The 57,671-nt window shown below is 38.2% G+C and carries 48 protein-coding genes, 4 pseudogenes and 1 riboswitch (2 of these 53 running past the window's edge); of the genes and pseudogenes, 23 read left to right on the top strand and 29 right to left on the bottom strand.

Annotated elements, in window-relative coordinates:
• On the top strand, window positions 1–95 hold the 3' portion of the coding sequence (locus AB1A03_RS14065; RefSeq protein WP_354625245.1) for a peptidylprolyl isomerase. The gene continues 187 nt to the left of window position 1, outside the view; 95 of the gene's 282 nt are visible here — the last part of the coding sequence; the start codon falls outside the window, past its left edge; its stop codon occupies window positions 93–95.
• Window positions 96–161: 66 nt separating this feature from the next.
• On the opposite strand, the gene AB1A03_RS14060 is transcribed toward AB1A03_RS14065, so the two are convergent.
• The 4 genes from AB1A03_RS14060 to ubiT all read right to left on the bottom strand — a co-directional run bounded on the left by AB1A03_RS14060 (window position 162) and on the right by ubiT (window position 3,325).
• Complete coding sequence (locus tag AB1A03_RS14060; protein ID WP_354625244.1) at window positions 162–929, bottom strand: amino acid ABC transporter ATP-binding protein; 768 nt, start codon at window positions 927–929, stop codon at window positions 162–164.
• Complete coding sequence (locus AB1A03_RS14055; RefSeq protein WP_354625243.1) at window positions 929–1,600, bottom strand: amino acid ABC transporter permease; 672 nt, start codon at window positions 1,598–1,600, stop codon at window positions 929–931. Before AB1A03_RS14055 ends, AB1A03_RS14060 begins: the two co-directional genes overlap by 1 nt.
• 130 nt (window positions 1,601–1,730) lie before the next feature.
• The gene (locus tag AB1A03_RS14050) at window positions 1,731–2,489 is read right to left on the bottom strand and encodes an amino acid ABC transporter substrate-binding protein (RefSeq protein WP_354625242.1); all 759 of its coding nucleotides are present in this window, start codon (window positions 2,487–2,489) and stop codon (window positions 1,731–1,733) included.
• 305 nt (window positions 2,490–2,794) lie between these two features.
• Window positions 2,795–3,325 carry a ubiquinone anaerobic biosynthesis accessory factor UbiT gene (ubiT, locus tag AB1A03_RS14045; RefSeq protein ID WP_354625241.1) on the bottom strand — a complete coding sequence of 177 codons (531 nt, stop codon included), beginning with the start codon at window positions 3,323–3,325 and terminating at the stop codon, window positions 2,795–2,797.
• A 172-nt stretch (window positions 3,326–3,497) separates the two neighbouring features.
• On the opposite strand from ubiT, the gene ubiU reads away from it, so the two are divergent.
• The 11 genes from ubiU to AB1A03_RS13990 all read left to right on the top strand — a co-directional run bounded on the left by ubiU (window position 3,498) and on the right by AB1A03_RS13990 (window position 14,415).
• The gene (ubiU, locus tag AB1A03_RS14040) at window positions 3,498–4,493 is read left to right on the top strand and encodes a ubiquinone anaerobic biosynthesis protein UbiU (protein WP_354625240.1); all 996 of its coding nucleotides are present in this window, start codon (window positions 3,498–3,500) and stop codon (window positions 4,491–4,493) included.
• 16 nt (window positions 4,494–4,509) lie between these two features.
• Entirely contained in the window at window positions 4,510–5,388 is an 879-nt protein-coding gene (locus tag AB1A03_RS14035) for a U32 family peptidase (protein WP_354625239.1), read from the top strand.
• A 240-nt stretch (window positions 5,389–5,628) separates the two neighbouring features.
• Window positions 5,629–6,267, top strand: a complete 639-nt coding sequence (locus tag AB1A03_RS14030; protein WP_354625238.1) for a DUF2057 family protein — start codon at window positions 5,629–5,631, stop codon at window positions 6,265–6,267.
• A 455-nt stretch (window positions 6,268–6,722) separates the two neighbouring features.
• Window positions 6,723–6,980, top strand: a complete 258-nt coding sequence (locus AB1A03_RS14025) for an HPr family phosphocarrier protein (RefSeq protein ID WP_354625237.1) — start codon at window positions 6,723–6,725, stop codon at window positions 6,978–6,980.
• A 59-nt stretch (window positions 6,981–7,039) separates the two neighbouring features.
• Window positions 7,040–8,761: a phosphoenolpyruvate-protein phosphotransferase PtsI gene (gene ptsI, locus AB1A03_RS14020; protein ID WP_354625236.1), complete on the top strand. Its 1,722-nt coding sequence runs from the start codon at window positions 7,040–7,042 to the stop codon at window positions 8,759–8,761.
• Between the two features lie 79 nt (window positions 8,762–8,840).
• Complete coding sequence (crr, locus tag AB1A03_RS14015; RefSeq protein ID WP_354625235.1) at window positions 8,841–9,350, top strand: PTS glucose transporter subunit IIA; 510 nt, start codon at window positions 8,841–8,843, stop codon at window positions 9,348–9,350.
• Window positions 9,351–9,523: 173 nt separating this feature from the next.
• On the top strand, window positions 9,524–9,874 hold the full coding sequence (locus tag AB1A03_RS14010; protein WP_354625234.1) for an ArsC family reductase: 351 nt from the start codon (window positions 9,524–9,526) through the stop codon (window positions 9,872–9,874).
• A gap of 9 nt (window positions 9,875–9,883) precedes the next feature.
• A complete protein-coding gene (gene dapE, locus AB1A03_RS14005; RefSeq protein WP_354625233.1) occupies window positions 9,884–11,017 on the top strand; it encodes a succinyl-diaminopimelate desuccinylase in 1,134 nt (377 codons plus the stop codon).
• Window positions 11,014–11,589: a M15 family metallopeptidase gene (locus tag AB1A03_RS14000; RefSeq protein ID WP_354625232.1), complete on the top strand. Its 576-nt coding sequence runs from the start codon at window positions 11,014–11,016 to the stop codon at window positions 11,587–11,589. Before dapE ends, AB1A03_RS14000 begins: the two co-directional genes overlap by 4 nt.
• Window positions 11,590–11,692: 103 nt before the next feature.
• Window positions 11,693–12,064, top strand: a complete 372-nt coding sequence (locus AB1A03_RS13995; RefSeq protein WP_354625231.1) for a PilZ domain-containing protein — start codon at window positions 11,693–11,695, stop codon at window positions 12,062–12,064.
• 32 nt (window positions 12,065–12,096) lie between these two features.
• Window positions 12,097–14,415, top strand: a complete 2,319-nt coding sequence (locus AB1A03_RS13990; protein ID WP_354625230.1) for a PilZ domain-containing protein — start codon at window positions 12,097–12,099, stop codon at window positions 14,413–14,415.
• A 79-nt stretch (window positions 14,416–14,494) separates the two neighbouring features.
• Here the strand turns inward: AB1A03_RS13990 and glgX are convergent, their stop codons facing one another.
• From glgX to malQ, 3 genes and pseudogenes are all read right to left on the bottom strand, one after another.
• On the bottom strand, window positions 14,495–16,603 hold the full coding sequence (gene glgX / locus AB1A03_RS13985) for a glycogen debranching protein GlgX (protein WP_354625229.1): 2,109 nt from the start codon (window positions 16,601–16,603) through the stop codon (window positions 14,495–14,497).
• A 4-nt stretch (window positions 16,604–16,607) separates the two neighbouring features.
• A pseudogene (glgB, locus tag AB1A03_RS13980) lies at window positions 16,608–18,964 on the bottom strand (1,4-alpha-glucan branching protein GlgB).
• A 77-nt stretch (window positions 18,965–19,041) separates the two neighbouring features.
• Window positions 19,042–21,234: a 4-alpha-glucanotransferase gene (gene malQ, locus AB1A03_RS13975; RefSeq protein ID WP_354625228.1), complete on the bottom strand. Its 2,193-nt coding sequence runs from the start codon at window positions 21,232–21,234 to the stop codon at window positions 19,042–19,044.
• Between the two features lie 550 nt (window positions 21,235–21,784).
• On the opposite strand from malQ, the gene AB1A03_RS13970 reads away from it, so the two are divergent.
• Window positions 21,785–22,696, top strand: coding sequence for a D-hexose-6-phosphate mutarotase (locus tag AB1A03_RS13970; RefSeq protein ID WP_354625227.1), 912 nt, complete (start codon window positions 21,785–21,787; stop codon window positions 22,694–22,696).
• Window positions 22,697–22,761: 65 nt separating this feature from the next.
• Here AB1A03_RS13970 and phoU read toward each other — a convergent pair whose 3' ends face one another.
• The 7 genes from phoU to AB1A03_RS13935 all read right to left on the bottom strand — a co-directional run bounded on the left by phoU (window position 22,762) and on the right by AB1A03_RS13935 (window position 31,065).
• Complete coding sequence (phoU, locus tag AB1A03_RS13965; RefSeq protein WP_354625226.1) at window positions 22,762–23,481, bottom strand: phosphate signaling complex protein PhoU; 720 nt, start codon at window positions 23,479–23,481, stop codon at window positions 22,762–22,764.
• A 25-nt stretch (window positions 23,482–23,506) separates the two neighbouring features.
• Window positions 23,507–24,334, bottom strand: coding sequence for a phosphate ABC transporter ATP-binding protein PstB (gene pstB, locus AB1A03_RS13960; protein ID WP_354625225.1), 828 nt, complete (start codon window positions 24,332–24,334; stop codon window positions 23,507–23,509).
• Between the two features lie 38 nt (window positions 24,335–24,372).
• Complete coding sequence (gene pstA, locus AB1A03_RS13955) at window positions 24,373–25,713, bottom strand: phosphate ABC transporter permease PstA (protein WP_354625224.1); 1,341 nt, start codon at window positions 25,711–25,713, stop codon at window positions 24,373–24,375.
• Window positions 25,706–27,094 carry a phosphate ABC transporter permease subunit PstC gene (pstC, locus tag AB1A03_RS13950; RefSeq protein ID WP_354625223.1) on the bottom strand — a complete coding sequence of 463 codons (1,389 nt, stop codon included), beginning with the start codon at window positions 27,092–27,094 and terminating at the stop codon, window positions 25,706–25,708. Before pstC ends, pstA begins: the two co-directional genes overlap by 8 nt.
• 74 nt (window positions 27,095–27,168) lie before the next feature.
• The gene (locus AB1A03_RS13945) at window positions 27,169–28,218 is read right to left on the bottom strand and encodes a PstS family phosphate ABC transporter substrate-binding protein (RefSeq protein WP_354625222.1); all 1,050 of its coding nucleotides are present in this window, start codon (window positions 28,216–28,218) and stop codon (window positions 27,169–27,171) included.
• Between the two features lie 338 nt (window positions 28,219–28,556).
• Complete coding sequence (locus tag AB1A03_RS13940; protein WP_354625221.1) at window positions 28,557–30,356, bottom strand: sensor histidine kinase; 1,800 nt, start codon at window positions 30,354–30,356, stop codon at window positions 28,557–28,559.
• A 4-nt stretch (window positions 30,357–30,360) separates the two neighbouring features.
• A complete protein-coding gene (locus tag AB1A03_RS13935) occupies window positions 30,361–31,065 on the bottom strand; it encodes a response regulator (RefSeq protein WP_354625220.1) in 705 nt (234 codons plus the stop codon).
• Window positions 31,066–31,185: 120 nt separating this feature from the next.
• Here AB1A03_RS13935 and AB1A03_RS13930 point away from each other — a divergent pair, with 120 nt between their 5' ends.
• Both AB1A03_RS13930 and AB1A03_RS13925 read left to right on the top strand, forming a co-directional pair.
• Window positions 31,186–32,121 carry a pyridoxal-phosphate dependent enzyme gene (locus tag AB1A03_RS13930; RefSeq protein WP_502945961.1) on the top strand — a complete coding sequence of 312 codons (936 nt, stop codon included), beginning with the start codon at window positions 31,186–31,188 and terminating at the stop codon, window positions 32,119–32,121.
• Between the two features lie 84 nt (window positions 32,122–32,205).
• Window positions 32,206–33,312, top strand: a complete 1,107-nt coding sequence (locus tag AB1A03_RS13925) for an AI-2E family transporter (RefSeq protein ID WP_354625219.1) — start codon at window positions 32,206–32,208, stop codon at window positions 33,310–33,312.
• 69 nt (window positions 33,313–33,381) lie between these two features.
• Here the strand turns inward: AB1A03_RS13925 and AB1A03_RS13920 are convergent, their stop codons facing one another.
• Together AB1A03_RS13920 and AB1A03_RS13915 are read right to left on the bottom strand one after the other, a co-directional pair.
• Window positions 33,382–34,239 carry a DnaJ C-terminal domain-containing protein gene (locus AB1A03_RS13920; protein ID WP_354625218.1) on the bottom strand — a complete coding sequence of 286 codons (858 nt, stop codon included), beginning with the start codon at window positions 34,237–34,239 and terminating at the stop codon, window positions 33,382–33,384.
• 41 nt (window positions 34,240–34,280) lie between these two features.
• A complete protein-coding gene (locus AB1A03_RS13915; protein WP_354625217.1) occupies window positions 34,281–35,207 on the bottom strand; it encodes a M14 family metallopeptidase in 927 nt (308 codons plus the stop codon).
• A 114-nt stretch (window positions 35,208–35,321) separates the two neighbouring features.
• On the opposite strand from AB1A03_RS13915, the gene AB1A03_RS13910 reads away from it, so the two are divergent.
• Window positions 35,322–35,798, top strand: a complete 477-nt coding sequence (locus AB1A03_RS13910; RefSeq protein WP_354625216.1) for an acyl-CoA thioesterase — start codon at window positions 35,322–35,324, stop codon at window positions 35,796–35,798.
• A gap of 122 nt (window positions 35,799–35,920) precedes the next feature.
• Here AB1A03_RS13910 and thiQ read toward each other — a convergent pair whose 3' ends face one another.
• The 4 genes from thiQ to AB1A03_RS13890 form a co-directional block, all read right to left on the bottom strand.
• Window positions 35,921–36,622: a thiamine ABC transporter ATP-binding protein gene (thiQ, locus tag AB1A03_RS13905; RefSeq protein ID WP_354625215.1), complete on the bottom strand. Its 702-nt coding sequence runs from the start codon at window positions 36,620–36,622 to the stop codon at window positions 35,921–35,923.
• Between the two features lie 42 nt (window positions 36,623–36,664).
• Window positions 36,665–38,242, bottom strand: a complete 1,578-nt coding sequence (gene thiP / locus AB1A03_RS13900; RefSeq protein ID WP_354625318.1) for a thiamine/thiamine pyrophosphate ABC transporter permease ThiP — start codon at window positions 38,240–38,242, stop codon at window positions 36,665–36,667.
• A gap of 19 nt (window positions 38,243–38,261) precedes the next feature.
• Entirely contained in the window at window positions 38,262–39,248 is a 987-nt protein-coding gene (thiB, locus tag AB1A03_RS13895; protein ID WP_354625214.1) for a thiamine ABC transporter substrate binding subunit, read from the bottom strand.
• Window positions 39,249–39,314: 66 nt separating this feature from the next.
• Window positions 39,315–39,420, bottom strand: a riboswitch (TPP riboswitch).
• 63 nt (window positions 39,421–39,483) lie between these two features.
• The gene (locus tag AB1A03_RS13890; protein WP_354625213.1) at window positions 39,484–40,587 is read right to left on the bottom strand and encodes a site-2 protease family protein; all 1,104 of its coding nucleotides are present in this window, start codon (window positions 40,585–40,587) and stop codon (window positions 39,484–39,486) included.
• Between the two features lie 270 nt (window positions 40,588–40,857).
• Between AB1A03_RS13890 and AB1A03_RS13885 the strand changes: the two genes are divergently transcribed.
• Entirely contained in the window at window positions 40,858–43,326 is a 2,469-nt protein-coding gene (locus tag AB1A03_RS13885) for a hypothetical protein (RefSeq protein WP_354625212.1), read from the top strand.
• 450 nt (window positions 43,327–43,776) lie between these two features.
• Entirely contained in the window at window positions 43,777–44,031 is a 255-nt protein-coding gene (locus AB1A03_RS13880; protein WP_354625211.1) for a hypothetical protein, read from the top strand.
• 296 nt (window positions 44,032–44,327) lie between these two features.
• Here AB1A03_RS13880 and AB1A03_RS13875 read toward each other — a convergent pair whose 3' ends face one another.
• The 4 genes and pseudogenes from AB1A03_RS13875 to AB1A03_RS13860 all read right to left on the bottom strand — a co-directional run bounded on the left by AB1A03_RS13875 (window position 44,328) and on the right by AB1A03_RS13860 (window position 47,442).
• Entirely contained in the window at window positions 44,328–45,317 is a 990-nt protein-coding gene (locus tag AB1A03_RS13875) for a bile acid:sodium symporter family protein (RefSeq protein WP_354625210.1), read from the bottom strand.
• A gap of 346 nt (window positions 45,318–45,663) precedes the next feature.
• Window positions 45,664–46,659: a hypothetical protein gene (locus AB1A03_RS13870; protein WP_354625209.1), complete on the bottom strand. Its 996-nt coding sequence runs from the start codon at window positions 46,657–46,659 to the stop codon at window positions 45,664–45,666.
• Window positions 46,660–46,751: 92 nt separating this feature from the next.
• A pseudogene (locus AB1A03_RS13865) lies at window positions 46,752–46,964 on the bottom strand (hypothetical protein); the annotation flags it as partial.
• Between the two features lie 91 nt (window positions 46,965–47,055).
• Window positions 47,056–47,442: a transposase gene (locus tag AB1A03_RS13860; protein ID WP_354625208.1), complete on the bottom strand. Its 387-nt coding sequence runs from the start codon at window positions 47,440–47,442 to the stop codon at window positions 47,056–47,058.
• Window positions 47,443–47,531: 89 nt separating this feature from the next.
• Here AB1A03_RS13860 and AB1A03_RS13855 point away from each other — a divergent pair, with 89 nt between their 5' ends.
• Both AB1A03_RS13855 and AB1A03_RS13850 read left to right on the top strand, forming a co-directional pair.
• Window positions 47,532–47,843 (top strand): tyrosine-type recombinase/integrase, encoded by a 312-nt coding sequence (locus AB1A03_RS13855; RefSeq protein ID WP_354625317.1) that lies wholly within the window; start codon window positions 47,532–47,534, stop codon window positions 47,841–47,843.
• On the top strand, window positions 47,840–48,889 hold the full coding sequence (locus tag AB1A03_RS13850; protein WP_354624507.1) for an IS91 family transposase: 1,050 nt from the start codon (window positions 47,840–47,842) through the stop codon (window positions 48,887–48,889). The genes AB1A03_RS13855 and AB1A03_RS13850 overlap by 4 nt, the downstream gene beginning before the upstream one ends.
• A gap of 271 nt (window positions 48,890–49,160) precedes the next feature.
• Here AB1A03_RS13850 and AB1A03_RS13845 read toward each other — a convergent pair whose 3' ends face one another.
• From AB1A03_RS13845 to AB1A03_RS13830, 4 genes and pseudogenes are all read right to left on the bottom strand, one after another.
• Window positions 49,161–49,463 carry a hypothetical protein gene (locus tag AB1A03_RS13845; protein ID WP_354625207.1) on the bottom strand — a complete coding sequence of 101 codons (303 nt, stop codon included), beginning with the start codon at window positions 49,461–49,463 and terminating at the stop codon, window positions 49,161–49,163.
• A 196-nt stretch (window positions 49,464–49,659) separates the two neighbouring features.
• A complete protein-coding gene (locus AB1A03_RS13840) occupies window positions 49,660–50,916 on the bottom strand; it encodes a transposase (RefSeq protein WP_502945968.1) in 1,257 nt (418 codons plus the stop codon).
• Between the two features lie 3 nt (window positions 50,917–50,919).
• A pseudogene (locus AB1A03_RS13835) lies at window positions 50,920–51,191 on the bottom strand (transposase); the annotation flags it as partial.
• Window positions 51,192–51,745: 554 nt separating this feature from the next.
• Window positions 51,746–52,057, bottom strand: a complete 312-nt coding sequence (locus tag AB1A03_RS13830) for a cupin domain-containing protein (RefSeq protein WP_354625205.1) — start codon at window positions 52,055–52,057, stop codon at window positions 51,746–51,748.
• Window positions 52,058–52,487: 430 nt separating this feature from the next.
• On the opposite strand from AB1A03_RS13830, the gene AB1A03_RS13825 reads away from it, so the two are divergent.
• The gene (locus AB1A03_RS13825; RefSeq protein ID WP_354625204.1) at window positions 52,488–53,177 is read left to right on the top strand and encodes a DUF3334 family protein; all 690 of its coding nucleotides are present in this window, start codon (window positions 52,488–52,490) and stop codon (window positions 53,175–53,177) included.
• A 420-nt stretch (window positions 53,178–53,597) separates the two neighbouring features.
• Entirely contained in the window at window positions 53,598–54,335 is a 738-nt protein-coding gene (nfsA, locus tag AB1A03_RS13820) for an oxygen-insensitive NADPH nitroreductase (protein ID WP_354625203.1), read from the top strand.
• A 240-nt stretch (window positions 54,336–54,575) separates the two neighbouring features.
• On the opposite strand, the gene AB1A03_RS13815 is transcribed toward nfsA, so the two are convergent.
• A complete protein-coding gene (locus AB1A03_RS13815) occupies window positions 54,576–56,804 on the bottom strand; it encodes an NADP-dependent isocitrate dehydrogenase (protein WP_354625202.1) in 2,229 nt (742 codons plus the stop codon).
• A gap of 349 nt (window positions 56,805–57,153) precedes the next feature.
• Between AB1A03_RS13815 and AB1A03_RS13810 the strand changes: the two are divergent.
• Window positions 57,154–57,671 (top strand): annotated as a pseudogene (locus tag AB1A03_RS13810) (pseudouridine synthase); it runs 54 nt beyond the window's last position.

Raw genomic sequence — 57,671 nt, 5'->3', positions numbered from 1 at the left:
AAGTGGTATTTAGTGCACCTGTTGGCGTTGTTCAAGGTCCAGTAAAAACGCAATTTGGCTTTCATCTATTAGAAGTAACAAGCCGAAACGATTAATCATTAGTAATGATCAGCGAGTTGTGATTCATCGCGATGAATCACAACTTTTTATTCACTACGCGCTTATAACATTGCTGCATCAAGCGCCGATACTGGCATTTTAGTCGCACGAGCAACAAACTCTTGAGTACGTTTATGCTGAGGATGTTCAAATATTTGCTCCGGTGAACCTTGCTCTACAATATGCCCTCCTTCCATAAATATCACTCTATCTGCAACTTCTCTAGCAAATTGCATTTCATGGGTAACAACTATCATTGTCTGTTTTTGTTGCGCTAACGATTTCATTACAGCTAACACTTCGTCAACCCATTCAGGATCCAGTGCAGAGGTTGGCTCATCAAATAAAATAACCTCCCCTTTTGCGGCCATTGCACGTGCAATACCAACCCGTTGCTGTTGCCCGCCTGACAATTGCGAGGGATATTGGCCCATCTTTTCTGCTAATCCAACCTGCGTGAGTATTCTTTGCGCTTCTTTAAAGGCGCTCTCCTTAGGCTCTTTCCAGACAGTAATTAAGCTTTCTGCGACATTTTCTAATGCAGTTTTGTTGGCAAATAGAGAATAATTTTGAAAAACAAAACTACTCTGTTTACGCAGTTCAGTTATTTTTTTAGACGTGGCCTGAAGTGCATCAACTTTAACATTGGCAATTTCTATACTGCCAGTTGTCGGTGTTTCTAAATAATTTAAACAGCGTAATAGTGTTGATTTACCAGTTCCGGATGGACCAATAATGACGACTATCTCACCGAGCTTAATGGTAAAATCAATCGAGTCTAAAACAATATTATCACCGAAGTGTTTGCTGAGATTGGTTACATTTATCATTAATATGCCTTACTAAGACGTGTTTCAAGTAAATACTGGATACGTGTAAAAAACATGACAACAGCCCAGTACACCAAGGCAACCGCTAAAAAGCTTTCGAAAAATTTAAAACTAGAAGCCGCCTCCATTTGTGCCTTTGCCATTATTTCTGTCACGCCGAGTGTAAAAGCGAGGGAGGTGCTTTTTATCATATCAATAAAATAGTTCATCAATGAGGGGGTCGCAACGCGAGAGGCCTGTGGCAATATAATTCTTCGCATCGCTTGTAAACGCGTCATGCCTAAGCTTAAACACGCCTCCATTTGGCTTTTATCTATGCCCAGGATTGCTGCACGAATACTTTCCGCCATATAAGCTGAAAAATGTAACGATAGCCCTATTATTGCAGCGCTAAATGCATCCATACCAGAGAAAATAGGCATAAAATAAGGTAGACCGTAATACAGTAGAAAAAGTTGTACTAAGAGCGGTGTACCACGAAAAAAAGAGATATAAAGCGCACAGAGCTGATCTAACAATATTATCTTAAATACGCGGACGATAGCAATCGCGACGGATATGATAAGTGCAAATAAAAATCCCCAAAGTGCCATTTCCATGGTGACACCAAGGTATTTAAGTAAGGTTGGAAGTAATTCCAGCATGTATTCAAAATCTAATAAAATTTGCATTGAAAAGCTCATATTTCGCAACGACAACCTACTGATGAATTGATTGTGATGCGTTAATGTAAATTAGAAAAATAGCCCCTTAATCTCATATTAAGGGGCTATAGAACAAGGTTTATCGTTACTTAATAACTTATTGGGTAATGTCAGCGCCAAACCACTGTATAGATATCTTGGACAAACTACCATCTGCTTGCATACTTGCTAATGCGGCATTAACTTTCTCTTTAATAATAGTTTGCGTTGCAGACTTGACAAATGGCATCGCATTTTCAAAGGTATCGAAAGGTTGGCCAGCCAATTGTAAAGGCAAACCCGATTTTTTGATAAGTTGAACCGATGATAAACGATCCATCACAAAGGCATCCGTTCGACCTAACACCACATCCTGCTCAAAACCTGAATCATAGGTGATTATATTGATTTGCTCAGCGATATCTAATCCACGTAATAACTCTTCAAAATTACTGCCTAGATTAACAGCGACTTTTTTTCCTTTAAGATCATTGACAGATTGAATATCGCTACGCCCTTTTTTAACGACGACTTGAGCACCATCGACGACATAAGGTGTAGAAAATTGGTATTTTTCAAGTCTTGCAGGGGTAATGGTCACTTGATTAGAAATCGTGTCGATATGTCCAGCTTCTAGCATACCAAAAAGACCGGAAAAACTGGCGGTGACAAATTCAACGTTATAGTCGGCACGCTTAGCAATTTCATTCCAGACATCGACTTCAAAACCTTGTAATTTGTCATTTTTTGAAAATGTAAATGGGAAATAACGGCCAGACATACCCACCTTAACGGTTTCCTTGGCAAATGCAGGTGCGGTTACCATTGTTGATATTGCCACAATTGTAGCTGCTAATATTTTAACGTATTTTTTCATTATTTTTCCACTGAGGTTAATATTTTGCGTTATACAAATTCTCAAATTATCTATTCATTATTCCATGGTTGCTAGGGGCTATAGTCCATTTAAGATACAAGCTGAATAGGTCTATTTAACTAAAATAATAAATCAACATCAGGACAATATTCGCGCTATGAATAAAGATTTATTATGCACGAATAGTAATAGATACAAGCAGATGGTTGCAATTAGAATTAGCACTAAAATGCAGATAAATTAGCATTGCTTATAACAAAAAGTAATAACAGTGCTAACTATCTATGAATAATATGTAAGAAAATTTACGCGAGACCATGCGCCAATGCTACCTTTGGATCAATTAATCCCTGCTGAACAAAAGTAGATAAATGAATTAATGCCTTTTTAGCAAGCGGAGGTAGATTATCAAAATCGATATTATCCAGTAAATTTTTTACTTCCAGACCAAGTTCAGTATCCCCTTGAATAGACAAATGTCGCTGGAAAAACAACGTGTCTGGATCTTCTTTACGTCCGGCAATTAATATCAATTGGTTGATATCCGCACTGAAACTCACGTCTTCACTGACTTGCTTTTCTGCAATTATTAATCTGTTTTGTGCAAAACTTAAATACCAGGAAAGTTGTAAATCAGTCACTTCTACTTTCAGCCATTTATCTTCTAAAAAGTCTAGATCACCATCTTCTATTGCTTCAGCAAAAATCGAATCTAATAAAGAGGAAAGTAATTTCTTCTGAATAACAAAGGGGACAAAAGATGCTGGCAATGCGAGAGCCTTGGGCGTATTCATGACCAACTGATGTTGCAAATTTGTGATAATTGATTTAAGCATAAATATCTCTTTATTAAATGATTACTTATTTTAATGAAAGACTCACTTATTATATTGGTTCAAATCAAATTTTACATATATTCATATAATATCTTATCAACCCTGCCCTATATCAATAAAAATAAATGTCAGTTTCTTACAATTCATCTACTTTATTTAGTTAGGAAATGTAATGGAACTCCTTTGCCCTGCAGGTAGTTTACCTGCCTTAAAAACAGCCATTGATTGTGGTGCAGATGCTGTTTATATAGGTTTAAAAGATGATACAAACGCGAGACATTTTGCCGGTTTAAATTTTAATGATAAAAAACTCATTAAAGGGGCACAATACGTTGCAGACCATAATAAACACCTGCATGTTGCCATTAATACCTTTGCTCATCCCGGTGGGGAAAAACGCTGGCAACACGCGGTAGACAAATGCGTTGATTTAGGTGCAAATGCAGCAATCATTGCTGATATTGCAACGCTAGATTATGCCGCCAATAAATATCCACAACTTGACCTACATTTGTCAGTGCAAGCATCGGCAACCAATAGTGCTGCAATCGCGTTCTATAAAGATAATTTTAATATAAAACGAGTTGTTCTTCCTCGCGTGCTCTCCATTGGACAAGTTAAACAGTTATCACGAAATACGGATGTACCGCTGGAAGTCTTTGCCTTTGGCAGTTTATGTATTATGGCAGAAGGACGTTGCTATTTATCTTCATATTTTACAGGGGAGTCCCCCAATACCGTCGGCGCCTGTTCACCAGCAAAATATGTTCGTTGGACAGAAACAGAGCAAGGTCTGGAATCAAGGCTCAATAATATTTTAATTGATCGCTATCAAGCTGGAGAAAAAGCGGGTTACCCGACCTTATGTAAAGGTCGATTTACTGTTTCTGATAATAATTATCACACGCTTGAAGAGCCTACAAGCTTAAATACGTTAGCTATGTTACCTGAGTTAATGCAGGCAAATATCTGCTCAGTAAAAATAGAAGGACGACAACGCAGCCCTGCCTATGTTGAGCAAATTACCCGAGTATGGCGCCAAGCAATAGACACCTATAAAGCAGCCCCAGACAGTTACCAAGTCAAAGATAGTTGGAATTCAATACTTGCCAATGTTTCTGAAGGCAGCCAAACCACGCTTGGTGCATATCATCGTAACTGGCAATAACATTTAAGGAAATAGCGTGAAATTAGCTTTAGGTCCAGTACTCTATTACTGGGAAAAAAAAACATTGGAAGATTACTATCAGCAAATCATTAAAAGTGAAGCTGATATTATTTATTTAGGTGAAACGGTTTGCAGTAAAAGAAGAGAATTAAAAACACGTGAATGGATAGAGCTTGCTAAAGAGTTAGCAAATTCAGGTAAAGAGATCGTTTTATCCACAATGGCTTTATTAGAAGCCCCGTCTGAAATTAAAATCCTGCGCCAATTATGTGAAAATGGTCTGTTTAAAGTGGAAGCAAATGATTTGGGAGCCATTAATATTCTTAGCGAACAGAAAGTTCCTTTCGTGTGCGGCCCTGCAATAAATTGTTATAACGCTGGTACCATTAAACTCTTTGTTAATAAAGGAATGCAACGTTGGGTTATGCCAGTAGAACTATCACGGGACTGGTTAATGAATATTACTAACGATTGCCATGCACTAGGTATTCGTGATCAGTTTGAAGTCGAAGTGTTTTCCCATGGTCACCTTCCTTTGGCCTATTCTGCGCGCTGTTTCACGGCTCGTTCTGAAAACAAAGGCAAAGACGAATGTGAATTGTGTTGCATAAAATATCCCCAAGGGCGCATAGTTACCACGCAAGAAGAACAGCAAATATTCGTATTAAATGGCATTCAAACACAATCAGGCTACTGCTATAACTTAATCAACGATTTACCTTCAATGGAAGGTTTAGTAGATATTGTACGCATAAGTCCATCCAGTGACGATAGCTTACCCGTTTTACAAAACTACAGTGCAATGCTTAATGGTAATGGGAAAAACGTTAAATTAAAGGCGACTGAGTGTAATGGGTTTTGGCATAATATCGCTGGATTAGAGAACGTTATCTAACAAAGTATCCCATGTGACTTCAAGATGCTTTATCTGCTACCAGCTCAGATAGATGCACAAGGGGTAGCATGGGTATAGAAAGGGTCAACACGGAAGGATATTCTCAGCTAATGCGTAATAAGTGAAAATTCACGCTATTTTATTGCCTATTTAGAAAGAAGTTATTGATTAATCGCGTCCCTCATAATATCTTACTAAAACAAGATATTAATCACACTCAGGGTAAAAAAGGATCAGTACATGAAAAAAATATGTTTAATTATGGCATTAGTCTCAACGCCTTTCCTACATGCTGGAGAGTTGGTGAGCACAAATGGCGTTGAAATCCTTGCTGTAGATGGTAAAAAAGTTAAACAACACCTATTCAGTTCAGATAAATTAGAGGTTGATGATGGACCACATCAAGTCGCCGTCATGTACAAAGGGCAATTTAAAAACTCGGATATAATCAGTAGTAAAATTCATATCTTTGATATCGACACACAGGGAGATACTGAAATTAGTATTAAACGTTTTGGCAATTCAATGCAGGCAAAAAATGCAATTAATAAAGGCATTGAGTGGATTGTAAAAAACGATGAGAAAACTACCATGGTTACTAATAGTGACATTATTTCCGGAGAAGGATTATTCCCAAATAGTAATGTTGAGAAATTAATCAGCGACTATAATCAACAGCACAACATTACAGTACAAACAGAGGCAGCTCCAGCAACTCTAGCAATGCCAGCAGCAACTGTACCAGCATTAACAACAACGACCGCAACGACAACTATCAATACTTCTAATACGGCACTATTAATAGAAACATATCAGAAAGCGAGCAAACAAGAGCAAAAAGCATTCAGAATGTGGTTGTTAGAACAAGACATGAAATAAAATTCAACTTGGTGTAGTAATTAATAATTACTACACCAAGCCCCCGTTGCTTCAAATCCTACAAATATTTTCAGGCTATTCCCACAACAAAGACAATTAATACGTGACAAACTGAATAAAACAAGTTAATTTACACTAAAAATTAAGTTGAATGTATTTGTTTGTAATAACAGTATTACCTTTTGTTACGTAACTTTGACGTATTTATTTGACTTAACCAAACGAATTATAGATTATAAATCAGTATTTTAAATACCCCTGTATTTATTGGGCTTGTCCTGATTTTTTGTACGGAAGTGATAATTTGTATAAGTTGATCTATATTAAACTATTGATTAAATTTATACGGTATTTTATCGCTACGAAATATGTTTTTAAAATCCTTGTTACATCTGTTTGATTTATTAAACAGTGTAATTCCATAACCTAAACTTATCGTAAATTAAGGTGTTATTATGTACCAAAAAACAGTAACTATTACGGCTCCAAACGGCCTTCATACTCGTCCTGCTGCTCAATTTGTTAAAGAAGCAAAATCTTTTGCCTCTGATATTACTGTTGAAGTAGGTGATAAGTCTGCAAGCGCTAAAAGTCTCTTTAAATTACAAACATTAGGCCTAACTCAAGGTACATCCGTAAACATCAAAGCTGAAGGCGCTGATGAACAAAAAGCAGTAGATACGTTAGTTGAATTAATGGCTACACTTGTATAGTTATCAATATAGCTACTTCGATCTCCGTTAGTATTTATTAGTATTTTATAGGATTAATTATGATATCAGGTATTCTTGCATCTCCAGGCATAACCTTTGCCAAAGCTTTGTTATTACAGGAAGATGAAATTTCAATCAACAACAGTAAAGTTCAAGATGTTGATAAAGAAATTGCTCGCTTCTTAGCTGGACGTGAAAAAGCGTCAGCTCAGCTCACTATCATCAAACAAAAAGCGTTGGAAACCTTTGGTGAAGAGAAAGAAGCTATCTTCGAAGGGCATATTATGCTTTTAGAAGATGAAGAGTTAGAAGATGATATTGTTGATTTTATAAAATCTAAAAAATGTACAGCTGACTTTGCTATTCATAAGATAGTTGAAGAAAATGCAACGATGCTACAAGAGCTAGAAGATCCGTACCTGCGTGAACGTGCTTCCGATTTTCGTGATATTGGAAGCCGTTTACTTAAAAACGTATTAGGTATTGAAATTGTTAACTTAAGCAACATTGCTGATGAAGTTGTTCTTATTGCTAACGATTTGACCCCTTCTGAGACGGCCCAAATTAACCTTGATAAAGTGCTTGGTTTTATTACTGATATTGGTGGTAGAACGTCGCATACTTCGATCATGGCTCGCTCTCTCGAAATACCTGCAATCGTCGGTACAAATGATATCACTAAACGTGTTAACAACGGTGATATGATTGTGCTAGATGCGATTAATAATAAAATTATTATTAATCCAACTGAAGCCGAGCTTAAAGAAGCTGAAAAAATCAAAGCTGTCTTTTTGGCAGAAAAAGCGGAATTAGCTAAATTAAAAGATTTACCTGCTACAACACTTGATGGGCATCAAGTAGAAGTTTGTGCAAATATAGGCACAGTAAAAGATACTGATGGCGCTAAACGCAATGGCGCTGAAGGTGTTGGACTTTATCGTACTGAATTTCTATTTATGGATAGAGACCAATTACCGACCGAAGACGAGCAATTTGTTGCCTATAAAGATGTGGTAGAGTCGTTAGAAGGTAAAGCTTGTATTATCCGTACTATGGATATCGGTGGCGATAAAGATCTGCCTTACCTAGACTTACCAACGGAAATGAATCCTTTCTTAGGCTGGCGTGCAATTCGTATCTGTTTCGACCGTCCTGAAATAATGAACCCGCAACTACGTGCATTATTAAGAGCATCTGCATTTGGTAAAATCCGAATCATGTTCCCAATGATTATCGCAGTAGAAGAGATCCGCAAGCTCAAAGATATTCTTAACGTACTTAAAGCGGAACTAACAGCAGAAAATAAAGCATTCGATGAAAATATTGAAATTGGTGTGATGATTGAAACACCTGCTGCAGCAGCTATCGCTCACCATTTAATTAAAGAAGTTGAGTTTTTCAGTATCGGAACAAATGACTTAACCCAATATACCCTAGCGGTTGACCGTGGTAATGAGCTTATCTCTGACTTATATAATCCACTTAGCCCTTCTGTGCTAACTATCATTAAAACCGTTATCGATGCTTCTCATGGCGCAGGTAAATGGACGGGCATGTGTGGTGAGTTAGCTGGTGATGAGCGTGCGACCTTACTACTACTGGGTATGGGACTTGATGAATTCTCGATGAGCGCGATTTCTATACCAACGGTTAAAAAAATCATTCGCAATACCAATTTCGCTGACGTAAAAGCGCTGGCAGATAAAGCATTGTCATTGGCTACAGCGGCTGAAATTGAAGCCTTAGTTAATGATTTCAATCAAACTAATGGTATTATTTAATTTTATAAGCAAAGGTTAATTGTCTGATTTAGTTACCTTTGCTATTATCTATTTATTATTAATCATTTGGAGTTAAATCATGGGTTTTTTCAATTCACTAAAAAAAGCCGTATCAGGTAGCGCACCTGTAGAAAATACTATTGATATCATTGCACCACTATCTGGTGAAATTGTTGCAATAGAAGATGTGCCAGATGTTGTTTTTGCAGAAAAAATTGTTGGTGATGGTATAGCAATTCGCCCAACAGGCAATAAAATGGTCGCACCTTGTGATGGTGAGATTGGTAAAATATTCGAAACTAACCATGCATTCTCTTTAGAGTCTGATACGGGCATCGAATTATTTGTTCACTTTGGTATCGATACCGTTGAACTTAAAGGTCAAGGCTTCACTCGTGTAGCGCAAGAAGGCCAAAAAGTTAAAATGGGTGACACTATCATCGAGTTTGATTTAGAGTTTTTACAAGAAAAAGCAAAATCGATATTAACGCCTGTGGTTATTTCAAACATGGACGAAATTAAAGAATTGAAAAAAATGTCAGGTACAGTTGTTGTTGCATCTGATCCGGTTCTTAAAATTATTAAATAATATTTACACCAATAATTATATTATAGAGTCGCTTAGGCGACTCTTATTTTTTCCCCTACTCTCATTAATTTTTGCTTTTTCATTCATCACCTTTTTACTGTAATTACTTTACTTGCTGCTGCTATTCTTTTTATTACTTGTTACAATCATTTCATTTTACAGAAGAATCAGTTATGGCTACCACACTTTTTGGCATCGTTAATTGCGATTCAATAAAAAAAACACAAAAATGGCTTTTACAGAATAATGTTTCATATCAATTTCATGACTACCGTAAAAATGGATTAAGTAAAACGTTACTTGAGAATATACTACAGCACATTAATTGGTCTGAATTATTAAACAAACGCAGTACCAGCTATAGAAATCTAAGTGAGCAACAAAAAGAATCGATTAATGAAGATACAATCATCGATTTGTTTATTGAATTCCCAACATTAATTAAACGCCCATTACTTGTTCATAAAAATAAATACCTTGTAGGTTTCAATATTAATGCCTATGAAAATCTCTTTTCAAAATAAGGAAATATCATGTCAGACAGCCCTGCTTTGGCGCTTTTAAAAGATTTAGTTAATAGACGCTCTATCACACCTAATGATGCAGGTTGCCAACAATTACTGATTTCTCGTTTAGAGAAGTTAGGCTTTATTTGTGAAGTAATGGTGTTTGAAGATACAACAAATCTATGGGCAAGAAGAGGAACAGAAAAACCTCTTTTTTGTTTTGCCGGTCATACAGATGTTGTCCCCCCAGGACCAGAAAGCAATTGGAAGTTTCCTCCTTTTTGCGCGACAGAACACGACGGCTACTTATATGGACGTGGTACAGCTGATATGAAAAGTGGCATTGCCGCTTTTATGATTGCACTTGAACAATTTATTGCCGCACATCAAGATCATAACGGCTCAATCGCATTACTTATAACAAGCGATGAAGAGGGACCATTTATCAATGGCACTACACGTGTCATTGATACTCTCGTTGCTCGCAATGAGCTCATCGATTTTTGTATCGTAGGTGAACCCTCAAGTTCAGTAAATGTTGGTGATACGATTAAAAATGGACGCAGAGGATCGTTAACAGCTGATTTGACTATACATGGTATTCAAGGACATGTTGCCTACCCTCACCTCGTTAATAACCCTATTCATAGCAGTGCGTTGGTATTATCAGACTTGGTAAATATTGAATGGGATAAAGGTAATGAATATTTTCCACCGACAAGCTTTCAAATTACTAACATTAACTCAGGAACAGGTGCAAGCAATGTCGTGCCGGGTGAAACTGTTGTACAGTGTAATTTCAGATATTCAACTGAACTGACTGCCGAGCAAATAATTGAAAAATTTGAAACAACACTTAAAAAACATAAAGCGAAGTATTCATTAAAATGGACCTTTAATGGCTCCCCATTTATTACAGAGCCTGGCTCTTTGACTGAAGCGGTCAGCCTAGCAATTAAAAATACAACGGGACTTGATAGCGAATTATCAACAAGCGGTGGCACATCTGACGCTCGATTTATTGCACCTACTGGTGCTCAAGTTATTGAACTCGGTCCATGTAATGCAACTATTCATAAGGTCGATGAATGTGTCAAAGTCAGTGACCTTGAAAAGCTGGTTACGATATATCATTTATCATTGATAAATTTATTAGCATGATAATCGAGCAATTAACGGGTCAAGTGACTTCTCATTTGAGTGAATTAAAAAATGGTATCTTAATTCATTCGAGTGTTATCCGTGATTTTTCTGCATTACAAAAAGCGGCTAAGCAAGCTAATTTCAATTTGCAAATTGCCAGTGGTTTTCGCAGCTTTGCTAGACAATCGCTCATCTGGAATAATAAATATTCAGGTAAAAGTGAACTACTTGATAAATTAGAGCACCCCATCGACATCAGTACAATCTCTGAATTAGAGAAATTACTCGCGATATTGCATTGGTCAGCTTTACCTGGCACGAGTAGGCATCATTGGGGAACTGACTTTGATCTCTATGACCCAGACCTATTACCAGAAAATGGCAAATTACAGTTAAAAGTAAGTGAATATACTAAAGATTACTTTTTGGAATTTAACGATTGGCTAACGGCTAACATCAACAATTATGGCTTTTATAGGCCATATCAAACATATAATAATGGTGTTGCTAGCGAACCTTGGCATATCAGTTACTTTCCTATTGCTAATAAAGCACTTAAGCAATTAGATTATACCACGTTCACCACTTAATAGACAAAAATAACATACTAGGTAAGTCGCTTATTTGCGAGCAATTACCTATGATATATGAGAGATTCATCAGCAATATTAATATTTATAATGGAGTATAACCATGTCTGAAAAGCGTAAATTTTCTCGCGTACATTTCACTGGCCAATGTTTTTTATCAGAGATAATTAATAATGAAGTCGTACAATGGCAGAGTGAACTTTTAGATATATCTTTAAAAGGTGCATTAGTGAAAGCGATCGATGATTTTACCTATAACGTCGACAAAGCCATCAAGTTAAATCTTAACCTAGAAGGCTCTGATGTAACTTTAGAAATATCAGGCGTACTATGCCATCAAGAAAATGGATTTATCGGGATTAAATTCGTCACCTTGGATATAGAAAGTATTACTCATCTAAAACGTTTAATTCAGTTAAATGTTGCAGATTCAGCGATCATGGATAGAGAAATATCTCAGCTCATCAATCCATAAATTAGAGAATATCAAACAGCAAATAATCAAATATGGATTTAACTAAATATAACTCCCAAATAAAAGAACTTATCTCGTTGCGTCATGAACCTGATTTCAACACGTTACTAGATAAAATTTTATTTGGGGAAAGTAACAGTCATAAATTTTTAATTAAGATGGAGCTTAATCGTTTAACGACACCTTGTAAACGAGTCATTGACCTTCGTGATAAAGTGCTAACGGAATGTTCTCCATACGATATAGAAAATATTAAGCATTATTTAACAATTGAAGCGCTTGCTATTTTTAAAAGCAATTTAGAACGTTACGGAGAATATACTATTGGCGTCTTTGAAGCAGTACATCAATATATTTCTGAGAAGAAACAGTTTGAATTGAATGCAAGCACACAAGTTATAAATAGCGATACAAAGAGTAGCATCGAATTATTAACTTTAATAAATAACCGTAAACGTGCGACACCACGGATGTATTTAGTTTCAATGGTAAACATTACATTAAGCGATGGAAAAAGTTTGCAGGCGCAAACCGCTAATATATCCACAACCGGTTTAAAAATAAAATTAACACATTATGTCCCGCTACGTAACGAAGAATTAGTTGAAGTTATGTTCACGGATCTGCGTCACTCTTTTCATGAGCCAGTCTTAAATAGTGCGATTAAATACAAAATCATTAAACAAAAAGAAAAAGAGAGTAAATTCTATCTTTACTTAACATTGTCCGATAACAATGATGACTTTAACCAATTTTTAAAACATTTTATACGTACCCATCATTACAAGTATAAGTTCGATGTTCACTACTATTATCAATTAGTCAAAATTGATGCATTGAAAATAAGTTATTTTAAGCAGTTAAATGCCTTACCGATTTACCTCAACTGTAATGAATATTCACCCATTTTATTTGCATTAAAAAACCATGTTAACAATAACATCCTTCAAGATTGGTTTTGTGATGGTGTAAACCAATTAGAGTTTTTATTTAACGAGCTGCGCTTTACCCAATTATGTGTCTATGCACAAACACGCCCAGCAACCACCTTGTATTCCTTTACTCATCAAGTACAAGGTAAAATATTTTTTATTTCAGCAACTGAAGAAGAGCTCCAACACTCAGGCTTAAAAACTCAGTTTTTACATTATGGCAGCCGCAAAGAAAGTTGGCGCACTTACCATTTTACGCTACAACCTTATCAATATCTTGAAAATAATCATTACCCACAAACAGATCTATTTCCACAACAATTTAAAAACATAACACATCTTGCAACTCTGCTCCCTTTAAATGATTCAACTATTACCTATAATCAACAAATCGACACTAAAGATATTAATAAAATAAATTGTTTTGTTCATAGAATAAATAAAATAAAAGGCTTCGATATTGTTGAGATGTTTACTGAAGAACGACGTATCGAGCCTCGCTATCTATTTAGTTGTAAAGTATTTGCAGTGCTTGAAGGTAAAAAACACAGCGGAACTTTAATTGATTTTTCATTAACAGGATTAAGAATAAAATTAGATAACAACATTGATATTAATGTTAATCACAAACTCACTGTAAATTTATTTGAACTACAGAAAATCGCAACAAATTATTCCTTAGAAAATTTAAAATATAAAGTTGTCCACCTATCTCCTGAAAATACCCTACATTTACAGGTAAACGACAAAGCATCTTCACTTACTACAAAAAATTTCTTTTCATTATTAGTTGAAAATAATAAAGATAAATTAAAGTGCTTACCATTAAATGAGAAACGTACTCCTTCGCAAAAAAGACTACTTGAGCTGAGCGAGTCATTTCTTAATAACGCTATTTTATTCATTCACAATGAAAAGAATTTACCAATAATTAAGTATGCTGCTATTAACCATGTAAAAAGCCCAATAAGTAAATTATTGAACAGACGCAATGGCAAACAATCCCTTTTGCAGGAGCTATTACTCGATAACGATTATTTATATGAGCGACTTATTACCAAGCCTGTAAAAGAAAATGATAGCAGTAACGATTGTATGGTTTACATCAAGGCGTATGAAGAGAACGGCATCTGGAAAAGTCAGTGTATGCTCGAGTCTGATTTTAATTCTCCACAGGAAAGGTTACAGTTTATCAAATCAGCAAGCGATAAATACCACTTTTATGCCCTCTACTATCACTTAATAAATATTGATCCTATTAAGCTTGAAGTAAATAGTAATAGTCCAGAATTAAAACTCATTACACAATCATCAAAACATTTGCTTAAGAACTTGAAGGACGAGTTTTCTGAAATTGATACTTTAATTGAGTTAATTGACCGAACAGATCAAGTTTTGCAAAATTTAATAGTTCAGTGAGTGAAATAAAAAACTCCATTAAGTTTTTGATGGTAAGTTCATCAACTTAATGGAGAATTAGTAATAGCGCTATTCTTTTTTACTTTTGGATATGACGTACAGACTTTAAAAGCGTCAAAGAACGCGCATTTAGTTGTATGTTATCCTTTATATATTTTTGTTTATCCGCCGGTTCAGGTGAAGTGCAAGCGGTATTAATCTTTACTTTCCACGCATGTCCAACTGCTAAACTTGGCAAATTGCAGCCTATTTGATACGTTGAGGCATTGAAAACTAAAAACCATCGCTCTCCTGTTTGTTCTGCTTCATGTAATTCTAAAGCCAGTGCTTGTGAATTAGAAGCATGCCAATCAGATTCACTCATTACATAACCATCGGGATGATACCATCTAACCAGATCTGAGTTTTCACAACGGCCAATACAATCATCACTTAAAGCTAGGTGCCCAAATAAACGTGATTCACTCCGTATCTTTATGATCTTACTCGTAAATTCAAGTAACGCTTGATCCGCTTTCGACAAATCCCAATTTAGCCAACTAATTTTATTATCTTGGCAATAGGCATTATTATTACCCGATTGCGTATTCCCCATCTCATCACCCGCTAAAAAATGTGGTGTGCCTTGAGATAATATTAAACTAGTGATCAAATTCCGTTTTTGCTGCTCGCGTAGTTGATTAATTCGCTCATTGTCAGTTTTACCTTCCGCCCCATAATTATAAGATAAATTATGTCCATGCCCATCGCGATTATTTTCACAATTATCAAGGTTATGACGAGAATTATATGAAACTAAATCATGCAAAGTAAATCCATCGTGGTAACTGATGAAATTAACACTCGTTGAGTTTGAACGAAAACGTTTCGCGAAAACATCACGTGATCCTAATAAACGCGTAGCTAATTCAGCGACATGCCCAGTATCACCACGCCAGAATGAACGCAGTGTATCTCTATAACGATCATTACACTCTAACCAGTTATTTGGAAATCCACCTAAGCAATAACCACCAGGACCAATATCCCAAGGCTCTGCAATTAGTTTAACATTACTTAAAACAGGATCTTGTAGGATCGCTTTAAAAAATGCACTTTGACTATTAAAGGCTCCATTTTCACGGGCAAGTGTTGTTGCCAAATCAAAACGGAAACCATCAACTTGCATTTCTGTAACCCAATAACGTAACGAGTCAAGTACCAGTTTCAATGTCCACGAATAATCCATATTAACGGTATTACCACAACCAGAATGGTTACTATATTGCGTGTAATTTTTATCATCAATGTAGTTATCATTCTCAAAACTATAGTAATTGCGATTATCAAAACCTTTCAAGCTGAGAATGAGTCCATCATTACCTGATTCAGCAGTATGGTTATAGACAACGTCTAAAATGACTTCAATACCTGCCTCATGCAGCTCTCGTACCATGGTCTTAAATTCGTTAACTGCATCATATTGTGCATAACGGCAATCAGGCGCAAAAAAACAAATTGGGTTATATCCCCAATAATTGGTCAGTTGCAAATCTTTCAAACGCGTTTCACTAGTAAAGCTAAAAATTGGCATTATTTGTAAACTAGTGATCCCGAGTTTTTTGTAATGTGCAATGCTAGCAGGATCTGATAGCCCTAAATACTTACCTCGCTTTTCAAGCGGCACGTTGTTATTAAGTTGACTAAATCCTTTTACATGAACTTCATAAAGAATACGGTCATACTCTTCAATGGCAGGTTTGCTTACCCCCTGCCAATCAAAGGCATCGTCCACGACGACAGATTTAACAACTTGTGAATCATCATCGTCGCTTTGAGCTTGTTGAAAACTATGCTGCACACCGCTTAGCGCTTTAGCATAGGGATCAATTAACAAATTATTGCTGTTAAATAATAAACCAATTTCCGGTTGAAAATCTCCGTATACACGGTATCCGTAACGTTGCCCTGCTTTGACATCATTAACAAAAATGCTCCAAAGATGTCCCTGCTTTACATCTAAAGGGTATCTAGCGATCTCTTTTTCATAGGCATTGAAAAGACATAATTCAACACGATATGCACCTAGACTATAGACTGAAAAATTACACCCATCCGCGGTCAACTTGGTGCCAAGCGGATGGAATTGCGGCTTCCCTATAGAAAATGGATGATCATGTCTATCAAGTATAAGCAATTTATCGATCAATTATTTATCCTTTTTTGGTTAAATATACCGTTGATAACGGAGGTAAATTTAATATAAATGAGTATGGTTTTCCTTGCCATTCCTGTTCTTCAGCAACAAAAACGCCTAATTTGTCACCCATAATAAAATTACTACCCCAATAATAGTGGCTATCGGTATTTAAAATAACTTCATAATCCCCTAGTTCATCAACAGGAACCGATATGCTTCTCGAGGTACTGGTGTGAAATTGGATAAACAGATAATAGTTTTATCTTGTTTTAAATTATGGCGTACAAAAGAAAAAACACTATTCTCACCATCACTATGATCCAACCAAGCAAAACCTTCTGCCTGATAATCGCCTTCATAGAAAGCGGCATTGTTTTTGTAAAGGTGATTTAAATCAGCAACCAACTTCTGTTGCCCTTTGTGTTTTTCATATTGTAACAGATCCCAATCGAGACCTGTGTTATGGTTCCATTCACGTACTTGCGCAAATTCAGTCCCCATAAAATTAAGCTTTTTACCCGGATGCGCATACATAAAGCCCATATATGCACGTAAATTAGCGGCTGTTTGCCACTCATCACCCGGCATTTTATCAAGCATACTCTTCTTACCATGTACAACTTCATCGTGTGAAATCGGTAATACGAAGTGCTCATTATAATGGTAAACCATTGAGAATGTCATTTCATGATGATGATATTTTCTATACATAGGATCTTCTTGCATATAACTTAAAGTATCATGCATCCAGCCCATATTCCATTTAAAGCCAAAACCTAGACCACCATCGAAGGTTGGTTTAGAGACTCCAGCAAAGGCGGTAGACTCTTCAGCGATAGTCATCGCATTAGGATATTGGCGATAAACTTCTTCATTAAACCATTTTAGCAAACTGATCGCTTCATAGTTATGATTACCGCCATCAACGTTTGGCACCCACTCCCCTTCGTTGCGCGAATAATCCCAATAAAGCATAGAGGCGACGGCATCTACACGCAGTCCATCTACATGGAACTTATCAAGCCAAATAAGTGCACTTGCGACAAGAAATTGACGTACATTATCGCGACCGAAATCGTAGATGTAAGAATTCCAATCGGGATGCCAACCACGGCGAGGATCTTCATACTCATATAAAGGAGTGCCATCGAAACGAGCAAGACCATGAGGGTCTGATGGGAAATGTGCAGGCACCCAATCGACAATAATACCAATACCCGCTTGGTGACATTTATCAATAAAGAATTTTAAATCATCAGCATTGCCAAAACGACTCGTTGCGGCAAATAAACCTACTGGTTGGTAGCCCCAAGAGCCATCAAATGGAAACTCAGAAATAGGCATAACTTCAAGATGTGTATAACCCATTTCAATAATATAGGGGATTAGTTCGTCAGCAAGCTCCCGGTAAGTAAGCATCCGTTCAACGCCATCTTCCTGTTTACGCTTCCAAGACCCTAAGTGGACTTCATAAATACTCATTGCAGAAAAGCGTTTATCACCGCTTTGTGATGCTTGCCACGCTTGGTCATTCCACTGATAAGCATCGTGATCAACAACGATTGATGCATGAGATGGATATTGTTCCGCTTGGAATCCGACAGGATCCGCTTTATGCGGCAAACGATTGCCAAGGCCATCTTTTAATTCATACTTATACGCACAACCAACATGTAAATCTGGTACAAATAATACCCAATGACCACACCAGCTACGTTGCATCGGCTGGCGCTGACCATCCCAATGGTTAATTTGCGTTATTAAACTGACACTCATCGCATTAGGAGCATAAACGATAAAGCGCACCCCTTTCACCTGTTGGTCACCACAATTAACCGTTTTTAATTGTGCTCCTAAGGTTTGATAAACATTTTGTGGGGCTTCATGCAATGTAGACAACCCATCAAAAGCAATATCATGAAATTGGTACGGATCAATAAAACGGTAAGAGGCATCTTTATAGATTGCATTTAATTCATAATTAAATTTTTCTACAAGCTCAGGAAATTCTAATTCAAATAAGCCTGTATCATCGATGCGCTTTAGTGTTGATTTAACAGTATCGGAACCTAAGTCATATAACTCAACGTCTAGTGCATCTGGTAACCAAACACGTAAAAGAAAACCTTTCTTATTCGGATTAGCGATTAAACCTAATTGTTCAAATGGATTTGATAACTTGGCTTCTTTGAGTAGGGAAATTAACGCTGTTTTATCTATATGACCGATAGGCTTTTCAACGGTAGTTTTTTTGACTGCTGTTTTTTTTACTGCGGATTTTTTAACTACGGGTTTCTTAGTCGCTACTTTAGTTGGCTTTACTACTTTAGACGGTTTTTTTTTCGTTGGTTTAGCTACTTTTTCATTCATACAATCTAGGATCCCATAAGTTATTTAATATCACTAAAGCAAATGCTACCTAAAAATTAGGTAGCATACTCTCTCTTTTATCTATGTCTCGCATTGGTTAAGTTTTCACACAATACTTTTATACCATCATTATTAAATAATTGTTCTAAAGTTTGTGATAACTTACGTTGCCAATTACGATACTCATCGCTCGTACCTGGTACGTTAACAGGTTGGTCCATCTGCAAAAAGTCTTCTAATTGTAGACTTAATAACGCTGAACTACCTGTTGCAAGATGTGTTTGCAATGCAAAATTGAGTGTTTGATCCATTCCAACATATAGTGCATCGCGCGGGTAATCCGCAGGCAAACTACCATGACCATGTAAACTATCTAATATTTTTTGTTTACAGATCAAACGGTCATTCAGTAATGTTTCATAAATAGCTTGATCAGGGTAAAGACCTAATTGACGTCCTAAATGCAAATCTTCACAATGCCAAAAGCCTTTGATTGTCGGCATATCATGCGTTGATAGGGTTGCCATCGCCTGTCCTGCATAATGTTCAGGAGAAATATAGCCACCATCTTCAGCTTGCTCAAAAAAGAACACTTTATATGAGTAAACACCCGCTTCTTTTAGTAGAACATCAATACCATCAGGTACTGTCCCTAAATCTTCACCGATAACAAGACATTCATTACGTACACTTTCTAATGCAAGCAGGTTGAGCATATCTTCAACTTGATAATAGATATATGCACCTTTATCTGCACTTGCCCCCTCTGGTACCCACCATAATCGCAATAATGCCATAACATGGTCAATACGCAATGCACCACAATGACTCATATTTGACTTTAATAAATCAATAAATGGTTGATATGCAGTTTCCTGTAATTGGTCGGGTGCGATTGGCGGCAAACCCCAGCTTTGACCTAGAGGACCAAGAATATCGGGTGGAGCACCAACACTAATGTGTTCACAATATAGTGAATGATTAGCCCAAATTTCAGAACTACTCACACCAACACCGACAGCTAAGTCACGATAGATGCCTAAGGTCATTCCTAAAGACTTAGCGACTTTATCAGCCTCTTCTAATTGTAATTCAGCAACCCACTGTGTATAGCACCAAAATAATACTTCAGCTTCATTTTCTTTGATCCAGGTTTGCGCTGCTTCATTCTGGAAAGCTTGGAATGCTTCAGGCCACACAGGCCAGCCCCAAGAATTAGCATCTTTTTCTAAGAAATAGAATTGCAATGCGTCATAACTTGCTTGCTGAATCAGTGATTCACCTTTTTCGTCGACATATTGTGTAAATGCATTCAAACGGACAGCACTTTCAGCGCTTTGATCGTTAAGGGTTGCAAAAAGGTCACGCAGAGCAGACAGTTTTAATGCTGTTACTTCTTCGTAATTTACCCAATCGGTGTTACGTAATGCGGTAAGTTTTTGTTTAAAATCGTCACTTGATACTTTTGTTTTTAATGCAGAATTACGCGTGAACTCATCAACAGCCGTTATATCCGTGTATAAGATATTTAACCATTTTCTTGATGATGGACTATATGGGCTGACATTACTTGGTTGTGATGGAGACAATGCATGAATTGGATTTAGACCAATAAATTCTCCCCCATTTTCTTTTGTTTTAGCAAGTAATAATTTCAAATCAGAGAAATCACCGATACCCCAGTTTGCTTCACTTTTTAAGCAATATAGCTGGACACTAGTACCCCATAATTTTTCACCTTGCTCAATCGCTTTTGGTGTATAGCAGCTTTTTGGTGTAACAATGAATGACATCGTCGCCATTGCTTCATCAATATTCGCTTCAAACAGCGATAATGAGTGGTAACCAAATGGAAGGTCAACCGCTAAAGTTACTGAGTAACATTGGTACTCTATATCTGATATAATTTTAGTTGCTACAAGCGGAAAATTAGTCGCACAAATTTGATGAACAGATTCGCTTTTATCTTCAAGTATAAACTTGCAGGTTATTTCTTGAGCCGCTAGGTCAATCGGCAAACGAACTTCAATGACATATTCACTATTTTTCTGACAAACAATCACGGGCGATAATGGCGATAACCAATGTCTTTTCTCATGTTCGTTGTAGTGGGACATTAATTGAGCATCATCTGAGGAATCAAATCCCATTTTATCAATAATGCTACGTATATTTTCCTCTGTCACCTGTGCTGGATTTCCCCATGCATCAACAAAGTTAGGATTAATACTTTTTAATCCCATAAACATATCTAAAGTAGAAGTGGTCATAAAACACCTTATTTTAATTTTTTAAAATATTACAAAGCTTTAATATGGACCATTAAATAAATCACTTAGTTAAACAGTAATTTATAAATAATGAATCTATATATCAGATATTAACATCCTGTAAATTCAACCTATAGAACAGAATATATAAATATAATTATCTCTAAAATAGATTTCGAGATAAAACTAATCATTAGCCTTAAACTAAATCAATATATTAATGTTATTGATATAGCAATCTATAGTCACGTTCTTTTTTTTATGTATACGTTACCAATCAAATTCATTATTATGTTTTTACTTTATATCAAAGTTAATACAACATAATTTGTGAGCTTGCGGTTTAAGATAATATAAAAAAGATTGTTTTTTACACTGTAAGAAAATTGGATAAGTACTTTTAGTTTTCCTCAATATATAAAAATTATCACGAGTATAGTATTGATGTTTTGATTTAACCCGTTAATTCTAACTAAATATGGTTATACTAAAATAAGAGTATGTTTTAGTTTCCAGCTGATTTTATTAAAAAAGATTTTAGGAGCAATATATGATTTCTCAGCTCAGTTTAAATAAATCTAAACAACTATCGACTTCTGTAAGTTTGCAGACTGATGAACAAGGTGCTGAATACTTAGTGGTTGAGCATGCCAAGTTAGAGGCTAGTTTCTCATTATTTGGTGCGCATCTATTGCATTTTAAGTTAATGGGGCAAGAACCCATTATATGGTTAAGTGATAACGCCGTTTTTAATACCCAAAATGCCATTCGCGGCGGTGTACCTATATGTTGGCCTTGGTTTGGCCCAGCAAATAAATCATTAGGTGATAACTTACCATCCCATGGTTTTGCTCGTAATAGTTTTTGGTCTATTGGAAATGTTACCGAATTACCTCATAACGCAGGTGTCGAGATAACATTTTTATTAAAAGAAAATGAACAAACATTAAAACTTTGGCCTTTCCATTTTGAACTCTGCTTGACAGCCACGTTAACCGATACCTTAAAACTTGATTTGCAATGTACTAATACTGGCAAACACCCCTTTGCAATGACCGCTGCTCTTCATACCTATTTTAATATTAGTAGCCCTAACCAATGCTCTATTGTTGGACTTGGTGAGGCCTACGTGGATAAATTGAATAAAAACGACTTACAGGTATTTACTGGCGATTTAAAGATCAGTGGCGCAATAGACCGAATTTATAGTAAAGCAAAGGATGTAATCTTTATTGAAGACCACGCATTTAATCGTAGGATTGCGATTACTAATACGGGTAATGATTCTGACGTTGTATGGACACCATGGATCGCTGGCGCTAAATCATTCTCAGATATGTCAGATGATGGGTACCTGACAATGGTTTGTGTTGAATCGACTATTACGAATACCAATAGTGTTAAATTAGCACCAAGTGAATCACATCATTTAATTACTGACATTACCTCTATTCCACAATAATTAATTGTTCAATATTAGGAAGCCTATCACTAATGTTAGGCATCCTATTTAAATAGAAAAAAAATTTACAACTCAGATAAGGTTTGCTTTATCTGATCCGTACTAGCATGGCGTATATCCTTACCTTTTACTAAAAAGATAACATGCTCGCTAACATTTTTAGAGTGATCGCCAATACGCTCTAATGCTCGGGCACACCATGTAATACGTAATGAGTTTTTCACCTCGCGTGGATCTTCCATCATTTTGGTGATTAACAATCTTGATATATTGTCAAACTCCTCATCGATATTTTTATCCTGCTCTAAGGCGCGTAATGCAGCATCAACATTTAACGTGGCGTAAGCTAAAAGTGATAAACGTAGATTAGTAATAACATGTTCACCAAGATGCTTTAATTCGTTAAATTGACGAATATTTTTGTCTGAGTTAATTATTTTTAGTGCATTTTTGCCTAATTTTATTGCCTCATCGCCAATTCTTTCGATATCGGTGATGGTTTTGATCACACATAAAATCAGGCGTAAATCACTCGCTGTTGGCTGCCGCGTTGCTAATATATGGGTACAGGCAACATCAATTTTAATTTCTAATTGATTTACTTTTTTATCATTTGCGATAACTTGCTCAGCAAGTTCGGCATTGAGGTTTAAGAGGCATTCTAAACCATCTTCTACCTGCTTAAAAACCAATTCACCCATTTCAGTTAGCATAGAGCGTATCTGTTCAAGTTCTTGGTTATAGCGCTTTGATATATGGCTTGTGATATTTAAATCTGTTTTCATTTTTTACTCCTGTTAGTCAGCCTAATTAACCAAAACGGCCAGTGATATAATTCTCTGTTAGTTTGTGTACGGGGTTAGTAAAGATTTGATCCGTAGAGCCAACTTCAATTAAATGTCCCATGTGAAAATAGGCGGTCGTTTGCGAAATACGAGCGGCTTGTTGCATTGAATGGGTAACAATTGCAATGGTATAACGCTCCTTTAATTCATCAATCAACTCTTCGATAATCGCAGTTGCAATCGGATCTAATGCCGAAGCAGGTTCATCCATAAGAATAACTTCAGGGCTAACTGCTATCGTTCTTGCGATACATAAACGTTGTTGCTGCCCGCCCGAAAGCCCCGTTCCCGATGAGTTTAAACAATCTTTGACTTCGTTAAATAAGCCTGCTTTTTGCAAACTTGTAATTACAATTTCATCAAGGTCGGCTTTATTCGCAGCTAAGCCATGGATTCGGGGGCCATAGGCGACATTGTCATAAATAGATTTTGGAAAGGGGTTAGGTTTTTGAAATACCATACCCACACGTGCGCGTAATAACACAGGATCCATATCCTTATGGTAGATATCATCGCCATCTAATAATAAACTTCCTGTCACTTTACAGATATCGATGGTGTCATTCATCCGGTTTAAACAACGTAAAAAGGTAGATTTTCCGCAGCCCGATGGGCCAATCAAAGCCGTTACCTGATTACGTGCTAAATCTAAATTTACATTGCGAATCGCTTGTTTATCACTGTAATAAACATCAACATTGCGCATCGACATCTTTGCATCATCAGCAAATACGTTGCCAACTGTTTGCGTTATCTCTATACCATTGATCGTTGTTTTATTTGCTGTTGTCATTTTGTTCTCACTTACTATAAATAGGGTCTTGCTTAAAATTATTTGCCAATTTTTTCAAATTTCTTACGCAGTAGCGAGGCACTTAAATTCATTACCAATAAGAAAGCTAACAGTACTAAAATTGCGGCTGATGTTTTTGCTAAAAAAGCATGTTCAGGACTATCGGCCCAGAGGTATATTTGTACCGGCATAACCGTCGCTGCATCAGTGAAGCTCCCGGGCACATCAACAATAAAAGCAACCATACCAATCATCAGCAAAGGCGCCGTTTCACCAAGAGCTTGGGCTAAGCCGATGATGGTGCCGGTCAAAATACCGGGCATAGCGATTGGTAAAACATGCCCTAGCGTCACTTGCATTTGTGAAGCGCCTATGCCAATTGCTGCTTCACGTATTGAGTTTGGCACGGCTTTAATTGAAGCTCGACTGGCAATTATGATTGTCGGTAATGTCATTAAACTAAGGACGATACCGCCAATTAAGGGCGCCGATCTCGGTAATCCAAAGATATTAATCAACACAGCCAACCCCAGTAAACCAAAGACTATCGATGGTACTGCCGCAAGATTGTTGATATTAACCTCAATAAGATCCGTCCAACGATTTTTAGGTGCAAACTCTTCCAGATACAGAGCGGCGGCAACACCAATGGGAAAGGAAATAACTAACGTCACTAACATGGTTAAAAATGTACCGCTTAACGCGCCTCTTATACCAGCAAGCTCAGGTTCACGAGAATCACCATTAGTAAAAAATAACGTATTAAAGCGTGTTTCAATATCGCCTTTTTTATGAAGTGTATCTAGCCACATCGCTTGCTGTTCAGAGACCCGTCCAGCGCCTTCATTATCAATGTAATCACTTTTTAAGTAGGTATCGATGTCATCGTCGGCAAGAAACCATATTGGTAGAGTTTTGCCCACCAGAGAGGGATCTGCCAATACTTTATCTCGTAAATCAAACTCAGCGTTTGAACTCAATAATTGCGCCAATTGTCGTCTATCTCTGCGCGAGCTAACTTCAGGAAATTGCTTATACAATGCCTTTCGCACCACGCTGATATAATTCGCTTTTGCTAAGTCATCGCTGCTGATAGGCTCATTAGCACTATTGCTAAGCTCCAGTAATTCAGGGCTCAACTCTACCTCTATTTTGATCCAATTTTGATAAAATGCTGGATAGGCTTTTGCGGTGATATCGACGAATAAAATAACCACCATTAAAAATCCAAATGCGATTGCACAACGCCCCATCCAACGAAAACGAATTTCTTTCGCATTACGTTTACGAAGACTATTTCTAATTCGATCCGTATTACTTAGTTGCGTATTCTCTGACATAGAATTTATCTCTTGTTGTTTATTGATGTGCTTAGTCATATTGTTCTCTATATTTTCTGACCACTTTCAAAGCAATAATATTAAGTAATAAAGTAGTGACAAACAGCATCAAACCTAATGCAAATGCAGCGAGTGTTTTCGGGCTATCAAACTCTTGATCCCCTGTTAATAGCGTAACAATTTGTACCGTGACTGTGGTGACTGAAGCCAGTGGATTGGCCGTTAAATTTGCAGCCATCCCAGCTGCCATTACCACGATCATGGTTTCACCAATGGCACGAGAAATCGCTAATAACATCGCCCCAATAATGCCTGGCAAAGCGGCAGGTAATAACACTTTTTTAATGGTTTCAGATTTAGTCGCGCCCATTCCTAACGACCCCTCTTTAAGTGAAGTAGGAACGGCATTAATTGCATCATCGGAAAGTGAAGAGACAAAAGGTATAATCATCACCCCCATTACCACGCCTGCTGCCAAAGCACTTTCTGAGGCGACATTTAAACCGATAGATTCACCCATCCCACGAATAAAGGGGGCAACCGTTAATGCGGCGAAAAAACCATAAACCACGGTAGGAATCCCCGCTAACACCTCTAACATCGGCTTAGCAATGGTACGCAGTCTTTTACTCGCGTATTGTGAAAGATAGATAGCGGTTAATAGACCAATTGGCGCAGCAATGGTCATTGCAATCACGGTAATTAACATCGTGCCTGCAAATAACGGCACTGCTCCAAAGGCTCCCGAGGACCCGACTTGATCACTTCGCATTGCCATTTGTGGGCTCCACGTTGTACCAAATAAAAAGTCGAGACTAGAAACTGATTTAAAGAATTGCATGGACTCAAATAAGACCGACATAACGATGCCAAGTGTCGTAAAAATAGCGACGATAGAGCAACATAAAAATAACAGCTTAATAATGCGTTCTGAAAAGGCACGTGCAGTGAAGGTTTTACTGAAACGAGACATGACCAACATCGTACTTGCCACTGCTGTGACTAATATTAAGGCATACTTTAAGATATTGGCTTTGTCGTGTAGTTGCTGAAGGTAGATAGCAGTTTCTTGCTTTGCCGATAGGCTATCTAAATTAACAATCTGGGATGATGCCATAATACGAATATCATTAAGGTACAGACCTAACTCATCCGGTTTTAATGCTTGCACTGACTTGGGTAATGATTCAACCAATAAGCTCTGAATAACATTAGGCTCAATAATTCCCCATAAAAATAGTAAAAACAGTGCTGGTAGCCCACAACAAAATGCAGTTAACAAACCAAATTGCTGTGGAAGAGAATGCATATTCTTTATCTGACTTACACCACCAGCTACCTTAATGGAACGTTGCATGCCATACCAATAACTCCCGAGTGCGAGTATTGCTATTATAAAAATTAATGTTGTTGAGGTCATAAAAGGCCCTATTAAATTAAAACGATAAAAGGTAGCCCAAAATGGGCTACCTCATTTTTACTAATATTTATCTCTTATAGCATTAGTTTTTTCAGTGATTGTACATCGCTACGTAAAGCGTTTAGTTTATCTGTAGACAAAGGAATTAATCCTTTATCCGTTAAATATCCTTCCGAACCCATCGATGCTTTACTTGTAAATTCATCCAAGTACTCTTTGATACCAGGGATTTTACCGATATGTGAATTTTTAACATAGAAGTAGAGTGGGCGTGATACTGAATAGCTTCCATCAGCAATATGTTCAAATGTCGGCACATTACCTTCAATATATGAACCTTGAATTTTATCTGCATTTTGGTCAAGGAAACTAAACCCAAAGATACCTAACGCTTTTGGATTAGCTACCAACTTTTGAATTATGAGGTTATCATTCTCACCCGCTTCAATGTAGGCATGGTCTTCACGTACTGAATGACAGATTTGTTTAAAACGAGACTTATCCGATTTCTTAAGTGCTTTAATCCATGAGTATTGTTTACACCCTTCTTCCATCACCAACTCAACAAACGCATCTCGGGTGCCCGATGTTGGCGGTGGTCCTAACACTTCGATTTTAAAGTCTGGTAATGAGGCATTAACATCCTTCCAAGTTTTATAGGGATTAGGAATAAGTTTTTCACTGCCATCTGTCGCAGGGACTTCACTTGCTAGCGCTAGGAATAACTCTTGGCGAGTTAATTTCATCTGCTCTGCAGATTTACTATTAGCAACAACGATACCATCAAAACCAATCAACACTTCGGTGATATCACTAACACCATTTTTAACACACATGTCAAATTCGCTTTTTTTCATTCGACGTGACGCATTTGCCATATCAGGTGTATCAATACCATTGCCAGCACAAAATAATTTCATGCCGCCGCCAGTACCTGTAGATTCAATTTTTGGGGTTTTTAAGCCAGTTTTTTTACCAAAACGTTCAGCAACAACCGTTGAAAATGGATATACAGTTGATGATCCAACAACACTAATTACATCACGGGTTGATGCGTATGCTACTGATGATAAAGATGAAACAGTAAAAGTTAATGCTAATGTATTGAGTAATAATTTATTCATTTTCCTGACACTCCTTAGTTGGGTTGCAAGGATTATCAGGCAGTAATGTTAAGATTAGATTAAGATAAAATTAAAATTACTTATATTCAGCAGGTTAATAAAGAAATTATAACTGTAAAGAAAGTATCATTAAGGTGAGAAGTGCAATTATACCAATTCCTGTAAGTATGCGATCTAAATTTTGCGCAGGAAAAACAGCTTAATTCAAAGCGTAATTTGACGTAAATAGATCAGCTATTTATCGGAATTGGTATTATTAGTCGTTTCTACTTATAGCCGAGTTAACGACTAACAAAGTAGATTAAGGTCAAATGGCTATATCAGCTTCATTAACAGGATTAGCGCAGAGGGAATGTGACGGTAAATGTTGACCCATGTACTGGTTGACTATCCACATTAATGGTTCCGTGATGTTTCTCGACAATATTTTTAACTATCGACAAGCCAAGACCAGTACCGCCTAAATCCCGTGAACGCGCCTTATCAATACGATAAAAGCGTTCAAAAATGCGCAATTGATCTGCTTTACTAATACCGATACCCGTATCTCTGACAATTAACTGTGCTTCTCCGTTACACGCTTTTAACTTGACTTGTACCAGACCACCTTCAGGTGTGTATTTAATTGCATTATCAATTAAATTATCAATAAGCTGTTGTATCTCTTGCTGATCCCCATTGATACTCACACTTTTATCGCCTAACTGATGTGAAAGTAATATATTTTTATCTTGGCTGATAACCATTGCATTTTTTATCGCTTGTTTAACACTTATCCGTAAATCAATCACTTCAAATGGTGATCCATATTGATAGTCATCTAAACGCGATAAACTCATTAAATCTGTCACCAAAGCAGTTAAGCGAATCGTTTGCGCTTTAATTTTATCCATAAATCGAATACGTGTATTTTCAGGCATCTCTTGATCATCAATAATAGTTTCAATCAAACCTCGAATGGCCGTGATCGGTGTTTTTAACTCATGGGATGCATTGGCAACGAAATCTCGGCGTACTCGTTCTAAATAAGCAAGTTCAGAAATATCATGGAACACCACAACAGCCCCTGCCGATTCCCCTAAATCATCATTTAATGCAGCAACATAAACATCAACGACAGCGGCATTAACACTTTTATTCTCATTTTTAATTTGAATTTTAACCACATCTTGTAATGAGATTGCTGACTTAACTGCATTTATTATATCGGGAACATTAATCTGCTGAGCTAGTGGCTGCTTTATGGATGTTGTCATAGATAGTTTAAACATATTTGCAGCTGCTTGATTGATGTGGATGATATTCATGTGTTCATTGACATAAATAACCCCTTCCACCAGCCCTGCGAAAATCATCGCAAGGCGATTTCTTTCCGTAACAATCTGCTTGATGCGTAACTCGGAACTGCGCGCCATACGATTAAAAGCGCGTGCTAAAGTGCCTATTTCATCCTTTTGATTAGTCACGATGCGCTTACTGTAATCACCTTTTGAAATAGCTTGTGCCACCGCGGTAATTTTCACTAATGGGCCAGAAAATCGCTTAACGAAATAGTAACCTAATATCAAAGCGACAATTGCAGAAAATAAAGCACTTAACGCCACCGCAATACGAAGTTGTGACAATTTGGTATCAATAATCGTTAACGGTAAAGAGACGCGAACATAGCCATTTATCTTATCTTTATCTATCACAGGTAACGCCAGATAAAACATATTTTGACGCAATGTTTTACTAAAACGTGTTTTTGCTTCAATGTGATTTTTCCGAGCCGCGATAATTTCACTTCGGTTGAGATGGTTGTCCATAGTATCGGGGGACTGTTGTGAATCAGCAATCACCCTTCCCTGCGCATTAATCAGTGTCAGTCTACTTTGTGTTTTTTCTCCCAAGTCGAGGTACATTCGATTAATACTAGTTTCGCTCACTACATTAGTTGGCAGTAAAAATGATTTTGACAACTCCGTTAAAAATTGCGCACGAATGTATAGCGAATGCTGAATCTCTTGCAAGGTACTTTCAGTTGTTTGACGACTAATTAGCAGACTCACAATTAACGTTAATGTCAGAATAATCACCACATAACCGGCAAATAAACGGCGTAACAGACTTGGCTTAAACAGTGCAGTTTTGAACATTTATTTACTCGCTATCCTTAAAGCTATAACCAACGCCGCGTATGGTTTCAATGAATTGATGTTGTTCACCAATTTTTTTACGAATAGAGCGCACATGAACATCGATATTACGGTCAACAACAATGACGTCAGTCGAATATGCATTATTCATTAATTGCTCTCGGGAAAACACTCGTCCAGGATGCGAGGCTAAAAAATGCAACAGGCGAAATTCCGTGGCCGTTAATTTTACTTTTTCACCGAGATAGGTGACCTTATGTTTATCACTATCAATGACTAATCCTGCTACAGCGATACAATCTTGCGTGTTACTACTTGATTTTTCGACACGATGCTGGCCTCGACGTAGGGTTGACTTTATACGTGCAATCAACTCCTTCGGGCTAAAGGGCTTACTGACATAATCGTCTGCGCCTAAGCCAAGCCCAAGGACAATATCGCTCTCTTCACTCTTTGCGGTTACCATGATGATGGGAATATTAGCAGTTTCAGTTTGCGAACGTAGCTGTTTGCAAATATCTAACCCATCCATGCCGGGTAACATCAAATCAAGTAATGCGATATCGGGCAAATGGTCTCTAATTAATTGCAATCCTTGGATCCCATTACTTGCACTAACAACATCAAATCCCTCGCGTTGTAAATTGTAGGTAAGAATTTCCAATATATCGGCTTCATCCTCTACCACCACTATTTTTTGGTCAGCCATAATTATCCTATATAAATATATTTACCTAGGATAATACAGTTATATAAAGAAAATATTAAGAAATATGAATTAACAAAAATACCATTTACAATAATAACTTATCCACAAACAAGGGAAATTATGCACGAACAGCCTATCAGTCACATTTTGGCGACCTCACCAATGCAGTTGGTTAGCTTGGAAGGTTTTGATTTTTATATCAAACGCGATGATCTACTTAATCAACATTTTTCGGGTAACAAAGCGCGCAAATTCAGCTATTTCTTAGAAAATAATTTTTCAGCTATTAAGCGCATTATTGGCCACGGCTCTGCACAGGCAAACTCCCTCTACTCCTTAGCGGCACTGGCAAAAATAAAAGGCTGGCAATTAGACTTTTATGTCAGCCATATTGCACCATGGCTAAAAGAAAATCCGAATGGAAATTATCGTGCGGCACTTGCACTGGGCGCGAATGTCATCGAAGTCGATAAGCGTGAACTGCAACAATATGCCAACCTTGACTGTATGATGCGAGCACAATACGCTCACTTAAATGAAGAGACGCTATTTGTTCCCGAGGGGGGACGTTGCCAGCAAGCAAAACAAGGTGTCGGCAAACTTGCACAGGAGATAAACACTTTTTGTCGCGAACACAAACTCAACGATCCTTTGGTCATGTTACCCTCTGGTACTGGTACTACCTCTCTCTTTTTGCAAGCCGCATTACCTTATCAAGTCGTCACTTGTGCCTGCGTCGGCGATACAGACTATTTACGCAGTCAATTTGCAGAGCTAGAAGTCAATTGCGAATACTGGCCAACTATTTTACAAACCGAGAAAAAATATCACTTTGGCAAACTGTACCCCGAATTTTATACTATGTGGCAAAAAGCTAAACAACAAACTGGCATTGAATTTGATTTATTATATGACCCACTAGGGTGGTTAACACTGTTGGATTATTTACATGAGCATGGGCAAAACCGACCGGTTATTTATATACACCAAGGTGGACTCGTTGGTAATGAAAGCATGCTACCACGCTATACAAGAAAATACCCTGCAGGTAGATAACCGTAAAATATTTTACCAATATTAGGCATTCATTTAATATGCTGATATTGTGCACCGAAAAACAACAATCATAGGAGATAATAAGTGCCATACTTTGATTTAAAAGAGAAACGAATTGCGTTTCACGTGATAGATTTAGCCATTAAGCTGGTTGTATTATACGCCATCGCGGCATGGTGCTTTGGGATCATATCCCCTTTTATTTCGCCAATACTGTGGGCGATGATAATCGCTGTGGCGATATACCCCTTGCACCAAAAATTAACGAAACTCTTCAATGGTAAGGAAGGACGCGCTGCAACTTGTTTTGCCTTAATCACGATTACGCTTATCATGATCCCAACTGTTTTAGCCACGGGCTCTATATTTGATTCGATTAAATCGATATCTACCCTATTAATTAATGGTAATTTACAAGTACCAGCCCCGAGTCAATCAATAGCCGAATGGCCACTTGTTGGCGATAAAGTCTATGATTTTTGGCTACTTGCTTCGCAAAATTTAGAATCGGCTTTAATTAAAATCGAGCCGCAACTCGGTCAGCTAGGCAAACAATTGATTGGCTTAACAGTCAGTGGTGGTCTGGTTATTTTACAATTTATATTTGCAGTGATTGTAGCAGCGATGCTACTCGCTCATTCTAAATCGGCTCAGTCTGCCGCTAAACAAATTGCCAACCGCCTTGCTGGCGAACAGGGCCATAATTACGTAGCACTGGCAGCGGCGACCATCAAAAGTGTTGCCCAAGGGGTACTTGGCATTGCCTGTATTCAAGCGATCTTTGCGGCATTAGGCTTAGTTATCATGGGCGTCCCCTTTGCAGGAGTTTGGACCCTTATCGTTTTATTCCTTGCTATAGTGCAGTTACCGCCAATCCTTATATTAGGCCCAATCATCGCCTATGTGTTTTCCGTTTCACCGGGAACAGAAGCGGTTATTTTTGCAGTTTGGTGTGTGATCGTCAGTGGCAGTGATACTTTCTTAAAACCCTTATTGCTTGGACGGGGTGTCGATGTACCAATGATTGTTATCTTAATGGGCGCTATCGGCGGCATGTTAATGTCTGGGATTATTGGTTTATTTGTCGGCGCAGTGGTCTTGAGTGTTGGCTATAAGCTACTACTTGAATGGTTATCGCATTACAAATCTGAGAGTGAAAAAATTGCATCGCTAAGTGAAATCGAAAAATAACGGTTAATCTCTACGTCTATTATAGACACTTAATCTATTCTTGATAAGTGTCTATATCTTTACCAATAATTATTGGAAAGTCTCCGCAAGTTGACGAATCAACTCCTCTTGTTGTGCCGTTAATGTCTCGGGCGTCTCGACCACCACTTCATATATTAAGTCCCCGACTAGATGACTTTTCATCGGTTTAACCCCTTTACCTTTAATACGGAACTTTTTCCCTGTCTGTGTCCCCTTGGGTATTTTAAGGTTAATATACCCATCAAGAGTTGGCGCTTTTAATGTCCCCCCTAGTGCGGCCGTAGGGAAGCTCATCTTAACGAAACAGTGCAGATCGGCACCATTGCGTTGAAAATCAGGATCTTGATTAATTGATATCTGAATTAACAGATCCCCCTTGGGCCCACCAAAGACCCCCTCTTCGCCTTTACCTGTTATTCTAACACTTTGCCCTTCATCAATGCCCTGTGGAATAGTGACTTTTAATGCCTTATCGGTATTAGGGAATTTAACTTCTTTTTGACAACCATTAATAGCCTCACGCAGCGATAGATTAATCCGATAGCGTAAATCCGCTCCTTTTTCGGCTCTTGGTCGATGCTGATCCCTAAACATATTGGCAAAAAAATCGTTAAAATCACCCTGTCCATTTTGGAAGCCCCCCATATCGGATTGGTTAAATCCATGACCATGTGAGCGGAACTGATTCCCCTGAAAGCCAAAATCGTCATACTCTTGGCGCTTGTCTTCGTCGGACAAGATTTCATAGGCCGCTTGCGCTTCCTTAAATTTTTCTTCTAACTGCGTGTTACCCTTGGTACGATCAGGGTGATATTGCATAGCCAACTTTTTGTAGGCTTTTTTGATCTCTTTATGGGTTGCATTTTTATCAACCCCTAACACTTCATAATAATCACGTTTAGTCATTATATTTTCCTTAATTACAAGACCGACTCTTGCGTATTTTTTTATTTTATTAAGTAATCAAGAGCTGACGTAATAGCGGCAACTTGTGCATCGATGCATATTGCAGGGGAGGCTGTTGCACTATCGGGATAAACTTCCGTTGTCGTACAGTAGGGGGCGTCACTAAATCCAGCACACAACCCTAGTTTTTTACAAGCATAGTTTATTACACCATATTGGGTAGTAGGCTCACCGATAATCAAACCGTCTTTGTCCGCGGCTGCAATATGGGTAATACTTTTAACACCTTGAATAATCGCCGCCTGAAAAGCATCTACTGGTTTTTCACTATCTCCAACTAAATAAAAGCCATCAGGGATATCCCAAATACTGTGTTGCACCGCATCCCGTGCCGACAAAGCGGGTCTAAAAACGGTGTTATCGGTATCGGTTGTTTCATGCAAATCGATATGCGCGGTGATGCTGCTTTCCATTGCAACGAGATAATCCATCAGGGCTTGCGATTCTTGACAATCACTACTTTGACAAAATGAACGGTTAGGATCAAGCGCCATAGGATTCCAACGATTAATTGTTTCATATCCCCAAGGACTAACACAGGGGGCAATGATAAAATTAAAATGAGGAGTGTAAGTCAATAGGCTAGTTTCAATAAATTTCAGTGCCCCTAATACGCCACTAGTTTCATAACCATGAACGCCACCTGTAATTAAAATAGTGGCTTTATCACCGTGCCATTGCGCACTTTTAACAATATAGAGTGGGTAGCGTAAATCATCATAGGAAAGTGTCCCATACTGCTCACAAACAAATTGCTTATCGGCTATTGCAGCCATTATTTTTAACTTATCTACAACATCACTTTGGTATGAACGTTGGATCTGCTGCTGTTGCAACCAAGCTTCGCGCTCTACTTGGCCCCACTTTTGAGAACTACTTATTTTTTTTTCTTGTTTTGCGCTTTTCATATAACGACCTGCTGTGTTTATAAATTCTGATGTATAAAACGCTAAACAACGGATTAACAATGCGTTAACATCTATACTATCTATTATTCAATCATATACGGAGTGTAAAATAGAATGGACAAACAACAAAGAGATATCACCTTGCGATTTCTAGCTGAGCCGCAGGATGTTAATTTTGGTGGTAAAGTGCATGGTGGTGCGGTTATGAAATGGATCGATTTAGCAGCCTATGCTTGTGCCGCGGGATGGAGTGGCAGATATTGTGTCACCGCCTATGCAGGCGGAATCCGTTTTGTTTCACCAATTCAAGTTGGCAGTTTGGTAGAGGTAAATGCAAAAATTGTTTATACAGGTAATTCATCTATGCACATTGCCATCAAAGTTTGTGCTTGCGATCCTAAATTATTAAATCGCAGTTTAACAACACATTGTATCGTTGTGATGGTTGCTGTTGATGAAACAGGCAACACAGCCAAAGTACCCCAATGGTCTCCTGTGAGTGATGATGATAAACGACAACATGAAGCGATCATTAAATTGATGGAAATGCGCAAAACAATAGGGGAAGAGATGCAAGCTTTTGTTAATTAATATATATATTAACAAGGCAACATGGCGTTCAAAATTTTACATCTAAGAGATTTATTAGCTATCCAGCAAGCTACTTGTATTAGGAATAAGAGGTAGGTAAACACACCTATCCTTTTATTTTACTAACTCACTTGCAAATATTTTTGGATGGCAAGATTACTATTGTTCTCATTTAACATGGCGATTTTATCCATGCTCATAACTTGCCCGTCTTCAATAAAAATGTAATCATCGGCAATCGCTAAAGCATCGCCAATATGGTGAGTCACCATTACGATAGTGGTATGGTTTATCTCAGCTAAATTTTTAACTATCGCGACCATCTCAGACCTCAACATCGGATCTAATGCTGAAAAAGGCTCATCTAATAACAATAATGGTTTATCTTGCACAAAGCAGCGCGCTAATGCTACGCGCTGTTTCTGTCCACCAGATAGTTCATCGGGAAAACGTTCTAAAAGCGTATCTATAGATAACTTTCCAGCAATCGCGACGATACGCGCTTTATGCAGTGCCGTCAGTCGCAAACGGACATCTAAACCGAGTCCAATATTATCAAGCACCGATAGATGCGAAAATAGATTCTGCTCTTGAAATAAAATGGATAAGGGGCGTAAATGGGGAGGCGTTGTATTAACCGTTTTACCTGATAGCTCAATCGTGCCACTACTCGGTTCAATAAATCCAGCGGCTAAATTAAGTAAGGTACTTTTACCCGCCCCGCTTCCCCCTAGTACAGCAACGATTCGCCCCTTTGCAAGGGTAAAGTCAAAATGAAAAGTTTGCTGTTCATAATAATAGGTTACATTGTTGAATTTAATCATAAAATTAGCCTGAGTATGAAATGCGAATTGGTGATATTTTCATTATTTTTTTAACGACAATTTTTCTATCACTGAAAAAACACCCACACTGATTAATAATAAAAACAAGGCAATGACTGCAGCCGATTGCATCTGATAGCTGCCTAATAATTGCAATAAATACAAAGGCAGTGTTTTAAAATCTTGGCTGCCAAAGAGCGCGATTGCACTTAGGTCACCAATGGATAATACAAAACTAATGGAAAAAGCATGAATAAATGGCCTTTTGATCGCTCGCCACTCGATAATTTTAAATCGCGACCAGCCATCAATACCTAAACTTGCACAGAGCATGTCATATTGCTGCGCAATTTGAAACATCGGCTGTGCTAATGTTTTTAACGCATAGGGAAGCGCCATTAACGCATTAACCAGCATCACAACAATAATCGCTAAACTAAACATATCACTACTATTACGTAATAGTAAAAATAACCCCGTGCTGATCACGATCCCCGGGGTAACAAGGATTAAACTCGCTATCATCTCAATTTTATCGGCGCGTTTATTTAACCCCCTAGTGCGCCAAAAACGGCTACAAATTAAAATAAAGGTAGCCGCGAATAACGCTAAAAATGCAGCAAATAGAGCAATTATTAGGGAGTTAAATAGCGCTTTCCAAAACTGAGTATCGCTAATAACATGAAGGATTTGGTGATTCAAACCACTGATCACGACCATTAGAAGTGGTGGCACGACTAACAATATAACGGCAACGATCCAAAAGCGATCCCAGTATTTAGATGAACAGGTATCATTAAATAACTGTATTGCGAGGTTGTCACCACGATTACTCAATGGTAATGGTCGTGAAATGCGTTGTACAAACAGTAAAATGACACTGCATAGAAGTATTTGCCATAACGCCAGTAATGCCCCTGCTTGTAAATCGAAATCAAATTTAATCGCTTGATAAATGGCTAGCTCTATTGTCGTTGATTTAGGGCCACCGCCTAATGCCATGACCGTCGCGAAACTGGTAAAGCAGAGCATAAAGACTAATCCAGCGACGTGGGGAAGTTGCTGACGCATGGTTGGCCACTCTACAATACGAAACTTCTGCCAATTAAAAAGCCCTAAATGGGCAGCTAATTTATGTTGCTGTATGGGGATAGAATGCAGTGATTGTAATAATAATCGCGTGGCAAAGGGTAAATTAAAAAACAGATGAGCCAGTAAAATGCCATTGAGCCCATAAATCGAAAACGGTAAACGTTGATCGATATGCTGTAACAGGCTTGCCAATAATCCACTATTGCCATAAATAGCTAGTATGCCAAACACCCCGACCAACACAGGCAGCACCAACGTCGTTGCAAACAATTTTAATAATAATGATTTACCAAAAAAATGACGCCGTGATAACGCATGCGAGACGGGAATAGCCAAACCGACACTCAATAGCGTTGATAAAAATGCCTGATAAAAACTAAAAGCGGTGATATGGCGGTAATAGGCATCAACAAATAAGACGCTAATATTTATATCTAAGGGATAGAATAATAATGCCGACACCGCGGTGACGATAAAAGTGAATACAAGCCCAGCAATGAAAAGGCCGGGCCATGTTTTATGGTGAATTAAAATAACAGATAACCGCTTAATTGATTAACGCATTTTGCCATTCTCGAATCCATAATTTACGGTTTTCTTCAATTGCTTCGCCAGAAAGTGATAAGGATTTAGTTGGCACCATGAGTTGACTAAACTCGCTTGGTAACGCTACGTTGGTAACCGGATACATCCAGTTGCCCGTTGCAATAACTGATTGGAATGGTTCACTGAGTATAAATGCCATAAACTGTTCAGCCAATACCGGGTTATGTGTGCTTTTCACTTTAGCTGCCACTTCGATTTGCATGTAATGCCCTTCAGCAAAATCAGCACTCACATACTGATCGTTCTGCTCGGCAATGAGATGATAGGCGGGTGATGTCGTATAGGAGAGCACCATATCGGCTTCACCATTTAAAAACATATTATAAGCTTCTGACCACCCCTTGGTTACCGTGACGGTTTTTTTCGCAAGCTTAGACCATGCAGCGGCTGCTTTATCGCCATAAATCGATTTAACCCATAGCATTAACCCTTGACCCGGTGTTGAAGTGCGTGGATCTTGATAGATAATACGCAGCTTATTTTCACTATCGACCAGCTCCGCCAAGCTTTTTGGTGGATTTTGCATTTTTTGTTTATCATAAACAAAGGCGAAGTAACCATAATCAAAGGGTACAAAGGTTTTATCTGACCAACCACCCGGTACAATCACGTCAGCACTATCGACCTGATGTTCCATTAATAGCCCTGTTTGCTTGGCTGCTGCAATTAAACTGTCATCTAACCCTAAGATAATGTCTGCCTTGCTATTCTTTCCCTCTAAACGTAACCGATTCAAAATAGAAACGCCATCATCAACGGTTACAAACTGCAATTCACAGTCACATTGCTTTTCAAATGCGCTTTTTATTTTAGGGCCGGGACCCCAATCTGAAGCAAATGAATCATAGGTATAAACAACTAATTTATCAGCGATTGCTGGCATTGCGAACAGGGTTGAAATCGCCATTAAGGCAAGTGTTTTTTTCACTATACACTCCATATATTGTGTGGAATAGATAGGGAATGAGGGAGGTCAAAAAGTCGTCACTAAGCACTCAAGGAACAGCTCATTTCCTACGCCAGTATTATCTGGATCAGGTCTACGGGTTTTATCATAAAGGATAATCTCAGCCTGTTAACAAGCCCCCCGATGAGAATCGCTATTATATACCTTAAGTCGATAAATAATAGCAATCGCGCTGATTTTATTCTGCTTTAACGTTTTAGCTGCCCAATATTTGTAATGGTAAGGATAAAATCGGGTCATTATCATTGGCAAAATAGAAGATAATGGCAATTAACCCACCCACCGTGAGTAAATACCACAATGTTGAAACGACTTGTCCATAGTTATCAAGGGGCAATAAATTTGTTTGCCAGCGACTACGCCATTCAAAGACGATTTCCAAACAGCCAATAGCTAATAGAAACCCCAGTAAAGTTAAACCAAGGCTGTAGCTGATATAAATGCCTAACCCTGCACCAACTGCACAGGCAAACACCCCTACTTTGCTATGCATTGAGAAACTAATGCTTTTTAATATATGCCCGCCGTCTAAGGGTAAAATGGGCAGCAGATTAAATAGATTGAGTAAGGCATTAAAAACGGCTAAACCTGCAAAAAAGGGGCTATCCGTTAACCAATAAACAACCACGCAGACACAGGACAAAATCAAGCCAAATGTAGGCCCCATAATGGAGATAACCACGTCTTGCCAACGCGTATTAATTTTACTATCACTGACCGCCAATCCACCAACAAAGGGGATTAAATAGATCCCCTTGGTTGGCATGGAAAAATATTTCATCGCACGAATATGACCATATTCATGAAAGACTAAACAAGCCAGTAACGCGAGTGCAAATTGAAATGAGAAAAACCAACTGTATGCAGCCAAACTCGCACCAGCTAATATCACTTTGATCATCTTTGCACTTTTAAAAAGCTTTAGCGCCAGAGAGACCATCCCAACGACACTGATTTTTTTGCTAGTATCATCGACACTAACGGGGGGTTGCTGTTCAATGTCTTTGCTGTCACGTTGCCCGCTAAGAACAACCTCATCATTAACGACTAACTGATATTTTAAAGAGAACGGCTGCCAACTTAAATCGATATCTAAACGATAATTAATCACTTCAGTAGACGCATCACTATCTTGCACTGTTTGCTGCAATTGAAAGTGGTGACATAATAGACCTTTGTGATTTGCATTGGCCGTTACTTGAGAAACAATTTGGTCTCCCCAATAGAGTTGTTGCCAACCAGCAGGCGACGCTTCTAAGCGCAATGTTTGACCTAAATGTTGTAATTGTAAAAGTTGCACAGATAATCCCTATTAAAGCGTAATATCGTGAATTATGCCGACATAAAATCCCCCTGTCACCTCAAGATGGTTATCTGGTGCTTGGCTACTGACGCTCGCGGCTGACAACGTATCGGTATAACAAAGCAACATTGAAAAATCTGCTTAATATCAAATATACGAGTGGCAGTGATTGTAAACAATGACGCTTTTACATACATTAGCCAATTACATGGTTATATATTCTGAAAAACTCCTTTAGAATTGCGGACTTCAATATTAAGTAACATTATGAATAAAATAACTACCAATACCGATATCAGTGATTTTTCTGACGTCATAATGGAGCTCAGACACAAATTCAATGCCGCAACGTTAGAGGATGATATTACTCACCTTACACCGCAAGTTTCCCCCTCAACTCGCTTTTTAATCAAAATGGAAATAATGAACCTTTCCCGAAAGGTTTCCCATGTCATTGATTTGAGAAATTTATTTCAAAAAAACTGTAAAGAATTCACCTTTCAAGGCGTGTTACATTATTTAGATGATGTGAGTAAAAAAGAGTTCATTAACGAAGTTAATAACTACAGTGGCACTTATACGCTCGGTGTTTATAAACAAATAAGCAAAAAAGCAAAGCAAAGGTACAGAGCAAACCCCAATGAAGGGAAGTTTCCAAAAACCAATGCGATTCATCTCACTGGTTTTTATCAGCGAAGAGAAGAACGACTCTATTTTATTCGTAAAATAAGTCTTTTCTTCAATAGCCCGGAAAAGATGAGCAAAACCGCCTTTGAACATTTTGCTATCGAAGGTATTACAACGGACATTTCTTCCAGTGGTTTAGCAATTAAAGTGCTGACACAAAAAGTGATCCGCAAAAATGGTTTAGTACATGTTTGGATCCATGGTATCGAAAATGAATATACTTTTCGTGGCCGTGTTATTGTTACCTATGAGATAAAAAATAGTTATAAAAAAAATGAATATACTTACCTAAATCTCAACTATCACAATGAACAGTTTTGTAACACGGCAGAGCAATTTTTCAGCTATGCCAATAACTACCTGCAAACGCAAAAAAAACGTAATAATATCTCCGTTGAAAACACCATCAATGCGATTGCTATCAAAGCCTCTGAACAATTTGTGATTTCACGTTTAAATTCATTAGCAGTTTTTTTAATTCATAAAAATGGTACTTGGCTGCCCTATGCGCAATTTAAAACACTCGGTAATCAAGATATTGGCCGTTTTGGCAAAAATAGAAATAATAAAGATTTTTTACATTCATGCTGCGCATTACCCTATATACAAGCCGAATTAATAACGGGTAAACGATTTAGCTATTATATTGTTGTTATACCTATCTCTGACAATCAAAGTAAAACACGCTATATTGCATTACCACATAATTTACTTTTGGCTAACTCTGCTCTTAAAGAGCGCGCACAGCTGGCTTTACAGAACAATCAATTGTTGTGCTATCGGATTGATGGCAACACAGTAGAGCCCGATTCTCAATGCTATGTACCAAGCTCACTACCTTCAACGGCGGGCGATGCTTTTACTGTCAACAATGAAGATACGCTTGAACGAGCAAAGGCGCTGGCAAAGGGGCTAACTAGAATGGTCACGATCACTGACCTTACTGACTCAATTCGCTTTTTACATCTATTTGATGACGATACCGATACCGATGTTAACAAACAAGCGATTAATTTTTCGAGCTTTGTTTTAAAAAAACCAACGCTGCATCAAGAGATACTGAGTATCTATGCTGAAACCAATGACTTGAGAAAAGAAGACCGCTTTATCACTGAACTTTGCTTCCATTTACAAATGCGATCATTTCAACAAAATCAGTTTGTTAGTGGATCTACTGTCAATATATCTTGCTGTGGTTTAAAAATACAACTGTCACCCAATTTTAGTTTAAATAGTGGCGATAGGGTCCATTTACACTTCCCTGACCTGCAAAAAAATGAAAAAGGCAATAAAAAATTTCACCCTTATTATGTCGTTGGCAAAGAGAGTAATCACCAATATAGATTGTCTCTTGATGGTAAAGTAGATGCGCACACAGGTCGTAAATTACTTAATACCTATATCAACAGTCACCGTGAAGATTTACCCGTGCTAGGTTATGGAGAAGATATCGCAGGCTTATCACGTGTACTACGCAATATATTCTCAAATAATCTCCATTTGCCCCATGGCATCACTGCCAAACATACCTCGGGGTCATATATAAAAGAGATGGCTCTTTCCGCTAACTCATCCTTACCAACCTTTGCTGAAGAGCCTCAGGTTGAGTTACTCAATTTAATGAACAATAATGCATTTCGTCAGGCTATCGTGCAACAAATTGAATTAACACCCCAACACTCCCCCTATCACAATTTATATTTTGTAGTGATGCCACGAACTCGTACAAACGGTGATAAATACTTTTTTGTCAAACAGATTGAAGAGGATGAAAAACACGACGAGTTACGTAAACTATTATCCGTTCTGGGCTGTATTGGCAACCCTAGAATAGTTCGAATAAACGGTACCGCAAAAGGCCACGTTTTCGACAAATATTTCATAGATGAAAAAAACTATATGGAGTGTTATGCGGCAATAAAGTTAAAACCTGTTATCGACCAATTACAAGATACACTCGCTATTTTTAACATCATGGATATTACCGACATGATAACTCATCAAACATACGCACCACACAATATCGTTGTAGCCAATGCTGACTGCTAAAAGCTCTTACCAATCCATAACAGCTCTATCTTATTTTGGTTATATTCATTCGCGGTTGATGATAATTTTCTCGCGTAAACCAATAGAATAAAAAAGCAATCGAATCCATCACAGCCCTGCCAGCCCAGCCAGAATGTTGGGCAATACAGATCCCAAATAAACGCCCCTATAAAGGCCATTGTATCGCCAAAAAAATTATCGCTATGTTAGCTGCCGTTTCGCTAATCGAAAGCCCTTACTATCCACTTATCTCCACGCCCTTCCCAAGGAACGGGATACACTAATTTCGTTACTCATTAACATGCTTTAAAAAGAAGTAAAAATATGTAATGGAATGAATAATTAGTGGTTTTCTATTTCACCATGATGTGATCTAACTTACTGTTATAAAAATTTTATTTTGTATTATATCTGTTTTAAAACAGAGTCATAATAAAAGGGATGCCAGTTATGTCAGTTACAAAACATAAAGCAGTAAAACACAGTGGTCGTACAAAAAAGAGTCCTGCTTATTCTTCTTTGTTAACACGTTACCCACGTTTATTTTTAGCTATCGGTCTGCTGCTCTTACTGACAGGCGTATTACTTTTAAGCGTCGGTTATGTTGGCAATGCAAAAATTGGTTTAGCGATGATGGCATTTTTCATTGGCATTTGTTTAGTACTGTTCAGCAGATCCCCATCTCCCAAAATCAAGCAGCGATAATATTTCGCAGCACAAGATGCTATAAATTATAAATTGTCCACATTAGTTGCTGGGCAAAGAGCCGATAAATGACGAGCGATAGCAACAGTGGTTTTGTCATTTATCCTATTACCTTCTTTCACCCAACCAGCCAATCGAGCCAATCGAGGACATCCATATCTTTGATTCTGTTAAAAATTTTATTTTGTATTATATCTGCTTTAAAACAGAGTCATAATAAAAAGGATATCAGTTACAAAACACAAAACGACCAAATTGATGGCCGTTTTTTAATCCCTTACAATAATAACTTGTAACTATGCCTGTGCTTGTTCACTTTGCAGCGCATAACGATTAGCAAGAATGGCACAATAGAAGATCTGAATGGGGTGATAGAGCATAATCGGTAACAGAATCATACCTAAATTAGGATCAGAGCCAAAAATAACCGTTGCCATTGGAATACCCGCAGCAAGTGTTTTTTTCGTACCACAGAACACTGTCGCAACTTCATCTGGCAGCGAAAATTGACTACGACGCGCTCCCCACTGCACCAAATGCACCATCACTAACAACACAATCGAACAGATAATCACTGAGCTGACAAGCATCTGAATCGAGAACGATTGCCAGATACGATTAGCGACTGAATCACAGAATGCATTGTAAACAATCAGTAAGATGACATATTTATCGACTTTATTAACCACTGCTTTATGTTTTTCAGCAAAGCTTAGCAACAATGGACGCGCCATCTGCCCCAAAATCATCGGCAATAATAACAACTTTGAAATTGAGATAATCGAGGCCATCAAATCTAATTCAGCACCTTCAAATCCCATAAACAGCTGAATTAATAGTGGCGTAATAAAAACTCCCAGAATGCTCGACAGGGAAGCGTTAAAAATGGCGCCGGGTACATTACCTTTACCAATACTAGTCATCGCTACTGAAGAAGAGATAGTACTAGGCAAAACAAATAGATAACAGAATCCAAACGCCAGTGCTGCTGGCATATAAGCTAACAACAGATCTCCAAAAACAACCCAAAGAAGTGGATAAGCAATAAAAGTCGCGGCCTGAATGTAAATGTGTAAACGCCAATTGGTAATACCCGCTTTAATTGCAGCGGGTGATAAACCTAAACCATGTAAGAAAAAAACGATTGCAACCCCTACCGCAGTTAGTTTTTCGAGATGGATCAAGCCACCACTTTTTCCTACTCCGGGCGATATCGTTGCGAGAACAATCGCAATAAGCATGCCGACTAAAAACCACTCTTTTTTAAGTTTACCAATAACATTCATTTTTAATAATTTAACCTTAAAATGTTTATACCAATCACCTATGGGTGCTATGCGTATTATAACGGATAATTGCTAATCATTTAAAAACTATCATCATTACTTCGCTACTTAAAAAAAACGAGTAAAAACGAGGAGAAAAACGAGGACATCCATATCTTTTCATTTATAAAATATAATAGCCATTCTTTTTAAAAATAATCTTAATCAGCGCTTTGCTGTATTTAAATAGTTAAATTCCCACACTTGATACTCAATTCAATCTGTTTAATCAAATTTTATTAAAATCAACGCACAAAACACCCTTAACGCAGTGTTAATAGTTAATAAAAAATAAATCATGGGGGAGTTAATGCAACATACAACTTAGTTTGTTTTGCCCAGATACCCAACAGCGACCAGTGTGTTCGGCAAACAAGGCAAGCTCTTCAAGTGAGCCCACTGCACCATGGTAATCTTTACCAAAACTCACCGCTAAGGACAACCAGGTATCACTCTCTAAGCCAAGGCTGCTTAATAAGCTTGGCAGTTGGCTCGAAATCACGCCGCGCTTATCCTCTCGAATCGCTCGTCCAGTCCAATCAACAAGCTCTAAATAATCGAGTAAGGCATAGGGTATACCTTCTTGGGAGGTATCACATTCTGCCGCTACAAAACCAAATAAGGGTTTACGGCTATCATGGTTATGCAACACTTCATCGTGACTACATTTACTGTGGATACGCTCAAATATGGAGGTAAATTCCGATGTTTCCACACTTTCTGACATTTTTGCCCGCACGGGGTTTAAATCAACATAAGCCATGCAAGTTAATAGGGCCTTTTCATCCAGCAACGCTTGCGACTTAAAGCGCCCTTCCCAAAAACGCCCTTTACAGTTATCTTCGGCGTTCGCTTTGCGGGCAATAAATTCATTTAATGCCCGCATGAACCAAGATATATCAAGCAGGCGATGACGCCATTTGCTGATTATCTCAAGCGCCACCTCTATTTGACCTGCGCAAGTCAGCTCCCCTTTGCGCCATCGCGAAACTATTTCTGAGCCAGAATAAAGTTGATACCAACGTCGGCAAACTTCTTCATCGCTACAGGCGCTAATCTCGGCTTCATTAGCATGTAAAACAAGGTGATAGTGATTAGACATAATCGAATAAGCGCAAACATCAATGGCAAAGATATCACTTAATTGCCGAATGCGATCGACCATCCATTGCCGGCGATGTGAATAGTTTTTACCGCTGTAATTATCTTCGCCACACAAAAATGCACGGCGAACACATCGAGAAATGCAATGATAATAAGGCGTGTCCACAAGAGAAATTAACGAAGCACGTGATTGTGTCATACCAAACCCCACAACTGTAAACAAAAACACTGTTTATATAGTAGGTTCAATATTCAATTTAGTCAAAAAGGTATGGGTGTCCTGCATTAATAGTGATTAGACATAATCGAATAAGCGCAAACATCAATGGCAAAGATATCACTTAATTGCCGAATGCGATCGACCATCCATTGCCGGCGATGTGAATAGTTTTTACCGCTGTAATTATCTTCGCCACACAAAAATGCACGGCGAACACATCGAGAAATGCAATGATAATAAGGCGTGTCCACAAGAGAAATTAACGAAGCACGTGATTGTGTCATACCAAACCCCACAACTGTAAATAAAAACACTGCTTATATAGTAGGTACAATATTCAATTTAGTCAAAAAGGTGTGGGTGTCCTACACTACTTTATTTGATGATTATCTCAAGCGCCACCTCTATTTGACCTGCGCAAGTCAGCTCCCCTTTACGCCATCGAGAAACTATTTCTGAGCCAGAATAAAGTTGATACCAACGTCGGCAAACTTCTTCATCGCTGCAGGCGCTAATCTCGGCTTCATTAGCATGTAAAACAAGGTGATAGTGATTAGACATAATCGAATAAGCGCAAACATCAATGGCAAAGATATCACTTAATTGCCGAATGCGATCGACCATCCATTGCCGGCGATGTGAATAGTTTTTACCGCTGTAATTATCTTCGCCACACAAAAATGCACGGCGAACACATCGAGAAATGCAATGATAATAAGGTGTGTCCACAAGAGAAATTAACGAAGCACGTGATTGTGTCATACCAAACCCCACAACTGTAAACAAAAACACTGTTTATATAGTAGGTACAATATTCCATTTAGTCAAAAAGGTGTGGGTGTCCTGCATTAATATTATTTCCTCGTTTTGGTCAAAACAAACATGTACCCATGGATAAAGGAAGCGTCCAAAAAGCCTTGAAGAAAGTAATGGCTGAGTTAGGGATTAAGAAAAATATAAGTCCACATTCACTGCGACATTGCTTTGCAACACACTTGTTAGAGCAAGGTATTGACCTACGCTCTCTGCAAATATTATTAGGCCATCATAGCCTCAATACCACAGCAAAATACACACAACTCACCACGCTTAAACAAAAAGACAATGTGGCAGCCCTTAACCAACTAACCGATAAATTACCGATTCAATGGGAGGCTTTATGAGCCAATTTATTGCATTACTTGAACGCTACCATGAGCAACTAGAGCAACAATATGGTGGATTATTAAATCAAGATATTCGCCGCGCCATTACCGATATGTTGCACTGTAAAAATGATACAACCCGCACCACACAATGGCACTGCGGACACTGTCAGCATGACCAACAACATCCCGCATCCTGTGGAAACCGAAGTTGCCCACAATGTTTGCATCAAACCACATCGAATTGGCTAGCCAAACAAACTAATAAATTACTACCTGTGCACTATTTTATGGTCACGTTTACCTTACCCTATCAATTTAGAGCCCTTGCTCATAAAAAACCGAAGGCGCTATATAAATTGATGTTTCAAGTAACATCAAACATATTAAAAGACTTTGCCTCACGACAGAATAAAGGTGACTTAGGTTTTACCAGCGTATTACACACACATAATCGTAAAAGAGAATGTCATCCTCATCTACATATCATCGTGCCCAGTGGAAGCTATGATGCAACGAACAAGCAGTGGCATAAAAATGATAAGAAATATCTCTTTAATGAATTGGCACTCGCCAAGGTATGGCGAGCAAGAGTGATTGATGCAATCAATCACCACCCCGAGTTAGCTATGCCCAATGATATTGCTAAAAAATGGGTCGTTGATTGTCGCAAGGTCGGATTTGGTTTGTCATCATTCCAGTATTTATCTCGTTACCTGTACCGTGGCGTGTTACCCGATAAAGACATTATTAATGTCAGCGAAAAAACAGTGACCTTTAGATATAAAGAAGGAGGAACAGATATTATCAAAAAGCGAACATTACCCGTACTTAAATTCTTATGGTTAATCTTACAACATGTATTACCAAAAGGCCTGCAGCGCGTTCGTGATTACGGTTTCTTGAGAGGTAATGCTAAACAACTTCGCTTGCAAATCATGCTGATACTAGGGAGTCATTTAAGCACGGTGGCAATAACACCAAAACGAAAAAAAACCGTCTACATCTGCCCATGTTGTCAGCATGAAATGAGTTTTGTAGGTATAAAGCGACTGAGAAATTAGCGTGTTATCACGCGTGATCTTCTACGAAGAATTCATAACAGAAAGCGAATAAAAAGAGGTGTATTGGCATTCAACCAAAAAAGATAACAGATTGATATAATTGAACTATCAATTGTATATTAGCGAAACTCGCCTAAAGAAAAGTGACAAATTAAATTTAGCCTTCAGCAAAATCCACTATTTACTATAAAGAGAAGCAATTCCCGATCGGGCTTGTTCAACACCCGAATAAGGTGTCGGCTGCGCAACACCTATTCTTGTTTGTTAGGCATTATTTCTCACGACTTCTATATTTTTTAAATGTATAAAGCATTTCCGCTAAAGACAGATAAAATAAAGCACTAGCGATAAGAACATTGAACGACGCAGTAATCCAAAACCCTTTAGGATCTACTTTCTCAGAAATGTTAACACTGTCTGTATATACCGAAAATTTAGAAAACATTTCTCCATTCATTATCCCTTTTAACAGAACAAATGAAATATAAAGCCCTAGAGAAAATACAATTGTACTAAGAATTAATCTAAATACTTTACCTCTATCTTCTGGAATTTTCATTGGAGATGATTTCATTGTTTAATGCCTAACGAGGCTGTAGAATTTCTCATTTTCAGCCTGATTATTTTAAATAAAAAACACAATAATTCATAATTTATTGATATTCAATTAAATATTCTGTTTTTAATAACTGACTGATTAAATTGAGTGATATATCGCTGAATTGGCTTAATTAGGCGGGGGTATTCGATGTTAAGGCATCGCCCTTGGGTTAATGCAGGCTGTTTTTTAACTTCTCAATATTATGCACTAAACAGTACATCTGCCATTGCGCATTCACTTTCTCTTGCCCGCGCAGCGTGAATTTATTCATCCCTTTATTGACCGTAATATTGCCAAATACCGGCTCTATTGCACCTAACCGTTTACTGTATTGTCGCCGTCCGGGGCTACTGTCTATTTTCACCCGCATTTTATCGCTATAAGATATAGGTTTGGTGCTTTTATTGATTTCAAACTGGACTTGTCTGCCTTGTTTAGTCGGCGCGTTGCGCATGCATTGCTTTTGTAGTACGCAGGCCCGGCAATCCTTTAAATAACCTGAGAAACGAACGTATTGCCGACCTGCCGTTTCAACATTTTTAACACTTAACCACATTTCATTACCTGCTGGGCAGCGGCAACTTGAGACCGTTTCATCAAAGTAAAAATCGTGACTAGTAAATAGTCGCGCTCTGCCTTTACTGCGTTTTAATCGCCGTTTTTCTTGTTCTGTTTGATAGGTTTGACTGGTTTGGAATAAAGGATTGCGGCTTCTAAATGCGGTATCTGCTATATAAGTATCTAACCCTGTCGTGGCCATGAACTCAAGGTTCACTTCACTGTGGAAACCACTGTCAGCACTGAACTTGGCATCTTTAAAGGTATCAGGTGTACCTAGCTTCGTAAGTTGTTCTTGCAACTGCTTAACCGCGGGCTTCAATGTCTGCTGCTCACCTACCGAGCCCCATGCCTGCGCTTGCACTATGATTTGGTGTTTATCATCATTGATAGCAATACCGTTATAACCTTGAATCGTCCCTTTACTGGTGGTCATCTTGGCGCTATCTGGGTCGGTGATATTGCTTTTTACTGGTTTATTTCGACTACCTATTTTCTCTTTATTACTCGCAAGGAACGCACTAATTTTATTGGCACTTTCATCTAATTTTTGTTTCTGTTTTAGGTCATGTTGGCGTTCATCTTCATTAAGACCGTCTTGTGCCTGATGTCTTGCAATAATGCGTTGGCTAGCACGTTGCAACTTGCGTTGTTTGCGTTCAAGCTCTGCAAATGTACCACTCCACTCTTTACTCGCATTGCTGCTTATCTTGCAACCATCAATCGCAAACATGTGACGACCTATCAACCCTTCTTTATCGCATATCATTAAGACTTGGGTAAAAAGCGGCTCGATTTTATCTTTCATTTTGGAGATAAAGTTGGCGATTGACGTGTAATGTGGCTGTACATCACCCGATAAACTCATGAAGGTGATATTACGCTCACACGCGTCTGCGATACGGCGACTACTAACAAGGCCACGAGAGTAACCAACAAGATGATTTTTAGCATAACAGAAGGTGGATAAGCAGCTGCACCGCCATTGTCATTATTGTACCAATCATCAAAGGTGCTTAAATCAAGGTGCTTATCAACGATATGGGAAAGTGCGTACTCAAATGTACCGGGGAGAATTTGCTGTGCAAAGTCAATCGGGATGAATTTACTTTGACAAGATAGGTCTGGTTTGTAATTAGCCATGACGTTTCACTCTGAGCGAATAATAACTATTAGATCACAGCCGATCAGCGCATGCAAGTACATTTTTTATACAATTTTCATTAAATGAAAAACAACGTAAAAACGGTCTTTTTGGAGAAATTCTACAGCCTCAACAGCTTTATAAGTGGCATCATGATGTAATGCACCGCGCCACTTATCTTATTTTAAATAATCATCACAATATCTATTAATCATCATGTAATCAATCAGTTCGCTAACTATTTGTAAAAACTTTGATTTGAGATAGGAATGACACTGCCACCTATCACCTTTTTGAAATCATGCCCTAACCCACTAATTTATATAGCAAATTAACATGTTAACAAATATAACCTGCACGGTGACGTAAAACTAAACGCCACCTATCACCTTTTTGAAATCATGCCCTAACCCACTAATTTATATAGCAAATTAGAATGTTAACAAATATAACCTGCACGGTGACGTAAAACCCAGCGCCACATATCTCATTTTTAAACGCAATGAGATGCCCCCTATCTCATATTTTTTACTTTATAAAAGTAATACCTCTATTATACGCTTCCTTGCGATTCTACAACTAAGATGCGGGCTTCTCCATGCGGGTGTGCAACATGCTCTGTTCCTGTAGATGCGTAAAATATATCACCTGTTTTTAGCACTGATGAACGCTCAATTCCATTTTCTTTAAACAGCATTTCGACAACGCCATCTAAAACAACAAATACTTCTTCACCATCATTTACATGCCATTTATAAGGCTGATTAGTCCAATGTAAACGCGTCGTAATACCATTCATATTTGCGACCTCTTTTGCGCCCCAAGCGCGTTCAGATTTGAACTCTTTACTTCTAATTATTTCCACGACATTTCCAAATTATGAATAGCAGATAAGCGCTTTATAAATGAGATAGCGCAATATACCGCGCTACTTATCTTATTTTAAATAATCATCACAATATCTATTAATCATCACTTTATCAAACGGTTCGCTAACTATTACTTAAAAATTTTACCTGAAATTGTCATGAGACTACCCCCTATTACCATATTGTGTGCAGTGCTATTATTCGCTGCAAATATAACCATTTATGGGTTCACTATTACGTCGAATGAGTAATTGTTTTTTAATAAGATATCTATGTAGTTAACAATATTTAATTATTCTTCAATATTTCATTGAAAAATGTATTAAAGTGCGTTTTTTTGTGAGAGTGTGCCTCCATTTAAGATGCAATTTGCCTTTCACTTTAGCAATTTATTGCTTCGATATTTAATTTTTAACAGGAAATGTCATGAGTAAAACTAAAATAATAACAACCGATGATATTTTGTTGGTTCTTTGTGATTCTGTAAAAGCGGTGCTAACAACGGCAACCGATAAATCTATTAATTATTCCGCAATGGTACAAAAGATTAATAAAACCTGTTTAAAACCTGATTTGGGCTGTTTTGTGCTATTTGACGGTGGCTTTTCTGGGTTGGTTATCATTAATTTTACCGCCAACGCTGCAATTGAAATATACCAAAACTATATGCGACATATGGGGATTCCTGAAAATGAATTAGCACAATCGCATACTTCCGATGAAGTTGGCGATGTAATGGGGGAGTTAATGAATCAAATCGTCGGCGATTTTACCTCTGTTATTGGTCATCAACTGCACACATCGATCACCCAAAATCAACCGAAAATGTTAACCATTAACAAACAGGTACAACTCTCTATCGATACTAATCTTGATCGTCCACAGGCCAGACGAGTGACTTTTACCACAGCTCGAAATAATATTTTCTACCTTGAATTGGCGATGGATAAAACTGAGTTTATCAGACTCTCCACCTTTAAGGAGAAAGAAGCCTATGACGCCGATTCAATTTTAGAAGAAGAGAGAAATAATAAAAAAGAAATCCCCCTATTTAATGAAGAAAAGCCGCAAATCAGTAAAAGTGAACAAGATTTGTTTGATGAGTTAGGTATTTAACTTCTGCACATTGCACGACTGTAATAAATAGCCTAGCTGTTGTAGCGCCTATGTTTACCTTTATTAATATAGGCCAATTATATAGCCGCTAAAATCTCACTGGGTAGAGTGATTTTTAGCGGATCATCGCTCAAGCGTAGTTTCTCTCCTTATTAAATCAACAACATATCAACGTTTATTTTTGAAAATAAAAACCATTAGTTACAATGCTTAACCTCTGGTTATATTAATTTATTCCTCCCCTACATAGCGCCTTCTCTTCAAGTGATAAATACAGTGGTTTAACGGCGTTAATGGTATTCATACCAATATTATGTGCAAAGGTATAATAGCTGCTTTTTATTGAGGTGCTATCATTGGGGAGAGAGATAGTGGCTCCTTTAATGTTCTAGAAAAATTTACTCATCACTTGGAGAAACCATGAACGATATCATTTCACTGCTACAATCACACCGCTCAATTCGCCGCTTTAGTGAAAAAAATGTGCCACAAAAAACAGTCGAAACGCTGGTTCAGGCGGGGCAAGCAGCCGCCACTTCGAGCTTTATCCAAGCCTGTACGGTTATTCAAATCGCGCCCGGTGAGAAACGCAATAAGCTCGCTGAGCTTGCAGGAAACCAACCTTATGTTGCGAATGCGCCCGTTTTTTTGGTATTTTGTGCCGATATGCATCGCCATCAACTCGCCTGTGAAATGCACGGTGAAACGATGCAAAGTGGTTATACGGAACAATTTTTAACGGCTTCCGTTGATACGGCTTTATTTGCACAGAATCTGGTCATTGCAGCTGAGTCATTGGGGTTGGGAAGTTGCTACATTGGTGGAATACGTAATGAAATAGAGCAGGTGACAAATTTATTGGCCTTACCTGAGCTGGTCTATCCCGTATTTGGGTTATGTTTAGGTTATCCTGATCAAAATCACGAAATAAAACCTCGTTTACCGTTATCGATTGTTCTCAAACAAGAAAGCTATGATGCCCCAAACGATGTGGCAGAACTCGCTGTTTATGATCAACAGATACAAAGATATTATCAAACCCGCAGTGCAGGGCAAAAAACAACGAACTGGACAGCGCAAATCGCAACGATGTTACAAAAAGAAGCTCGTCCACACATGTTGCCCTTCCTTAAGCAACAAGGTTTTATCATTAAATAATACCAATTCCACTAAATAACTGATCTATTTTGCTGGTTAAAATAACGAACTTCTGCGTTATAAGTTTTGTAAAGGGAGCAACCATTTACCTCAACTTATGCCTTGAATTTAATCATTTTTCCTACGCCAAATTTAGATCACATAATTAATGGAATTGGTATAATACCATTGCGAGGAAGGATGCAGCACAAAACAAAAAAAGGGCGCATTAAGCGCCCTTTTTTCTTATCATTAAATTTATTAAATGGCAGCTAGTGCGGCATTTAATGTTTTACTTGGGCGCATCGCTGCGGCTACTTTGGCCTGATCAGTGTGGAAATACCCACCCAAATCAATGCGCGAACCCTGTGCATCATTTAACTCTTGTACAATCGCGGCTTCATTATCAATCAATGCTTTTGCAAGTGGAGTAAATTTTTCCTGTAACTGAGCATCATTATTTTGTGTCGCAAGCGCTTCAGCCCAATACATAGCTAGGTAGAAATGGCTACCACGGTTGTCCAGTTCTTTCACTTTGCGTGACGGTGATTTATCCTCTTTGAGGAATTTAGCATTGGCCGCATTAAGCGCATTAGCAAGCACAACCGCTTTGCTGTTTGCTGTTTTTTGTGCAATATCTTCAATAGAAACGGCTAAGGCTAAGAATTCACCTAGCGAGTCCCAACGCAAATGCCCTTCTTCAACAAACTGTTGCACATGCTTAGGTGCACTACCACCGGCACCCGTTTCAAATAGACCACCACCAGCAAGTAACGGGACGATAGACAACATTTTAGCACTTGTGCCTAACTCTAATATTGGGAAAAGATTGGTGAGATAATCACGTAATACATTACCCGTTACAGAGATAGTATTGTCACCTGCTTTAACGCGCTTAAGCGTATATTTAATGGCATCATTAGGCGACATAATTTGAATATCAAGGCCATTGGTATCATGGTCTTGCAGATAGGTTTTAACTTTAGTGATCAAATTCGCGTCATGGGCACGATTTTCATCTAACCAGAAAATAGCTGGTTGTCCCGTTGCACGAGAGCGACTAACAGCAAGACGTACCCAGTCACGAATAGGAATATCCTTCGCTTGGCACATACGCCAAATATCACCGCTAGCGACATTATGCTCCATCAATATATTTCCCGCAGAATCGCTCACTTTAACAACACCCGACTCTTTAATTTGGAAGGTTTTATCGTGTGAACCATACTCTTCTGCTTTTTGTGCCATCAATCCAACGTTAGAAACGTTGCCCATGGTTGCTGGGTCAAAGGCGCCGTGTTCACGACAAAATGCGATGGTTTCTTGGTAGATACCTGCATAACAGCGATCAGGGATCAGCGCTTTAGTATCTTCTAATTTGCCCTGTGCATTCCACATTTGCCCAGAAGCGCGCACCATCGCTGGCATAGAAGCATCAATAATTACATCGCTTGGTACATGTAAATTAGTGATCCCTTTATCGGAGTCAACCATTGCCAAGCCTGGACGTTTACCATAAACAGCGGCAATATCCTGTTCAATTTGCGCTTGTTGTGCTGCTGGGAGCTGTTTTATTTTTGCGTAAACATCGCCAAGTCCGTTGCTCGCATCAACACCGAGTTGTGCAAATAATTGCGCATATTTTTCAAATACTTCTTTAAAGTAGACGGTAACAGCATGACCAAACATAATAGGATCAGATACTTTCATCATGGTCGCTTTAAGGTGCAGTGATAACATGACGTTATTGGCCTTTGCATCCTGCATTTGTGCTTCATAAAAAGCACGCAGTGCTGCACAACTCATCACCGATGAATCGATTACTTCATCCTTTAATACGGGTGTTGACGCTTTTAATACGGTCACCGCACCCGATGCGCTAGTGAATTCAATTTTAACATCGTCATCTTGGTTTAAGATCACCGATTGCTCGCTACCGTAAAAATCCCCCTGCTGCATGTGAGCAACGTGCGACTTTGAATCCTTTGACCATGCGCCCATACGATGAGGGTTATCTTTGGCATACTGTTTAACGGCATCGGCAACTCGACGATCTGAGTTACCCTCACGTAGAACCGGATTTACCGCACTCCCTAACACCTTGGCATAACGCCCTTTAATATCAATTTCAGCATCCGTTTGTGGATTTTCAGGATAGTCAGGTAACGCATAACCGTGCGCTTGTAACTCTTTAATCGCCGCTTGTAGTTGTGGAATAGAGGCACTTACATTAGGCAATTTAATAATATTTGCCTCTGGCGTTTTCGCTAGATCACCTAACTCAGCTAAGTTGTCTGGTAGTTGTTGTTCTGCGGAAAGGTAATCAGAAAAATGAGAAATAATACGTGCTGCAACGGAAATATCACGTGTTTCCACCACGATTCCAGCTGCTTTAGTGAAAGCATTAACAATGGGTAATAAAGAGTGAGTTGCTAGTGCTGGAGCTTCATCCGTTTGTGTATAGATGATTTTTGCAGTTTTATCTGTCATATTATTTCCTTTAACAAGAGTTAAGACTTTTAACTAAACGTTCACGTTCAAATTGTTATGAATATGTTACCATTCAAAAAATGAGCTCATATCATAACTAAAACTCTGCAATAATCCAATTTAACAACTCGCTTAGCGGCATTTATTAACCGCATTTCCACAATATTGTTGTTGAACCACGTGAAAAACCTTTTTTCGATACCATGAAACGGCAACCTAGCGATAAAATTCTGCTACAATTCCGACCGCTTATTTAATTTCGAAGGTATCACGTTGATGGTTACGCATAAAAAAACGGCTTTTACACATAAAAAAGCTCAATCGTCCGGTACAAAAAACCAATAAAAATATGGTAGCGACGAAGGTCAACACGGCACCACGTAAAATAATCTTATTTAATAAACCCTTTGACGTGTTGAGTCAATTTACCGATCAAGGTAGCACCACTAATAGCCGCAAAACCTTAGCCGATTTCATTGATATTAAAGATGTTTATGCTGCGGGAAGACTCGATAGAGACAGTGAAGGTTTATTACTACTGACTAATGATGGCAAACTACAGGCAAAAATAACTCAACCCGATGCTAAAACCAGTAAAACCTATTGGGTACAAGTAGAAGGCGCGCCAGAGGAATCTGACCTACAGAAGTTACGCGATGGCGTAGAGCTCAAAGATGGTTTAACACTGCCAGCTCAAGTTGCGTTGATGGCTGCACCTTTGATTTGGGATAGAATCCCCCCCATACGAGAGCGAGCCAATATTCCCACCACTTGGCTAAGTATTACCATTAATGAAGGACGTAATCGTCAGGTTGACGCATGACGGCTAACATTGGTTTTCCAACGTTACGGTTAATTCGCTACCGT

This window comes from Psychromonas sp. MME2 (assembly GCF_040566515.1).
Lineage (GTDB): Bacteria > Pseudomonadota > Gammaproteobacteria > Enterobacterales > Psychromonadaceae > Psychromonas.
Note: the sequence above shows the minus strand (reverse complement) of the source record. Positions and strands in the feature narration are given on the sequence as shown.

Excerpts from the sequence above, each read along its gene's own strand:
- crr (WP_354625235.1), top strand. The coding sequence starts at position 8,841 with ATGGGTTTTTTCAATTCACTAAAAAAAGCCGTATCAGGTAGCGCACCT.
- ubiT (WP_354625241.1), bottom strand. The coding sequence starts at position 3,325 with ATGCTTAAATCAATTATCACAAATTTGCAACATCAGTTGGTCATGAAT.
- dapE (WP_354625233.1), top strand. The coding sequence starts at position 9,884 with ATGTCAGACAGCCCTGCTTTGGCGCTTTTAAAAGATTTAGTTAATAGA.
- AB1A03_RS13920 (WP_354625218.1), bottom strand. The coding sequence starts at position 34,239 with ATGACTAAACGTGATTATTATGAAGTGTTAGGGGTTGATAAAAATGCA.
- thiQ (WP_354625215.1), bottom strand. The coding sequence starts at position 36,622 with ATGATTAAATTCAACAATGTAACCTATTATTATGAACAGCAAACTTTT.
- AB1A03_RS13825 (WP_354625204.1), top strand. The coding sequence starts at position 52,488 with ATGAGTAAAACTAAAATAATAACAACCGATGATATTTTGTTGGTTCTT.
- AB1A03_RS14050 (WP_354625242.1), bottom strand. The coding sequence starts at position 2,489 with ATGAAAAAATACGTTAAAATATTAGCAGCTACAATTGTGGCAATATCA.
- AB1A03_RS13845 (WP_354625207.1), bottom strand. The coding sequence starts at position 49,463 with ATGAAATCATCTCCAATGAAAATTCCAGAAGATAGAGGTAAAGTATTT.
- AB1A03_RS13815 (WP_354625202.1), bottom strand. The coding sequence starts at position 56,804 with ATGACAGATAAAACTGCAAAAATCATCTATACACAAACGGATGAAGCT.
- AB1A03_RS14055 (WP_354625243.1), bottom strand. The coding sequence starts at position 1,600 with ATGCAAATTTTATTAGATTTTGAATACATGCTGGAATTACTTCCAACC.
- AB1A03_RS13860 (WP_354625208.1), bottom strand. The coding sequence starts at position 47,442 with ATGACACAATCACGTGCTTCGTTAATTTCTCTTGTGGACACACCTTAT.
- AB1A03_RS14060 (WP_354625244.1), bottom strand. The coding sequence starts at position 929 with ATGATAAATGTAACCAATCTCAGCAAACACTTCGGTGATAATATTGTT.
- AB1A03_RS13840 (WP_502945968.1), bottom strand. The coding sequence starts at position 50,916 with ATGAGTTTATCGGGTGATGTACAGCCACATTACACGTCAATCGCCAAC.
- AB1A03_RS13940 (WP_354625221.1), bottom strand. The coding sequence starts at position 30,356 with ATGTTCAAAACTGCACTGTTTAAGCCAAGTCTGTTACGCCGTTTATTT.
- AB1A03_RS13945 (WP_354625222.1), bottom strand. The coding sequence starts at position 28,218 with ATGAATAAATTATTACTCAATACATTAGCATTAACTTTTACTGTTTCA.
- AB1A03_RS14030 (WP_354625238.1), top strand. The coding sequence starts at position 5,629 with ATGAAAAAAATATGTTTAATTATGGCATTAGTCTCAACGCCTTTCCTA.
- ubiU (WP_354625240.1), top strand. The coding sequence starts at position 3,498 with ATGGAACTCCTTTGCCCTGCAGGTAGTTTACCTGCCTTAAAAACAGCC.
- AB1A03_RS13970 (WP_354625227.1), top strand. The coding sequence starts at position 21,785 with ATGATTTCTCAGCTCAGTTTAAATAAATCTAAACAACTATCGACTTCT.
- AB1A03_RS13850 (WP_354624507.1), top strand. The coding sequence starts at position 47,840 with ATGAGCCAATTTATTGCATTACTTGAACGCTACCATGAGCAACTAGAG.
- pstB (WP_354625225.1), bottom strand. The coding sequence starts at position 24,334 with ATGACAACAGCAAATAAAACAACGATCAATGGTATAGAGATAACGCAA.
- pstC (WP_354625223.1), bottom strand. The coding sequence starts at position 27,094 with ATGACCTCAACAACATTAATTTTTATAATAGCAATACTCGCACTCGGG.
- phoU (WP_354625226.1), bottom strand. The coding sequence starts at position 23,481 with ATGAAAACAGATTTAAATATCACAAGCCATATATCAAAGCGCTATAAC.
- AB1A03_RS13910 (WP_354625216.1), top strand. The coding sequence starts at position 35,322 with ATGGACAAACAACAAAGAGATATCACCTTGCGATTTCTAGCTGAGCCG.
- AB1A03_RS13875 (WP_354625210.1), bottom strand. The coding sequence starts at position 45,317 with ATGAATGTTATTGGTAAACTTAAAAAAGAGTGGTTTTTAGTCGGCATG.
- AB1A03_RS13915 (WP_354625217.1), bottom strand. The coding sequence starts at position 35,207 with ATGAAAAGCGCAAAACAAGAAAAAAAAATAAGTAGTTCTCAAAAGTGG.
- AB1A03_RS13930 (WP_502945961.1), top strand. The coding sequence starts at position 31,186 with ATGCACGAACAGCCTATCAGTCACATTTTGGCGACCTCACCAATGCAG.
- ptsI (WP_354625236.1), top strand. The coding sequence starts at position 7,040 with ATGATATCAGGTATTCTTGCATCTCCAGGCATAACCTTTGCCAAAGCT.
- AB1A03_RS13885 (WP_354625212.1), top strand. The coding sequence starts at position 40,858 with ATGAATAAAATAACTACCAATACCGATATCAGTGATTTTTCTGACGTC.
- AB1A03_RS14010 (WP_354625234.1), top strand. The coding sequence starts at position 9,524 with ATGGCTACCACACTTTTTGGCATCGTTAATTGCGATTCAATAAAAAAA.
- nfsA (WP_354625203.1), top strand. The coding sequence starts at position 53,598 with ATGAACGATATCATTTCACTGCTACAATCACACCGCTCAATTCGCCGC.
- malQ (WP_354625228.1), bottom strand. The coding sequence starts at position 21,234 with ATGACCACTTCTACTTTAGATATGTTTATGGGATTAAAAAGTATTAAT.
- AB1A03_RS13995 (WP_354625231.1), top strand. The coding sequence starts at position 11,693 with ATGTCTGAAAAGCGTAAATTTTCTCGCGTACATTTCACTGGCCAATGT.
- AB1A03_RS14000 (WP_354625232.1), top strand. The coding sequence starts at position 11,014 with ATGATAATCGAGCAATTAACGGGTCAAGTGACTTCTCATTTGAGTGAA.
- AB1A03_RS13935 (WP_354625220.1), bottom strand. The coding sequence starts at position 31,065 with ATGGCTGACCAAAAAATAGTGGTGGTAGAGGATGAAGCCGATATATTG.
- AB1A03_RS13880 (WP_354625211.1), top strand. The coding sequence starts at position 43,777 with ATGTCAGTTACAAAACATAAAGCAGTAAAACACAGTGGTCGTACAAAA.
- AB1A03_RS13990 (WP_354625230.1), top strand. The coding sequence starts at position 12,097 with ATGGATTTAACTAAATATAACTCCCAAATAAAAGAACTTATCTCGTTG.
- pstA (WP_354625224.1), bottom strand. The coding sequence starts at position 25,713 with ATGACTAAGCACATCAATAAACAACAAGAGATAAATTCTATGTCAGAG.
- AB1A03_RS13870 (WP_354625209.1), bottom strand. The coding sequence starts at position 46,659 with ATGACACAATCACGTGCTTCGTTAATTTCTCTTGTGGACACGCCTTAT.
- AB1A03_RS14025 (WP_354625237.1), top strand. The coding sequence starts at position 6,723 with ATGTACCAAAAAACAGTAACTATTACGGCTCCAAACGGCCTTCATACT.